At 69.5% G+C, this 57151-nt stretch carries 51 protein-coding genes (2 of these 51 cut by a window edge); 23 read left to right on the plus strand and 28 right to left on the minus strand.

Annotation, left to right across the window (positions count from 1 at the left end; genetic code table 11):
• Nucleotides 1-1155, minus strand: the 5' portion of a protein-coding gene (locus ACYVF6_RS09390) for an RNA polymerase sigma factor (RefSeq protein WP_460518670.1). Its footprint begins 582 nt before the window's first position; 1155 of the gene's 1737 nt are visible here — the first part of the coding sequence; its start codon is at nt 1153-1155; the stop codon falls past the left edge of the window.
• A gap of 232 nt (nt 1156-1387) precedes the next feature.
• Between ACYVF6_RS09390 and purS the strand changes: the two genes are divergently transcribed.
• The gene (purS, locus tag ACYVF6_RS09395; protein WP_460518673.1) at nt 1388-1630 is read left to right on the plus strand and encodes a phosphoribosylformylglycinamidine synthase subunit PurS; all 243 of its coding nucleotides are present in this window, start codon (nt 1388-1390) and stop codon (nt 1628-1630) included.
• Nucleotides 1627-2304 carry a phosphoribosylformylglycinamidine synthase subunit PurQ gene (gene purQ / locus ACYVF6_RS09400; protein WP_460518676.1) on the plus strand — a complete coding sequence of 226 codons (678 nt, stop codon included), beginning with the start codon at nt 1627-1629 and terminating at the stop codon, nt 2302-2304. The genes purS and purQ overlap by 4 nt, the downstream gene beginning before the upstream one ends.
• A gap of 336 nt (nt 2305-2640) precedes the next feature.
• On the opposite strand, the gene ACYVF6_RS09405 is transcribed toward purQ, so the two are convergent.
• The 3 genes from ACYVF6_RS09405 to ACYVF6_RS09415 are packed head-to-tail and all read right to left on the minus strand — an operon-like array spanning nt 2641 to nt 5733.
• Nucleotides 2641-3951 (minus strand): ABC transporter substrate-binding protein, encoded by a 1311-nt coding sequence (locus ACYVF6_RS09405; protein WP_460518679.1) that lies wholly within the window; start codon nt 3949-3951, stop codon nt 2641-2643.
• Between the two features lie 56 nt (nt 3952-4007).
• The gene (locus tag ACYVF6_RS09410; RefSeq protein WP_460518682.1) at nt 4008-4838 is read right to left on the minus strand and encodes a carbohydrate ABC transporter permease; all 831 of its coding nucleotides are present in this window, start codon (nt 4836-4838) and stop codon (nt 4008-4010) included.
• A 7-nt stretch (nt 4839-4845) separates the two neighbouring features.
• The gene (locus ACYVF6_RS09415; RefSeq protein ID WP_460518685.1) at nt 4846-5733 is read right to left on the minus strand and encodes a carbohydrate ABC transporter permease; all 888 of its coding nucleotides are present in this window, start codon (nt 5731-5733) and stop codon (nt 4846-4848) included.
• A gap of 108 nt (nt 5734-5841) precedes the next feature.
• Here ACYVF6_RS09415 and ACYVF6_RS09420 point away from each other — a divergent pair, with 108 nt between their 5' ends.
• The gene (locus ACYVF6_RS09420; protein ID WP_460518688.1) at nt 5842-6003 is read left to right on the plus strand and encodes a ribbon-helix-helix domain-containing protein; all 162 of its coding nucleotides are present in this window, start codon (nt 5842-5844) and stop codon (nt 6001-6003) included.
• Complete coding sequence (locus ACYVF6_RS09425) at nt 6000-6731, plus strand: hypothetical protein (RefSeq protein ID WP_460518690.1); 732 nt, start codon at nt 6000-6002, stop codon at nt 6729-6731. The genes ACYVF6_RS09420 and ACYVF6_RS09425 overlap by 4 nt, the downstream gene beginning before the upstream one ends.
• Before the next feature lie 63 nt (nt 6732-6794).
• Here the strand turns inward: ACYVF6_RS09425 and ACYVF6_RS09430 are convergent, their stop codons facing one another.
• Nucleotides 6795-7751 (minus strand): GNAT family N-acetyltransferase, encoded by a 957-nt coding sequence (locus tag ACYVF6_RS09430; RefSeq protein ID WP_460518693.1) that lies wholly within the window; start codon nt 7749-7751, stop codon nt 6795-6797.
• A 129-nt stretch (nt 7752-7880) separates the two neighbouring features.
• On the opposite strand from ACYVF6_RS09430, the gene purL reads away from it, so the two are divergent.
• The 3 genes from purL to ACYVF6_RS09445 all read left to right on the plus strand — a co-directional run bounded on the left by purL (nt 7881) and on the right by ACYVF6_RS09445 (nt 13354).
• On the plus strand, nt 7881-10154 hold the full coding sequence (gene purL, locus ACYVF6_RS09435; protein WP_460518696.1) for a phosphoribosylformylglycinamidine synthase subunit PurL: 2274 nt from the start codon (nt 7881-7883) through the stop codon (nt 10152-10154).
• 94 nt (nt 10155-10248) lie between these two features.
• Complete coding sequence (locus ACYVF6_RS09440; protein ID WP_460518698.1) at nt 10249-11835, plus strand: peroxidase family protein; 1587 nt, start codon at nt 10249-10251, stop codon at nt 11833-11835.
• A gap of 202 nt (nt 11836-12037) precedes the next feature.
• A complete protein-coding gene (locus ACYVF6_RS09445; protein ID WP_460518701.1) occupies nt 12038-13354 on the plus strand; it encodes a helix-turn-helix transcriptional regulator in 1317 nt (438 codons plus the stop codon).
• A gap of 121 nt (nt 13355-13475) precedes the next feature.
• On the opposite strand, the gene ACYVF6_RS09450 is transcribed toward ACYVF6_RS09445, so the two are convergent.
• The 4 genes from ACYVF6_RS09450 to ACYVF6_RS09465 form a co-directional block, all read right to left on the minus strand.
• The gene (locus ACYVF6_RS09450) at nt 13476-15047 is read right to left on the minus strand and encodes an alkaline phosphatase D family protein (RefSeq protein ID WP_460518704.1); all 1572 of its coding nucleotides are present in this window, start codon (nt 15045-15047) and stop codon (nt 13476-13478) included.
• A 163-nt stretch (nt 15048-15210) separates the two neighbouring features.
• On the minus strand, nt 15211-17463 hold the full coding sequence (locus tag ACYVF6_RS09455; protein ID WP_460518707.1) for a peroxidase family protein: 2253 nt from the start codon (nt 17461-17463) through the stop codon (nt 15211-15213).
• Nucleotides 17464-17719: 256 nt separating this feature from the next.
• Nucleotides 17720-18127, minus strand: coding sequence for a hypothetical protein (locus ACYVF6_RS09460; RefSeq protein WP_460518709.1), 408 nt, complete (start codon nt 18125-18127; stop codon nt 17720-17722).
• A 78-nt stretch (nt 18128-18205) separates the two neighbouring features.
• A complete protein-coding gene (locus tag ACYVF6_RS09465; protein ID WP_460518712.1) occupies nt 18206-18721 on the minus strand; it encodes an EXLDI protein in 516 nt (171 codons plus the stop codon).
• A gap of 96 nt (nt 18722-18817) precedes the next feature.
• On the opposite strand from ACYVF6_RS09465, the gene ACYVF6_RS09470 reads away from it, so the two are divergent.
• The gene (locus ACYVF6_RS09470; protein WP_460518715.1) at nt 18818-19921 is read left to right on the plus strand and encodes a glycoside hydrolase family 27 protein; all 1104 of its coding nucleotides are present in this window, start codon (nt 18818-18820) and stop codon (nt 19919-19921) included.
• Here the strand turns inward: ACYVF6_RS09470 and ACYVF6_RS09475 are convergent.
• Nucleotides 19918-20367, minus strand: a complete 450-nt coding sequence (locus ACYVF6_RS09475) for a hypothetical protein (RefSeq protein WP_460518718.1) — start codon at nt 20365-20367, stop codon at nt 19918-19920. The two genes, ACYVF6_RS09470 and ACYVF6_RS09475, sit on opposite strands and share 4 nt — an antisense overlap.
• Before the next feature lie 542 nt (nt 20368-20909).
• On the opposite strand from ACYVF6_RS09475, the gene lon reads away from it, so the two are divergent.
• The 3 genes from lon to ACYVF6_RS09490 all read left to right on the plus strand — a co-directional run bounded on the left by lon (nt 20910) and on the right by ACYVF6_RS09490 (nt 24009).
• Nucleotides 20910-23258, plus strand: coding sequence for an endopeptidase La (gene lon, locus ACYVF6_RS09480; RefSeq protein WP_460518721.1), 2349 nt, complete (start codon nt 20910-20912; stop codon nt 23256-23258).
• Between the two features lie 20 nt (nt 23259-23278).
• Entirely contained in the window at nt 23279-23710 is a 432-nt protein-coding gene (locus tag ACYVF6_RS09485) for a group II truncated hemoglobin (protein ID WP_460518724.1), read from the plus strand.
• Between the two features lie 164 nt (nt 23711-23874).
• The gene (locus tag ACYVF6_RS09490) at nt 23875-24009 is read left to right on the plus strand and encodes a hypothetical protein (RefSeq protein WP_460518726.1); all 135 of its coding nucleotides are present in this window, start codon (nt 23875-23877) and stop codon (nt 24007-24009) included.
• A 28-nt stretch (nt 24010-24037) separates the two neighbouring features.
• On the opposite strand, the gene ACYVF6_RS09495 is transcribed toward ACYVF6_RS09490, so the two are convergent.
• The gene (locus tag ACYVF6_RS09495; RefSeq protein WP_460518729.1) at nt 24038-25339 is read right to left on the minus strand and encodes a cytochrome P450; all 1302 of its coding nucleotides are present in this window, start codon (nt 25337-25339) and stop codon (nt 24038-24040) included.
• Nucleotides 25336-25911 carry a TetR/AcrR family transcriptional regulator gene (locus tag ACYVF6_RS09500; RefSeq protein ID WP_460518732.1) on the minus strand — a complete coding sequence of 192 codons (576 nt, stop codon included), beginning with the start codon at nt 25909-25911 and terminating at the stop codon, nt 25336-25338. Before ACYVF6_RS09500 ends, ACYVF6_RS09495 begins: the two co-directional genes overlap by 4 nt.
• A 146-nt stretch (nt 25912-26057) precedes the next feature.
• On the opposite strand from ACYVF6_RS09500, the gene ACYVF6_RS09505 reads away from it, so the two are divergent.
• On the plus strand, nt 26058-27785 hold the full coding sequence (locus ACYVF6_RS09505) for a glycoside hydrolase domain-containing protein (RefSeq protein ID WP_460518735.1): 1728 nt from the start codon (nt 26058-26060) through the stop codon (nt 27783-27785).
• A 506-nt stretch (nt 27786-28291) separates the two neighbouring features.
• Complete coding sequence (locus ACYVF6_RS09510) at nt 28292-28660, plus strand: hypothetical protein (RefSeq protein WP_460518738.1); 369 nt, start codon at nt 28292-28294, stop codon at nt 28658-28660.
• A gap of 31 nt (nt 28661-28691) precedes the next feature.
• Here the strand turns inward: ACYVF6_RS09510 and ACYVF6_RS09515 are convergent, their stop codons facing one another.
• Entirely contained in the window at nt 28692-29471 is a 780-nt protein-coding gene (locus ACYVF6_RS09515; protein ID WP_460518741.1) for a carbonic anhydrase, read from the minus strand.
• 133 nt (nt 29472-29604) lie between these two features.
• Here ACYVF6_RS09515 and ACYVF6_RS09520 point away from each other — a divergent pair, with 133 nt between their 5' ends.
• Together ACYVF6_RS09520 and ACYVF6_RS09525 are read left to right on the plus strand one after the other, a co-directional pair.
• Nucleotides 29605-29994 carry a sterol carrier family protein gene (locus tag ACYVF6_RS09520; RefSeq protein WP_460518743.1) on the plus strand — a complete coding sequence of 130 codons (390 nt, stop codon included), beginning with the start codon at nt 29605-29607 and terminating at the stop codon, nt 29992-29994.
• Nucleotides 29995-30302: 308 nt separating this feature from the next.
• Complete coding sequence (locus tag ACYVF6_RS09525; RefSeq protein ID WP_460518746.1) at nt 30303-31214, plus strand: peptidoglycan-binding protein; 912 nt, start codon at nt 30303-30305, stop codon at nt 31212-31214.
• Nucleotides 31215-31225: 11 nt separating this feature from the next.
• On the opposite strand, the gene ACYVF6_RS09530 is transcribed toward ACYVF6_RS09525, so the two are convergent.
• Nucleotides 31226-32074, minus strand: coding sequence for a DUF2785 domain-containing protein (locus ACYVF6_RS09530; protein WP_460518749.1), 849 nt, complete (start codon nt 32072-32074; stop codon nt 31226-31228).
• Nucleotides 32075-32164: 90 nt separating this feature from the next.
• Here ACYVF6_RS09530 and ACYVF6_RS09535 point away from each other — a divergent pair, with 90 nt between their 5' ends.
• A complete protein-coding gene (locus tag ACYVF6_RS09535; RefSeq protein ID WP_460518752.1) occupies nt 32165-33397 on the plus strand; it encodes an MFS transporter in 1233 nt (410 codons plus the stop codon).
• Here the strand turns inward: ACYVF6_RS09535 and ACYVF6_RS09540 are convergent.
• Nucleotides 33390-34085, minus strand: coding sequence for an alpha/beta fold hydrolase (locus tag ACYVF6_RS09540; protein WP_460518755.1), 696 nt, complete (start codon nt 34083-34085; stop codon nt 33390-33392). The genes ACYVF6_RS09535 and ACYVF6_RS09540 overlap by 8 nt on opposite strands.
• A gap of 68 nt (nt 34086-34153) precedes the next feature.
• On the opposite strand from ACYVF6_RS09540, the gene ACYVF6_RS09545 reads away from it, so the two are divergent.
• Nucleotides 34154-34783 carry an ArsR/SmtB family transcription factor gene (locus ACYVF6_RS09545; RefSeq protein WP_460518758.1) on the plus strand — a complete coding sequence of 210 codons (630 nt, stop codon included), beginning with the start codon at nt 34154-34156 and terminating at the stop codon, nt 34781-34783.
• On the opposite strand, the gene ACYVF6_RS09550 is transcribed toward ACYVF6_RS09545, so the two are convergent.
• On the minus strand, nt 34780-37866 hold the full coding sequence (locus ACYVF6_RS09550) for a UvrD-helicase domain-containing protein (RefSeq protein WP_460518761.1): 3087 nt from the start codon (nt 37864-37866) through the stop codon (nt 34780-34782). The genes ACYVF6_RS09545 and ACYVF6_RS09550 overlap by 4 nt on opposite strands.
• A 24-nt stretch (nt 37867-37890) precedes the next feature.
• Nucleotides 37891-39090: a cytochrome P450 family protein gene (locus ACYVF6_RS09555; protein WP_460518763.1), complete on the minus strand. Its 1200-nt coding sequence runs from the start codon at nt 39088-39090 to the stop codon at nt 37891-37893.
• 115 nt (nt 39091-39205) lie between these two features.
• Between ACYVF6_RS09555 and ACYVF6_RS09560 the strand changes: the two genes are divergently transcribed.
• A complete protein-coding gene (locus tag ACYVF6_RS09560) occupies nt 39206-41341 on the plus strand; it encodes a RecQ family ATP-dependent DNA helicase (protein ID WP_460518766.1) in 2136 nt (711 codons plus the stop codon).
• A 382-nt stretch (nt 41342-41723) separates the two neighbouring features.
• Here the strand turns inward: ACYVF6_RS09560 and ACYVF6_RS09565 are convergent, their stop codons facing one another.
• Nucleotides 41724-42674, minus strand: coding sequence for a sulfite exporter TauE/SafE family protein (locus ACYVF6_RS09565; protein ID WP_460518769.1), 951 nt, complete (start codon nt 42672-42674; stop codon nt 41724-41726).
• Nucleotides 42675-42880: 206 nt separating this feature from the next.
• On the opposite strand from ACYVF6_RS09565, the gene ACYVF6_RS09570 reads away from it, so the two are divergent.
• Genes ACYVF6_RS09570 through ACYVF6_RS09580 form a run of 3 tightly spaced genes read left to right on the plus strand, consistent with a single transcriptional unit; the run spans nt 42881 to nt 45188 of the window.
• Nucleotides 42881-44224, plus strand: coding sequence for a M20/M25/M40 family metallo-hydrolase (locus tag ACYVF6_RS09570; protein WP_460518772.1), 1344 nt, complete (start codon nt 42881-42883; stop codon nt 44222-44224).
• Complete coding sequence (locus tag ACYVF6_RS09575) at nt 44221-44544, plus strand: hypothetical protein (protein ID WP_460518774.1); 324 nt, start codon at nt 44221-44223, stop codon at nt 44542-44544. The genes ACYVF6_RS09570 and ACYVF6_RS09575 overlap by 4 nt, the downstream gene beginning before the upstream one ends.
• Nucleotides 44541-45188, plus strand: a complete 648-nt coding sequence (locus tag ACYVF6_RS09580) for a nucleotidyl transferase AbiEii/AbiGii toxin family protein (RefSeq protein ID WP_460519422.1) — start codon at nt 44541-44543, stop codon at nt 45186-45188. The genes ACYVF6_RS09575 and ACYVF6_RS09580 overlap by 4 nt, the downstream gene beginning before the upstream one ends.
• On the opposite strand, the gene ACYVF6_RS09585 is transcribed toward ACYVF6_RS09580, so the two are convergent.
• The 8 genes from ACYVF6_RS09585 to ACYVF6_RS09620 form a co-directional block, all read right to left on the minus strand.
• Nucleotides 45181-46350, minus strand: coding sequence for a glycine C-acetyltransferase (locus ACYVF6_RS09585; RefSeq protein ID WP_460519425.1), 1170 nt, complete (start codon nt 46348-46350; stop codon nt 45181-45183). The genes ACYVF6_RS09580 and ACYVF6_RS09585 overlap by 8 nt on opposite strands.
• Nucleotides 46351-46362: 12 nt before the next feature.
• A complete protein-coding gene (gene tdh / locus ACYVF6_RS09590; protein WP_460518777.1) occupies nt 46363-47391 on the minus strand; it encodes an L-threonine 3-dehydrogenase in 1029 nt (342 codons plus the stop codon).
• Between the two features lie 59 nt (nt 47392-47450).
• Nucleotides 47451-48371 (minus strand): LysR family transcriptional regulator, encoded by a 921-nt coding sequence (locus ACYVF6_RS09595; protein ID WP_460518780.1) that lies wholly within the window; start codon nt 48369-48371, stop codon nt 47451-47453.
• Nucleotides 48372-48678: 307 nt separating this feature from the next.
• A complete protein-coding gene (locus ACYVF6_RS09600; RefSeq protein ID WP_460518783.1) occupies nt 48679-49260 on the minus strand; it encodes a TIGR03086 family metal-binding protein in 582 nt (193 codons plus the stop codon).
• Between the two features lie 35 nt (nt 49261-49295).
• Nucleotides 49296-49505, minus strand: a complete 210-nt coding sequence (locus ACYVF6_RS09605) for a hypothetical protein (protein WP_460518786.1) — start codon at nt 49503-49505, stop codon at nt 49296-49298.
• On the minus strand, nt 49498-50424 hold the full coding sequence (locus ACYVF6_RS09610) for a hypothetical protein (protein WP_460518789.1): 927 nt from the start codon (nt 50422-50424) through the stop codon (nt 49498-49500). The genes ACYVF6_RS09605 and ACYVF6_RS09610 overlap by 8 nt, the downstream gene beginning before the upstream one ends.
• Nucleotides 50425-50427: 3 nt before the next feature.
• Nucleotides 50428-50763, minus strand: a complete 336-nt coding sequence (locus ACYVF6_RS09615; protein ID WP_460518792.1) for a hypothetical protein — start codon at nt 50761-50763, stop codon at nt 50428-50430.
• 74 nt (nt 50764-50837) lie between these two features.
• Nucleotides 50838-52208: a serine hydrolase domain-containing protein gene (locus ACYVF6_RS09620; RefSeq protein WP_460518795.1), complete on the minus strand. Its 1371-nt coding sequence runs from the start codon at nt 52206-52208 to the stop codon at nt 50838-50840.
• An 80-nt stretch (nt 52209-52288) separates the two neighbouring features.
• Here ACYVF6_RS09620 and purF point away from each other — a divergent pair, with 80 nt between their 5' ends.
• Both purF and purM read left to right on the plus strand, forming a co-directional pair.
• On the plus strand, nt 52289-53770 hold the full coding sequence (purF, locus tag ACYVF6_RS09625; protein ID WP_460518798.1) for an amidophosphoribosyltransferase: 1482 nt from the start codon (nt 52289-52291) through the stop codon (nt 53768-53770).
• Nucleotides 53767-54813, plus strand: a complete 1047-nt coding sequence (gene purM / locus ACYVF6_RS09630) for a phosphoribosylformylglycinamidine cyclo-ligase (protein WP_460518801.1) — start codon at nt 53767-53769, stop codon at nt 54811-54813. Before purF ends, purM begins: the two co-directional genes overlap by 4 nt.
• Nucleotides 54814-54828: 15 nt before the next feature.
• Here purM and ACYVF6_RS09635 read toward each other — a convergent pair whose 3' ends face one another.
• Both ACYVF6_RS09635 and ACYVF6_RS09640 read right to left on the minus strand, forming a co-directional pair.
• Entirely contained in the window at nt 54829-56811 is a 1983-nt protein-coding gene (locus tag ACYVF6_RS09635) for a hypothetical protein (RefSeq protein ID WP_460518804.1), read from the minus strand.
• Nucleotides 56812-57105: 294 nt separating this feature from the next.
• Nucleotides 57106-57151, minus strand: the 3' portion of a protein-coding gene (locus ACYVF6_RS09640; protein ID WP_460518807.1) for a DUF3073 domain-containing protein. It continues 182 nt past the right edge of the window; only the last 46 of its 228 coding nucleotides appear in the window; its start codon lies off the right edge, out of view; it ends in the stop codon at nt 57106-57108.

Raw genomic sequence — 57151 nt, forward strand, 5'->3', positions numbered from 1 at the left:
CTGCGTCGGAATCGGGAACGACTGCGGCTGTCGCGGGTAGCCCTGATCGACCGGAGTGCCGTCGGGTTTGGTCACGACCGGCAGGAACGGCGGCGTCGGCCAGCTCGCGGCGTAGCGGTTGCGGCCCCGCGAGGTCTGCGTCCTCGTGAGGTACGGCGTCAGGTCGGCCGCCTGCTGGGTTTCCGGCTTCGCCCCGGAACGTTCGAGCAAGCCGTTGTTCGGCAGCCCCGGATAGAACGACAGCGCGCCCTGCGGCAGCCCGTCGAACGTCGCGTGCCCGCCGTTGCCGACGTACGACAACATTCCCCAGGCCGCCACAGCCACCGCCGCGGCCGCACCGACCGCCGCGATCGCGAGCCCGCGTCCGGTCGCGCCGACGATCTGGCGCGTCTTCACATAGACCGGCACTCGAGCCGTGGAGACCTCGACCGCACGGACGTACCCGGACGCGTAACCACCGAGCACCGCCGTGGCCAGGATCAGCCCGAGCCGGTCGTCGATCGTCGTCAGCCGGGTGTAGAGCAGATGGCAGCGGTCACACCGGTCGAGGTGCTCCTCGACCCGCAGCGCCTCTTCTTCCTCCAGTCGCCCGGCGCCATAGGCCGGCAGCCGGTCGACGGTGGTCCGGCACCGCTTCGGCTGTACGTCGGCCAGGTTGCGCCTGGCGGTGTAGTGCTGCAAGGCGGCGCGGGCGCGCTCGCCCAACGCCTCCACATCGTCGACGGAGAGCCCGAGCAACCTCCCGATCTGCTCGGACGGCTCACCTTCGACATCGCGGTGCCACAGCACGACCTGCCAGTCTTCCGGCATGGCGTCATAGGCGTACGCGGTGATCGATGCGGCATAGGTCTCGGCATCGACATCGCCGTCGAGCACGGGTGGCGCGACGTCGTCCGGTGTGCCGAGAACGGTCAACAACAAGTGGGTACGGAAGGCGGTATGCGGCCCGTCCCCCGAACGCAACGCGTCGAGGACTTCCGTATAAGCCCGCAGGACAAGGTCCTCGGCATCGGTCCGGTGCTTGGAGATGAGGCGCGCCAATCTGCGCGCGGCGGACTCGTGGCGCCGGAACAGCTCGTCATAGGCGGTCGCGTCGCCTCGGCGCGCGGCCTCAATGAGTTCGGGATCGGTACGTATAGTGGACTTAATGGACATCGGGTTGGTGGCCCCCAGCCGATAGCAACTTTCTGTAGTCGTACGATGCGGCTGCGTGACCCCGGCGCCCTGAACTTAGCGGGTTCTTTTGCATTCCGCTACCCCCTTTGCCGGACAAATCCGGTGAGTGAGGAACTTCCCGCCAGTCGCCGGTTAAAGGGGCGCGTGCAGGCCTCGATTAGGCTGGGCGACGGCAAAGCTTCGGCAAGAGCGTCAGCTAAGGAGCGTGAAGGTGGCCCGCGTCGTTGTGGACGTCATGCCCAAGCCGGCGATCCTCGATCCGCAAGGCCAGGCCGTTTACGGCGCGCTGGGCCGGCTCGGATTCGATGGCATCGCGGGCGTACGGCAAGGCAAGCGGTTCGAGATCGAGGTCGAGGGTGAGCTCACCGAAGAGCGCCTCGCCGAACTGCGCCGGGCGGCGGAGACGCTGCTCGCCAACACCGTGATCGAGGACTTCGAGGTACGCGTCGGATGAGCGCGCGAGTCGGTGTCGTCACGTTCCCTGGCTCCCTCGACGACGGCGACGCGCGCCGGGCCGTACGCCTTGCCGGCGGCGAGCCGGTGGCGTTGTGGCACGCGTCGGAGTCGCTCGACGGGGTCGACGCGGTGGTGCTGCCGGGAGGCTTCTCCTACGGCGACTATCTCCGCTGCGGCGCGATCGCGCGGTTCGCGCCGATCATGTCCGAGGTGATCGCCGCGGCCAACGGCGGCCTGCCGGTGCTCGGGATCTGCAACGGGTTCCAGGTCCTGTGCGAGTCGCACCTGCTGCCGGGCGCGCTGGTGCGCAACGACCGGCGCAAGTTCGTGTGCCATGACCAGCGGCTTCGGGTGGAGGACGCCTCGACGCCGTGGACGTCGGGCTACGAAGTCGGCCAGGAGATCGTGATCCCGATCAAGAACGGCGAAGGCGGCTTCGTCGCCGACGAGCCGACGCTGGACCGGCTGGAGGGTGAGGGGCAGGTCGTCGTGCGGTACGTCGACGGCAACCCGAACGGGTCGTACCGGGATATCGCCGGGATTCGCAACTCGCGGGGGAACGTGGTCGGGCTGATGCCACATCCGGAGCATGCGGTCGAGGACCTCGTTGGTCCGACGTCAGATGGTCTGCCGTTCTTCACGTCAGTGCTGAAGGCCCTCGTCGCTGGCTAGGTTTCCGATGAGGGCTTGTGGCGGGGGTCTCGCTGATGCCGCAGTGGCCTGGGCGGGTCGTGATCTCGAGGCCGAAGCCGGGGGCGGCGGCGGATTGTGTTTGGGTGGCCCCTCCAAAGTCAAGACGCTGTCTCACGCCGGCGAGCGATTCCTTTTCAGGCTTCGCTCTTCGTCGGCTCTGGCTCGGATGCCGGCGTGAGACAGCATCTTGACTTCGGAGCCTCTGCCACCCATGGCAGGCACTTGTAGGCAGGCTCCGCCTGCCTCTTCTGGCCCGCCGCCGCCCCCGACTCCGACCTCGAGATCACGACCGGCGTTGGCGCGGGCCTTTCCGCCTCAGCCGGTCACCGCGTCGTTGGCGGCCTTCTCCGCCTCGGCCAGGCCCGCCTGCACCGGCTTGCGGCCGAGGAAGATCTCCTCCAGCACCGGCGTCATCGCGGTCAGGCCGGCCTGGATGTTCGGGCCTGCCTGGGCCGGGATCGTCTTGCCCTCGCTAGCCGTCACGAACGGGGTGACGTCGACCTTCTGGTCGGCCCAGTAGTCGAGGAACGACTGCTCAGCAGCCGTTACGCCCGGGAAGGCGTACCCGCCCTCGGCGATCGCCTTCTGGCCCTCGGCCGAGCCGAGCCACTTCATGACCTCGACCGTGGCGTCCAGGTGCTTGGTCTTCGCGTACCCGACCGCCGCCACACCGTGCACCGCCGACACGCGGCCCGCCGGTCCCTCGAGCATCGGCGCGATCGCCCAGTCGAACTTCGCGTTCTCCTGGATGTCCTTCAGGCGGTACGGTCCCGACTGGTACATCGCGAGCTTGCCCTGGACGAACAGGTCGCGCGTCTTCTCGCCGTTCTGGTTGGTGTCGGCCGCCGACGGTGAGACGTGCTGCTTGTTGATCAGGTCGACGGCGTACTGCACGCCTGCCACGGTCTGCGGCGACCGCAAGGCGAACGTGTCGCCCTGCTGCCAGACTCCGCCGTTGGAGCCAACGAAGTCCAGGTAGATCGCCTGCGAGTCGAGCGCGGAGTTGAAGCCCCACTGCTTGACCTGCTTGGCGTCGAAGCCCGGCTGCCCGGCCGACTTCCCGGCCTGGTCGAGCGTCAGCTTCTGTGCCGCCGGCAGGAACGTGTCGGCCGCGCCGCCCGCCGGCGACCACTTCAGCGAGGTGGGGTCGACGCCCGCCGCCGCGACCAGATTCTTGTTGTAGAACAGGGCGATCGAGTCCCACAGCTGGGGTACGCCCCACAGCTTGCCGTCGCGTGTGTAGATGTCGACGACCGACTGCTTCCACTTCGACTTCGCGGACGCCCCGAGCTTGGCGTCGACGTCGACCAGATCGCCGTTGTCGGCGTACGTCGCGAAGTTCGCGGTGTTGGTCCAGAAGATGTCGGCCATGTCGCCGCTCGCCACGTCGTTGGGCAGCCGCGTCCAGTAGTCGGCCCACGGGATCAGCTCGACCGACACGTCGATGTTCTTGTGGGTCTTCTCGAACTCCGCGAACGACTTCTCGTACGCCTTGGCCACCTGCTCGTCCCACAGTCGGAACGTGACCTTCGTCTTGCCGGACGGGCCGTTGCCGCCGGAGCTGTCGTCGTCGTTGGCGGCGGGCGAGCAGGCCGCCCCGGCCAGCGCCAACACTGCCGCGGACATGACGGCGGCCGCCGTGAACTGTCTTCTCCTGAAGCGCATTCCTCTGGTTCCCTTCTCTACCTCAAGCCGGTCAGCGAGATCGAACGAACGATGTGCCGCTGGAAGACCAGGAAAACAAGCACGAGTGGCGCCATCGCGATCGTGGTGGCGGCCATCACCAGCGTCCAGTTGCCGTTGTACTGCGTCTGCAGGTTCGCTGTCGCGACCGTCATCACCCACCATTCCTTGCGGCTCGCGATCATCAGCGGCCACAGGAAACTGTTCCAGTGCGTCACCACCGTGATGATCGCCAGCGTCGCGAGGATCGGCCGGCTCATCGGGATCACGACGTGCCAGATCACCCGCAGCGTGCCGGCGCCGTCGAGTCTCGCGGCGCTCAGCAGGTCCTCGGGGATGCCGCGGAAGTACTCCCGTAGCAGGAAGATGGCGTACGGCGAGCCGAACACGAGCGGCAGCACCAGCCCCCAGAACGTGTTCTTCAGGCCGGCGGTCGTCAACATCGCGTACAGCGGGATCAGCGTCACGATCTGCGGAACCATCAACGTGGACAGGTAGACCCAGAACAGTGCGTCGCGGCCGGGGAAGCGCACGCGGGCGAACGCGTACGCCGCGAGCACCGAGCAGCCGAGCTGGCCGACCAGGATCACCAGCACCATCTGCAACGTGACGGCGATGGGCGCGATGAAGTCGTAGCGGTCGCCGAACAGGCTGGCGTAGTTGTCGAGCGTGAACGGGCTCGGGAACGTCAGTGCGGGCTGCTGTGCGAACTGCGCCGAGGTCTTCAGCGACGTCAGCAGGCTCAGCAGGTACGGGCCGAGAGTGAGTGCCGCGCCGCCCAGCAGGACGGCGTACGTCAGCACGTTCGCCACGAGTCGTCTCGTCGTCATCGGCGGCTCATGAGAGGTCGTAGGTGATCCGGCGGCGGAAGTACAGCTGCTGCGCGATGGTGACGGCGACCAGCAGTACGAACAGCACGAGCGCGATCGCGGCGGCGCGGCCCAGGCGTAGCGCCTCGAACGCCTCGAAGTAGATCCGGGACGCGATCACGTCGGTCTTGCCGGCCGGGCCACCGCCGGTCATGGCGTAGACCGTGTCGAACACCTGGAAGCTCGAGATGATGCCGGTGACCAGCACGAAGAACGTCGTCGGGCGTAGCAGCGGCAACGTGATCCGGCTGAACGTCTGCCAGCCGCCGGCGCCGTCGATGCGGGCGGCCTCGTAGATCTGGCCGGGGATCGCGTTGAGGCCGGCGAGGAAGAACAGCGTGACGTACCCGACCTGGCTCCACACCGTCACGGCGGCGACTGCCGGGAGCGCGAGGGCAGGGCTGGTGAGCCACTCGACGCGCTGACCGATCAGCGCGTTGAGCGCGCCGTCGGACGGGTCGAAGATCCACTTCCAGACCACGCCGAGGGCGAGCGGGGCGCTGATCCATGGGATGACGTAGATGACGCGGAGGACGTTCGAGCCGGGGAGGCTCCGGTTGAGGAGTAGTGCGGTGGCGAGGCCGAGCGCTGTCTGCAGGGGGATCACGAGCAGCACGAACAGGCTCGTGACCAGGAACGAGTTGCCGACAGCCGGGTCGGTGAAGATCGCGCGAAAGTTGTCGAGACCGGCGAACGTGGCCGGCGTGATGAGGTTCCACTTCTGCAGGCTGAGCCCGAGCACGACGAACACGGGGAACACCAGGAACAGGCTGACGCCGACCAGGCTGGGGGTGAGCAGGAGGTAGCCGGTGGCGGCCTCCCGCCTTGCCAGCCTGTGCCGTCGCGCGCTTGTCATGGCCCCTTCTCTTTGTCCCGCTTGGCGATCTTATGGCGGTGACCGGTTGTGGATGGCGCAAGCCTGGGTCTTGCCTTCCTCGGACGTAGATTGCTAGCATTCTTGGTCATGGGCGAGAGTGCAGCCAAGGCGCAGATGAACGTCACGCTGCCGTCGGCGTTGATCCGGCGGGTGAAGCACAAGGCCATCGACGACGGCGCGAGCCTGGGCCACCTGGTGGAGCAGGCGCTGACGGAATACCTGGAACGACACGGAGAGGCAGCCGGATGAGTGGCGCGAACGTTGGCACGGTTGAGGTGGAGGTCCGCCCGCTGCGGTTCACCGCCTCGTTGGCACGGATGCGGGAGTTCCTGGCGCTGCTCGGCTTCTCGGCGAGGGCGACCAAGGCGGATCTCTGGGCCACCCTGGTCGGCGAGTCGGGGCAGGTCGCGCTGCACGACGTCGCGGTCAGTGCCGCGGGCGGCCGGGCAGGTGAGACCGGCTTGTGGTTCGAGGCCTCCGACCTCGACGGACTGGCGGTGCGGTTCGCTGAGGCCGGCGTCGGCGACGTCACGATCGAGGACGAGGCCTGGGGCCGCGTACTGACCGCCCGCGGCGGCGGAGCGGAGCTCGGCTTCGACGATCAGCCGACCGACTTCTACGGCTCTGAGGTCCACGAGCCCGAGCCGCGGCACGGGATCACGGCAGTGGCGGTGGTGACGGGCGCACCGACCGGGCCGATCGACCGGCTCCTGGAGGCGGCGGGCTGCACGCGGCTGCCTTCCGGTGCGGACTCGGAACGGATCTGGCGAGGCAGCGGTGGCGGGCTGGTGGCGTTGTCCGCGGAGAATGCGGCGGAGGGGGAGCAGTCGCAACGGTTGGCGTTCCGGACCCGCGAGCCACTGACCGACCTGGCAGCCCGCCTCGAAGCCGCCGGCCACCCGGTGGTGGCGAGATCGGACACCGAGCTCCTCGTGACCGACCCGGACGGCCAGACCGTGCCGATCCGGACGGCCTGACGCGTCAGTCAGCGCTTCTGGGCCGAAGGTCTTCGGCGAGGCCCTTTCCAGGTCAACGATCTCTCAGAAGTCGATGCGCATGACGGCGCGGCGGTTGCCGGGGCGGCTGACCTCGGCGAGGCCCGCGGCGGCGAACGTGCCCGGCGTGCCGACCGAGCCACCGTCGACGAAGTCGGGGTAGGCCTCGAGGGCGCCCGCGCCGCGGGCGCGGGCGAACGGCACCGCGGCGCGGGCCAGGGCCGCCGAGATGCCGCGGCGCCGGTAGCCCGCCCGTGTGACGAAGCAGGTCACGGCCCACACCGTCGGGTCGGTGCGGTCTTCGTTGCGGCCCAGCCACGGTATGCGGTAGTCCCGCAGCAGCCGGGCGTGATCCGCCCGAGGCGCCACCGCGCACCAGCCGACCGGCTCGCCGTCGAGGTAGGCCACCAGTCCGCTGGTCGCCTTCGCCTGGCGCGATCCGCAGGCCGTCTGGTCGCGCAACCGGGCGGCCAGCTCCTCCGGCCCTTCCGACGCCCACGACTCCTTCGGCAGCATCCGAAACCGCTGGCACCAGCACCTCCCCGGATCCCCGGCACCGAAGATCGCCTGCAGGTCCGCCCACGACGCCTGGTTGGCCGGCACGATCCGGAGTTGCTCGTCCGTCACCGGCTCCCGCGAGCCCACCACCCGCGGCGCCCGCTTCGCCGCCGGCCGCTTCTTGCCAGCAGCAGCGGCAGGAGCAGCCTTCCGCGCCGGCGCCTCGAAGGTCAGCTGTACGTCCACCGCATCGCCGGCCTCCAGCCCGGCAGGCTTGCGCACCCCGTCCTTCAGTGGCAGGAGGTACCCACCGTCCTTCGGCCACAGCGACGTCTTCCACTCCGTACGACCGATCCGGGCCCGGATCGGCAGCATCCCCCAGCCGTAGCTGGCCGACAGCGCCGTCTCCCGCAACGCCGCACCGGCCTCAGCCGGCACGGGCACGAAGTAGTACGGCGCCGGACCGCGCCATTCGATGATCTCGGCGGTGAACTCCTGGTCCATGTCAGCAGAGCCTAAGCGCCATTCCGGACAGTCCGCTTCCGGTTCACGCCCACAGCTTCCCCCGGTTGACGACGACCCACCCGCAGCGGCCAGGTACCGTTGGCATCGCTCAGCGCCCTCTCGTCCAGCATGGAGAACAGCCCGGTGACCGTCGACACCGTAAAGATTGCCGAACAGACCCCGGACGTCGAGCAGCCATACGCGGAGCTTGGGCTGAAGGACGACGAATACACCCGCATCCGCGACATCCTCGGCCGCCGCCCCACCAGCTGCGAGCTCGCGATGTACTCCGTGATGTGGAGCGAGCACTGCTCCTACAAGAGCTCCAAGGTCCACCTGCGCAAGTTCGGCCAGCTCCCCGACGAGACGGCCAGGGGCAAGCTGCTCGCCGGCATCGGCGAGAACGCCGGCGTGATCGACATCGGCCAGGGCTACGCCGTCACGTTCAAGGTCGAGAGCCACAACCACCCGAGCTACGTCGAGCCGTACCAGGGCGCGGCCACCGGCGTCGGCGGCATCGTGCGCGACATCCTCGCGATGGGCGCCCGCCCGGTCGCGGTCATGGACTCCCTGAGATTCGGCACGGCAGACGCCCAGGACACCCACCGCGTGCTGCCCGGCGTGGTCGCCGGCGTCGGCGGGTACGGCAACTGTCTCGGCCTCCCCAACATCGGCGGCGAGGTCGTCTTCGACGAGACATACGCCGGCAACCCCCTGGTCAACGCGCTCTGCCTCGGCGTCCTGCGGCACGAGGACCTCCATCTCGCCAAGGCGTCCGGCGTCGGCAACCAGGTCATCCTGTACGGCGCCAAGACCGGCGGCGACGGCATCGGCGGCGTGTCGGTGCTGGCGAGCGAGACGTTCAACGAAGGTGGCCCCACCAAGCGTCCCGCCGTCCAGGTCGGCGACCCGTTCATGGAGAAGCTGCTCATCGAGTGCACGCTCGAGCTCTTCAAGGAAGACATCGTCGTCGGCATCCAGGACCTCGGCGGCGCCGGCCTGTCCTGCGCCACGTCCGAGCTGGCGAGCGCCGGCGAGGGTGGCATGCGCGTCTGGCTCGACCGGGTGCCGCTGCGCGACTCCTCGCTCGCACCCGAAGAGATTCTGATGAGCGAGTCGCAGGAACGCATGATGGCGGTCGTCGAGCCGGCCAACGTCGAGCGTTTCCTCGAGATCTGCCGCAAGTGGGACATCCCCGCGACCGTCCTCGGCGAGGTCGACGACACCAAGCGGCTCACGGTCGAGTGGCACGGCGAGATCGTCGTCGACGTGCCGCCGCGGACGGTCGCGCACGACGGCCCGGTCTACGAGCGCCCGTACGCCCGGCCCGGCTGGCAGGACACGCTGCAGGCCGACACCACCGACAAGCTGGACCGCCCCGGCACAAGCGACGAGCTCCGCGCGACGATCCTCCAGCTCGCCGGCTCGGCCAACCTCTGCGACCGTTCCTGGGTCACCGACCAGTACGACCGCTACGTACTCGGCAACACCGTGCTGGCCCAGCCCGACGACAGCGGCGTGATCCGGGTCGACGACGAGACCGGCCTCGGCGTCGCGCTGGCGACCGACTGCAACGGCCGCTTCGCCAAGCTCGACCCCTACGCCGGCGCGCAGCTCGCGCTCGTCGAGTCCTACCGCAACGTCGCCGCGTCGGGCGCCCGGCCGCTGGCCGTCACCGACTGCCTCAACTTCGGCTCGCCCGAGGACCCCGCGGTGATGTGGCAGTTCGCTCAGGCCGTCGACGGCCTGGCCGACGCCTGCCGCGAGCTGGGCCTGCCGGTCACCGGCGGCAACGTCAGCCTCTACAACCAGACCGGCGACACCGCGATCCTCCCGACGCCGGTCGTCGGGGTGCTCGGCGTGATCGACGACGTACGCAAGCGCACCCCCTCCGGCTGGAGCAAGCCGGGCGCGCAGGTCTTCCTGCTGGGCGAGACCCGCGAGGAGTTCGGCGGCTCGGAGTGGGCGCACGTCGTCCACGGCCACCTGGGCGGCCTCCCACCGGCGGTCGACCTCGCCGCCGAGCGCGCCCTGGCCGAGGTGCTGATCGAGGCCGGTGCCGGTGACCTGCTGGAAGCCGCGCACGACCTGTCGGACGGCGGGCTGGCGCAGGCGCTCGTGGAGGCCTGCCTGCGGCGTGGAGTCGGCGCCCAGGTGACGCTGCCGGAGGGCGACGCGTTCACGGCTCTGTTCAGCGAGTCCGCGGCCCGCGCTGTCGTGGCCGTCCGCGGCGAGCAGGAGGCCGCCGGCCTGCGCGCGCTGGCCGAGCGGCACGGAGTCACCGTGACGGCGATCGGCACGACGACCGATCGGGATGCTCTGGAGATCGAGGGGCATTTCGAGATCTCGCTGGCCGAACTTCGGGATGTGTGGTCGAAACCCCTTCCCGCACTATTCGAATAGTTTCCCTGCCGAACCAACCCAAGACCCCCAAGGAGGTAACGAGACCCCCTTGGGGTGCTGGGTAGGCAGCCTGGCCGGGCTGATGATCCCGGCTATGACAAAAAGAACCTGGAACGAATCCAAACGGCGGGCAAGCGGTTTCAGTCGCCGGCGTTTCCTCAGCGGACTAGGCACCGGAGCAGCAGGCGCTGCCGCGCTCGGGCCAGGTACAGCGCTTGCCGCACCCGCTCAGGAACGGATCGTCGTTCAGGCGACACCGTCGGACCGGTTCGGCCGCATGTTCCCCGACCTGCCGTCCTTCGTGGAGGCCAACGACCGTAACCGCGCCGCACTGATGGACATGGGAAGGCCGGGCGGGCTGTTGGACGCCCAGGACAACCTGGGCGCCGGTCCAGTTCAGCTGATCGCCGATCCCAACCTCAGCCTCAACAATCCCGACAACACGACACACACGGCCGGGACGACGTTCGTGGGCCAGTTCCTCGACCACGATCTGACCTTCGACACGACGTCGCCGCTCGGCGTGCCGACCGTGCCGGAGAGCTCGCCGAACAGCCGGACACCCGCGTTCGACCTCGATTCGGTCTACGGCGGCGGGCCGACCGCCAGCCCGAACCTCTATGATCCGGACCGGATCAAGCTGCGGATCGAGTCTGGTGGACTGTTCGAGGACCTACCCCGGCAGTCCAACGGCACCGCGATCATCGCCGATCCGCGGAACGACGAGAACACCATGATCGCCGGTTTGCACTGTGCGCTCATTCTGTTCCACAACCGGGTCGTCGACCTGTTGCGGAGCCAGGGAACTCCCGAGAACCAGCTGTTCGCAACCGCGCAACGAACGGTCCGTTGGCACTACCAATGGATGATCCTGCACGAGTTCCTGCCGCTGTTCATCGGCCAGCCGATGGTCAACGACATCCTCACCAACGGCAGACGTTGGTACCGCCCCGAACCCGGACCCGCGTTCATTCCCGTGGAGTTCCAAGGGGCCGCGTACCGGTTCGGGCACAGCATGGTGCGGCCGTCGTACCGGCTCAACCTGCGAGGAGACCCCGGCGGCGATCCTGCCACCGGTGCACCGGCCTTCTTCGGCTTCATCTTCGATCCGGCCGGGGACTTCGAGGCCGACCCGTCCGACCTGCGCGGTGGTGCCCGTGCGCCCCGGCGCTTCGTGGGATGGCAGACGTTCTTCGACTTCGGTGACGGGGAACTTCGGCGCAACAAGCTCATCGACACCAACATCTCCACTCCGCTGTTCCGCCTGCCCTTGCAGGCGATTCCCAGCCAGGATCCTCCGGTGTCGCTGGCACAGCGGAACCTGCTTCGTCAGCTGACCTGGAGCATTCCGGCCGGGCAGCGGATCGCGCAGGCGATGGGCCAGCCCATGCTGCACTTGCAAGAACTCGCGAACTACGGCGTAGCGCTGGAGAACCAGACCCCGCTCTGGTACTACGTCCTGGCAGAGGCCGAACGGCTGGCCGGAGGCCGTACCCTCGGGCCGGTCGGCGGCCGGATCGTCGGTGAGGTCTTCATCGGCGTCATGCAACTCGACCCAACGGCTTATCTCGCGGCGAATCCACAGTTCCGGCCGACTTTGCCGACTCAAACGCCTGGCAATTTCCGGATGACCGATCTACTGCGGTTCGCACGGGTTGATCCGGCGAGCCGTGGCCAGTAAACCTTCGACACAACAGAAAAGCCGGAAGGAAAGGAGCAAGGTAGCGCCAAAATTCCCCTGGGGCCTGGGCATTTGACGTAACCGGGGCCACACTCACGCAAGAGCGCTACGTTAACCAGTGCGTTATGTTGCACGTGCTCACACCATGCCGAAAGCACCACGGCCGGGTCGGCCATGGCGGCGGGCACCGGGAAGGGACGACGTGCAGACATCGTTGGCGCATGACCGGGCCGTGGGCTTGGCGATTCGGTCGCCCAGGCGCCTGTTTCGAGACGCGCTGGCCGCCTGCCTCGGCAGCCGGCCGGAGTTCTCGGTCGTCGGGCACGTAGGAGCCGACGCCGATCTCCTTCAGCTGTGCAAGTTGCGTTCCCCAGAACTGGTGCTGTTCGACGCGGGCAGCTCGATCGCCGAATCGCTAGGCCCGCTTCGTGAACTGCACGCTGGTTTCGCCCGGATCCGGGTGGTCGTGGTCTACGAGCGGCTCACGTCGGAGGAGTTGACGGCCGCCTGGAAGCTCGGTGTCGACACGTTGGTTCCGTGCTCGCACGGCCTCGACGCGCTGCTGGTCGTCCTGCAGCAACGAGCCCGGGTCGTGCGAGCCTGGCCGGAGCAACGCCGGCGCGAGACAGGACTCACCGACACCGAACGCGAGATCATCACGCTGATCGGCGCGGGGCACCCGGTCAGCCGGATCGCGGAGTTGCTTGGGGTAAGCGCTTGCGCGGTCGAGAACAGCAAGCGGCGGATTTATCACAAACTCCAGGTCGTGAGCCAGAGCCACGCGATCGCGCGGGCTTCGGCGTTGGGCTTGATGGATCGCCCGGCGCCGCCGAAGGTCGCGTCGCTTCGTACGGGCGGTGGCGTCGCGCTCGCGGCGCTGCGTGGTCCGGACGGGCCGTTGCGGGACCGGGTGGTCGTGTCGTTGCTGTCGAGCCGGATTCCCTTCGTGATCGACCGATCGGTGCGCCTCTCCGAGGTCGACACCTGGGACCGCTGGCACACCGGGCCGGTGCTGGTCGTGCTCGTCGACCCCGAACCGTCGGACTGGAAGGGAATCGACAAGCTGCAGGTGCCGGTGTTGCTGGTCAACTCCCGTACGTTGCCGCGCGGCGAGACACTCAAGGCGCTGGGTCGCGGGCTGACGGGGATCCTGGCCGCGGACGACGTCGAGAACGCACTGGCGCCCGCACTGCTGCTGGCGGCGGCGGGCTACTTGCTGGCCGGCCCGGAGTCGGCTTCCGAACTGGGTACTGTGATCCGGGCCCGCTCCAACGGCCGCGACGACGGGCTGCCGGAGCTGACGGTGCGCGAGAGCGAGATCCTCCGTTCGATCGCCGCGGGCGACACCGTGCGCCAGACTGCCCGGACGCTGGGGATCGCGGAGAAGACGGTGGAGAACACGCAGGCGCGGCTGTTCCGGAAGCTCGGCACCCACAATCGCGCGGGTGCGGTCGCGATGGCACACGCGCTCGGCCTGCTGGACCTGCCGATGGCGTTGCCGCAACGCCGAGCCCAGTAAGGGCTTGGGTGAGACACCGCGGAGACACCGCAAGGACAGAACAGGGAGCAAAAGCACAACAGAGGCAGGGTGAGCGGCCGGTCCTGGCTTGGGTACCAGGCTGGCCACCCGGCGTCGGCGCTCAGGCCCGCTCCAGCCCTTTCTTCCCGGCATGCACGACGAACTGCTCGCCCATGCCCGCTGTACCCGAGCTCGACTTCACTGTGCTCACCACACGCTGCGTCGCGAGCGCACGATCGCGGTCGATTTCACAGAGCATGTAGCCACGCCGCGAGTCGCCGTACTTCCAGTGCGGCGACTCCTTGATGATTGGGTCCCAGGTGCGGTGCCATGCTGCCTGGTCCTCGTCACCGTTGGAGGTGATCGACGTCGCGACCAGTTCGGAGGCCACGACCGGTGAGCTCTCCCGGTTGAAGTCGGGCTTCAGGTCGCACGCCATCGTCCAGTGCCGGTCACCGGTGACGACCAGCGGGTTGGATACGCGCGACGTGCCCATCAGCTCCATCAAGCGCTTGCGCTGTACGCGATAGCCGTCCCAGGGGTCCGTCCAGAGCACCTGCTCCGGACCTGTCTTCTGGTCGGTCTGCGCGACCGGAGTCTGGTTCGCGACGATGTTCCAGCGTTGCGAACCGGTCGTCAGCCCGCCGGTCAGCCAGCTTTCCTGCGCCGCGCCCGTCATCGTGCGCGCCGGATCGTCAGCCTGGGCAGGCGTCGTGGCCTGATCGGTGCGGTACTGCCGGGTGTCGAGGACGTGGATCCGCGCCAGCTCGCCCCATTCGAACCGCCGGTAGACCTGCATCCGCGTGGCGTTCGGACGGCTGCTCTGCCGCACCGGCATGTGCTCGTACCAAGCTTGGAACGCCGCGGCCTTGCGTGCCGCGAACGCCGACGGCGACTGCTTGTCCGGGTCCTGCGGCACCGCACCGGCCCAGTCGTTGTCGACCTCGTGGTCGTCGAGCGTGATGATCCAGGGAAAGTTCGCGTGCGCGGCCCGCAGGTCGGCGTCGGTTCGGTAACGCGCGTACCGGTTTCGATACTCCGCCAGCGTGAGTGGTTCGTGCGTGCCCTCGTGCTGCCGCACGGCGTCGGCGCTGGCGGCGCTCTCATAGATGTAGTCGCCGAGGAACGTCACGAAGTCCACGTCCTGCCGGGCCAGGTCGCGATGCGCGACGTAGAAGCCCTGCTGGTAGTTCTGGCAGGACGCGATCGCGAACCGCATCCGGGTCGGGTTGGATCCGGACGCCGGGGCGGTCCGAGTCCGGCCGACCGGAGAGATCTCGGTGCCGACGCGGAACCGGTAGTAGTACCAGGAGTTCGGCCGCAACCCTCGAGCCTCGACGTGCACGCTGTGCCCGAGGTCCGGACGCGCACTGCTCACGCCGGCCTGCACTCGCTGGCTGAACCGGCTGTCGGTCGCGATCTCCCACTGCACGGTGATGCTCCGGTTCGGCATGCCACCGCCATGGATCGGATCCGGCGCGAGCCGGGTCCACAACACGACCGAGTCCGGCAGCGGATCGCCGGAGGCGACACCGAGCCGGAACAGTCCGCTGGGCAGCTTGGGCACCTGAGGACCGGTGGGTGGTGGCGGGACGATCTTGCCGGTGGCGCTGGCAGGCGTTTGGCTGCCGAGCAACGCGGCACCGGAAAGGCCGCCGACGACGAGCAGGTGACGTCGCGAGATGTTGGCCATGCTGCCAAGGTCGCTACGGAATCCGAACGTAATGGCGGCGTTCGATGGCGGTTACTTGTTGAGCAGGTAAACGTTCCATGAGCATCGGCCGAGGGGCCGGCCCGGATGGATTTCCGGTAACCGGCCCCTGACCGTACGGTGTCCTGCTCCCTTCAGCTCGGCGTCATTGGATCGTGCATCGAGTGGTGTTGAGCGTGATGCTGGTCGGTCTCGAGTTGGTGGCGTTGTTCCAGACTCCGTTGAAGCCCGGGCCACTCAAACTCCCTCCCGGACCGATGTTGCGGTTGTACGACACGCCGCTCAGCTCCATCCGCCTCCCCTGCACGTTCGTGGAATCCCAGGACTGGCTGATGGTCTGGCCGTCGGCATACGTCCAGCGCACGGACCAGCCGGTGATCGGTGTCGAGCCGGTGTTGTTCAGCGTCAGCGCGACCTGGAAGCCGCCTGGCCACTGCGTCGTGACGTTGTACCTGACCGAGCAGCTCGTCGGCGGCTCCTCGCCGTTGACGGCGAACACGTTGTCGGACAGTTCGGCCCGCGGGATGTCGGTGTTCGCGGCGACGATGTCGCCGAGGTTGCGCAGGTAGTCGATGCCGTAGGTGTTCCGGATCGTTGTCAAGTCGGCGTTGGCGGTATTGCCGGCGTAGAAGAACCGGTCGCCGTCGCGCAGCCGCTGGAACTCCCTCGTCCAGATCGCGCGCTGAAGCTCGCCGAACTCACTGCCGGCCTGGTGCGGCTCGGCCAGCATGCCGACGAAGGCGTCCACGCTGTTCACGTTGCCGTTGTAGATCGCCCGCAGCCGGGCAGCCAACGGTGCTCCGCGAGTGGAGAAGTTGCCCTCCGCGTCCAATGCGTCGGCGTCGCCGGCGGGAATGACGTCACCGTTGAAGTCGCGCACCTGGGCGAAGGCCAGGCTGTTGCGGTTGTCCACACCGGTGCCGGCCGGGAACTGGTCGCTCGACTCGCCGGTGATCTGGGTGAACGACGTGCGCGGTGCGAGCCCGTAGGCCTGGCGGAGCTGGTTGTACGTGGGCATGCCGTGGTCCCGGTCGCGCTCGGTGTCGATCGCGCCCAGGTCGTTCACGACTCGGAAGCACTGCGGCAGCGTCGGCCCGTCCAGGCATTCGGGGTTGCCCGACACCGGGATCTGGAACAGGATGCTGCGCAGCTGGTTGTCGATCATCTCGTCGTTGTTGTACTGCGACTCGCCGCCGATGCCTTCCAGCATCGGGCCAAGCTGCAGGTCGGTCAGCAGGTCGGGGTTGCCGAACGCGACGTTCAGCGGGATCGCGAACTCCACCTCGTCGCCGTCGACCTCGACCTCGGCACCTTGGGCTTCGATCCGGTTCAGGGTCGCCTGGGAGTAGCGCGCGACATCGGCCTCGACCTCGAACTCACCATGGATCTGGCTGTGCGCGCGATATCCGACCGTTGCGAACTCGTTGGTCAGCGTCGAGTTGGTGTTGGGGTTGTAGCCGTTGTACGAGGGCAGCCGGATCCCCATCATCGGCAGGAACTCCTGGTAGGTGACCGCTTGCTCTTCGGCGATGACCACTCGCCGGGCGATCTGGAACTTCTCCTCCTCCGACAGCGAGCTCGGCAGCAGGCCGACGATCCGGTTGTGCTCGCGGGCGAACAGCGTCTGGGTCGCCAGCAGGCCGATGTTCTCGTTGGCCCGTACGTCACCGCCGACAGCTGCCCGTCCGGGCGTTGCGGCGAGCCGGCCCGGTGTCTCCATGAACGGAGCCGCCGACGCGTTGCCGCGCGCGTCCCGCCGTGGGAGGTACTGGTTGGACAGGAGAAGCCGGGCGCTGTTGTTGGCGATGTTGCCGTCGACCGAGCCCTCACGCAGCCACTCCAGTCGTGAGGTGGATCCGCCGTAGACCACGGCCGCGTCGATGTACGAGCTCACGGTGTTGATCTGCTGGCGGGCGTTGTTCACGCCCGTTCCCGGCGCGGCGGCCGAACGCTGGAACGGGATGACGCCGAGGTCGTTGGTGAAGTCCTCGAGTGGATCGGAACGGTTGAACGGGATGTTCGCCGTTTCACCCTGCGGATCGAACGGTTCGGCGCCGAGTCGCAGCCCGAACGTGTGGTCGAGGAACTGGCCCCAGACGAAGCCCCATTGCGTGACGTTGTGTTCGGAGAACAGGTTCTGTGCCTGGTCGTTGAACACGCGGTTGCTGATGTAGCGGGTGTTCGGCCCGCCCACGGGTGCACTCCGGCCGTCCGCGTAGTTCGCCGCCGCGACCCGTGCGTACTGAGTCCCGCCCTGTCCCCACGACGGATTGGCGGCGTTGTTGCCGCTGCCGTCCAGCGACTGCACCTGGATGGCCAGGGCACCGATCTGCGCCTCCTGCTGGCCGGGCGGTCTCGCAGCCCCAGCTGGCCCGGCCGTAACCGCGAAACCACACACCAGAAGGGAAGAGAGTAGTGCGATGGAGAGAGTCTGACTACGCCGTGCCATGTGTCCTGCCCTTCCCGGCCGTCACGGGCTCTCGGCGAGGCCGCGGGGTCGGAACAGAGGGATGGCGGTGACATACGCGCCGCTTTGGATAGCGGGAAACCTAATCGGCCCGGCTCGTCCCACGACAGGCACAAAGAACCCTTGGGCCTCTGCGCCCAAGGGTCCTTTTGGCAGGTTTGTTCGCGCGCGGGGCGCGGCTGTGGATCTAGTAGGGCGTGGACGGGTCGTCGGCGAACAGGAGCTTCGCGACAAGCGCCACGATCCCGAACACGATGAGGACCGCCGGCAGCGCCTGCAGGATGCCCGGCCACTGGCCGGCGACGGTCTTACGCAGGATGGCGACCACACCGCAGGACAGCACTGCGAGCAGCAGTGCGAACGGCGTGATCAGCATCAGCACGAAAACGAGGAACCAGGATCCCGAGCGCACGGGATCGACGTACGGGATCGCGAGCATGTCGAAGCCGACCAGCGCGAGGGCGCCGAGATAGGCGACACCGACGAGGATGATCGCCCAGAGATAGCCGCGACGTAGCTTGGCGGGTGGCCCAGGTAGCGGGCTCAGAGTGCTCTTGATCTGGCCTGTGCTCGAGGCGCCGGATTGTCCGGACATGGGTGCGGGGACTCCCTCCCTGGTGTGCAATCGATGGTAGCCCGCCCATCTGAACACCGCACCGCCATATTCGGGCGGTCAGATGTCGAGGTCCTCGACCTGGGGCTCGGTGATCCTTTGCTCGACCAGGTCACCCAGCTCGGCGGGGACGTTCTGCTTGAGGTTCTCGAGCGTGTCGTAGATGGCGAGGACGGTTTCCTTGGCTTCTTCCATCGGGTCGAAGTCGTCGTCGTGGGTCGCCCAGTCCATCGCAGCGCCCTTCATCACGGTCTTCATGCTCGCGCTGCGCAGGATCTCGACCGCGAACTTCTCCTTCTGCGTCCGGTAGACCTTGTAGGTCTCGAACAGGTCCTCTCCCGCCTTGTGCCGCCAGCGGGCGATCTCCGTGCCGACGAAGCGCTTCTGCTTGCGAAGCGTGCCGCGTCCGACCTTGACCGTGATCTCCTTCAGCCCTTCCACGGTGGCCTCCCTTACCTCGACGTATCGCCGCAGCGCCTGGCTGATGGCCTGCGACAGGTTGCCGCCGGCCAGCTCCTGTGCCCGGTTGTAGAGCTCCAGGTCGTTGTCCGCGACGTAGATAGTCTTGTTGGGCATATACGTATAGTGCTACGTATACGTAGAGCCGTCAAGAGGCCGGAACCAGACGGATCGCTTGCTGGGTCATCGGCGCCGTCCGTAACGTCGCGTTTCATGCCTTTGGACCTGAGCCTGGCGCCCACACCGCCGATGGGCTGGAACAACTGGAACACCACCAACGACCGGCCCGAGTTCAACGAGGAGCTGGTGCTCGCGACGATCGAGTACTTCCTCTCCTCCGGCCTGAAGGACGCGGGTTACGAGTACATCAACCTCGACGACAACTGGGCGCTGCCCGAGCGCGACGAGGCCGGTGACCTCGTGCCTGATCCGGCGCGCTTCCCGAACGGGATCAGGGCGCTGGCCGACCACGCGCACGACGTCGGCCTGAAGTTCGGCATCTACACCAGCGCCGGCATCAAGACGTGCTCGAGGATCGGCTTCCCGGGCGCGCTCGACCACGAGGAGCAGGACGCCAGGCTGTTCGCGTCGTTCGGCGTCGACTACCTGAAGTACGACAACTGCAACAACCAGGGCCGCGACGCCCGCCGCCGCTACACCGTGATGCGCGACGCGCTGCTCGCGACCGGCCGGCCGATCGTCTACTCGATCTGCGAGTGGGGCCAGAACAAGCCGTGGGAGTGGGCCAAGGGCGTCGGCCACCTCTGGCGTACGACCGGCGACATCAGCGACCGCTGGGACAGCCTGCTGGAGCTGACCAAGCTCAACATGGTGCTCGCCGACCACGCCGGACCCGGGCACTGGAACGACCCGGACATGCTCGAGGTCGGCAACGGTGGCATGACCGTGACGGAGTACCAGTCGCACTTCGCGCTGTGGGCGATCATGGCCGCGCCCCTGCTGATCGGCTGCGACCTGCGCCGGATCTCGCCGGAGAACCTCGAGATCCTGCTCAACACCGACATCATCGCGATCGACCAGGACTCACTGGGCGTGCAGGGCCGGCCGGTGCGCTCGGAGGACGGGCACCACGTGTTCGCCAAGTCCTTGTCCGGCGGGGACGTCGCGGTGGCGCTGTTCAACGAGACCGACTCGGCGGCCGAGATCACGGTGGCACTGGCCGAGCTCGGGCTGGAGTCGGCCGGGTCCGCGACGGACCTGTGGACGGGCGACCGGACAACGGCCGGCAGCGGTGGGCTGGGCGCCGAAGTGCCGGCGCACGGAACGGCGATCTTCCGGGTCAACCCGGCGAACTAACGCAGGATGAGCCACGCGATCGTCGCGATCGCGTAGACCGCGAGCGCGGCCAGCAGGCCCTGAACGCCGCCGCGCCACTTCTTGGCCGGTCCGTACTGCATGGTGAGCACGAGCACCCAGGCCGCGCCGGTGCCGAGTGCGGCGTAGGGCGCCGACGCCGCGGCCAGGAACACCGCGCTGGACGTACCGGTGCACAGTCCGCCAAGGCTCTGGCAGAGCTCCGCCTGGCCGTTGGGGTTCGCCAGCGACCACAGCAGGAATCCGGCCAGGCCGAGGAGGTACGGCACCAGCGTGAAGACCGCGCCCCAAAGCAGCCCGTGACCGGCTGTCGGCCGGCTACCGGCCCTGCCCGCACCGACGGACGGCGCGGCAGGGCGGCCGGCGGCCTTGTCATTGGCCCCCGTGCGATCCGCGCCGGAGGATCGGCGCGTGGTCCCCATGATCATGAGCTCCAGGATTCCCGTGCGTGACGTGGACTCAAGCGTTCCGGTACGGGGCGGTTCCGGCATCCGTACAAGTACTCAGGCCGGTCCTGAGTACGTCGCTGCTAGCGCGTCCCGCCTTTGGCCGATCTCCAGGAGCGGGTCGAGCCGGGGGTGATCGCGGCGTGGCTGCGGACCTCGGGACTCGAGGTGGAGCGCCCGCAGACGAGGCAACGGCGGTCGTCGTCCGGCGCGGGCACATAAGGAGAGCTGCTGCTCGAGGCAACGGGAGAGGGTCGGGGCGAGACCCCCTCCCGCCTGGAGCTGCCAGCGGCGGCCCGGATCGGGCGGGGATCCGTAAGCCGGCCGCGGCTACGCGGCCACCGGTGTGCGGGGCGGTGACCGGTAACTAGAACGCTAATGCTTCGGAGCGGTCCGTGGAGGCGAGCGGAGGAACTGTGGATAACTCGGCGGTGGAAACCGGGTTCGCTCTGAGCGGACGATCAACCCGTCGTCCACGGGCTTCGCCGGGAATGGTGTAAGCGTGTAATCGCGTTGCAGGTGGCATGACGAAGCTGACACTGCCACTGCTCTTCCTCGACGACACCGTGGTCCTGCCCGGCATGGTCGTGCCGGTGGCCTTGGACGGCGACCGGCAGGCGGCCATCGATGCCGCCAAGCTCGCGAACGGGGTCGGCGCAGCCGGATCCGACGACCCGCGAGTCCTTGTTGTTCCGCGCATGGACGGCCACTACGAAAACGTCGGTGCGCTCGCTGAGATTTCCAAGATCGGACGGTTGCCCACAGGCGAGCCGGCCGCCGTCCTGCGTGCGATTGCCCGCGCCGAGGTCGGCGTCGGCGTCAACGGTCCTGGTGCGGCGCTCTGGGTCGAGGCGACGACGCTCGACGAGCCCGAAACCGACGACCACACCCGTGAGCTGGCCCGCGAGTACAAGTCCTTGCTCGTCTCCATCCTGCAGGACCGTGGCGGCTGGCAGGTGATCGACGTCGTGCAGCGGATCACCGACCCGAGCGAGCTGGCCGACGCGGCCGGCTACGCCACCTGGCTTTCGGAGGAGCGCAAGCTCACTCTGCTCGGCACGCCCGACCCGGCCGAGCGCCTCACGCACCTGATCGAGTGGTCGCGTGAGCACCTCGCCGAGGTCGAGGTCACTGAGAAGATCCGCGAAGACGTACGCGACACGATGGAGAAGTCGCAGCGGGAGTACGTCCTGCGCCAGCAGCTCGCCGCCATCCGCAAGGAGCTCGGCGACGACGAGCCGGACGGCGCCGACGACTACCGCACCCGGGTGGAGGCCGCGGACCTGCCCGAGAACGTCCGTGAGGCCGCGCTTCGCGAGGTCGGCCGGCTGGAGCGCGCGTCCGAGCAGTCGCCGGAGTCCGGCTGGATCCGGACCTGGCTCGACACCGTGCTGGAGCTGCCGTGGAGCGCGCGCACCACCGACACGCCCGACGTCAAGGCTGCTCGTGAGGTGCTGGACGCCGACCACGCCGGCCTGGACGACGTGAAGGAACGCATCGTGGAGTACCTCGCGGTGCGTACCCGGCGGGTCGACCGTGGCCTGGCTTCGATCGGCGGTCGCGGCAGCGGTGCCGTGCTGGCGCTGGTCGGTCCGCCCGGCGTCGGCAAGACTTCGCTCGGCGAGTCGGTGGCCCGGGCGCTGGGGCGGAAGTTCGTCCGCGTCTCGCTCGGCGGCGTCCGCGACGAGGCCGAGATCCGCGGTCACCGCAAGACCTACGTCGGCGCGATGCCGGGCCGGCTGGTCCGCGCGATCAAGGAGGCCGGCTCGATGAACCCGGTCGTCCTGCTCGACGAGATCGACAAGGTGGGCTCCGACTTCCGCGGCGATCCCGCGGCGGCGCTGCTCGAGGTGCTCGACCCGGCGCAGAACCACACGTTCCGCGACCACTACCTCGAGGTCGACCTCGACCTGTCCGACGTTCTGTTCCTGGCGACGGCCAACGTGATCGACACCATCCCGCCGGCCCTGCTGGACCGGATGGAGCTGGTCTCGCTCGACGGCTACACCGAGGACGAGAAGGTCGCTATCGCGCGTGACCACCTGCTGCCCCGGCAGCTGGAGCGTGCTGCGCTGACCGCCGACGAGGTGGCGGTGTCGGACGGCGCGCTGCGTACGATCGCGGCGGACTACACGCGGGAGGCCGGGGTGCGTTCGTTCGAGCGCTCGCTGGCGAAGATCCTGCGCAAGGTCGCGACGACGCTGGCGAACGACCCCTCCAAGGCGCCGGTCTCGGTGGACGTGCTCGACCTGCGCGACTACCTCGGCCGGCCGCGCTTCCAGCCCGAGTCGGCACGCGACGGCAAGACGCCTGGCGTGGCCACCGGCCTGGCGGTGACGGGTGCCGGTGGTGACGTCCTCTACATCGAGGCCGCGACCATGCCTGGCGACGCCGGGCTCACGTTGACCGGTCAGCTGGGCGACGTGATGAAGGAGTCGGCGCAGATCGCGGCGTCGTACCTGCGGGCCAACGGCGCCCGGCTCGGCATCCCGACCGAGGCGCTGGGCGAGCGGCGCGTGCACATCCACATCCCCGCGGGCGCGATCCCGAAGGACGGACCGTCTGCGGGCGTGACGATGACGACCGCGCTGGCCTCGCTGCTGTCCGGCCGGCCAGTACGTCCGGAGGTCGGCATGACCGGAGAGGTCTCGCTGACCGGACGGGTACTGCCGATCGGTGGCGTCAAGCAGAAGTTGCTCGCGGCGCATCGTTCGGGCCTCACCGAGGTGGTCCTGCCGAAGCGCAACGAGCCCGACCTGGACGACCTGCCCGAGGACGTGCTGTCGGATCTGCAGATCCACCTGGCCGAGGACGTGTCGGACGTCGTGCGGATCGCACTGGCGCCGGCCGAAGTCGCGGCGCAGGCCGCCTGATCTCGGGCATCCTGATCTCCATGGCGACCCTTTTCGAGTACGCCGGAGGCGCGCCGGCCATGCGGAAGCTGGCCGGCGCGCACTACCGGCGCTGCCAGACCGATCCCGTGCTGGTCGAGGTGTTCGGAACGACGCCTCGGCCAGAGCACGTCCAGCACCTGGCCGACTGGCTGGGTGAGGTCTTCGGCGGGCCCGCTGTCTACACACAACAGCACGGCGGGCACAACGCCCTGCTCCAGCACCACGCGGGCTTCCACATCACCGAGGGGCAGCGGCAGCGCTTCGTCGAGGCGTTCCTGGAAGCGGCCGACGAAGCCGGCTGGCCGGCCGACGAGCGCTTCCGTACCCGCGTCAAGGAGTACGTCGAGTGGGGATCGGCGATCGCGCTGGACGTTTCGCAGTCCGACGAGGTCCCGCACTCCGACCAGCCCGTCCCGGGCTGGGACTGGTGAAAGTGGCGTGCGTCGGGTGCCGCCCACCGGCACAATGGCGGCGTGAACGCTCAGCCGCCGGGATCGGAACGCTTCGCCGATCCCGTTGTGTCGCTGTACGCCCTGGCTGAGGACCCCGTCCACGTGGTCTGTCCGGCCTGCCGGTGCCGCGCCGAGGTGGCGCCGTGGCTCGACGGGGAACCGCCGCGCAGTCGGTACTCCGCTTGGTGGCCAGGCTGCCGGCGTGGCTGAAGTCGGCCAAGCACCGCACCGAGGTCCTGCGGACCATCGATCGGCTGCGAGCGTCCCTTCCGCGGTGACGGGCGTTACGCCGGCCGGGCTGGAACCTCAGACCCGCACCGGCAGCTCGGCCAGGCCGCGCAGGGTGACCATCTTGCGGCGGGTGACGCGGCCCGCCACCCGAAGCTCCGGCAGTCGTTCCGCGATCGCCTGGAACGCGACCACGCCTTCCAGCCGCGCCAGTGACGCACCCAGGCAGTAGTGGATGCCGCTGGAGAACGCCAGGTGCTCAGCCGCAGCGTCCCGCGACAGGTCGAAGCGGGCGGGGTCGGCGAACACCTCCGGGTCCCGGCCGGCGGCTCCCGTGAGCAGCAGCACCGCGCGATCCTTGGGGATCACCCGGCCGCCGAGCTCCACGTCCTCGTGGGCGATTCGCTCGGTCAGCTGCACCGGCGAGTCGTACCGCAGCGTTTCCTCGACGGCCTTCGGCGCCAGCCCGGCCGGGTCCGCGCGCAACGCGGCCCACTGTTCGGGGTTGGACAGCAGGGCGTACGTCCCGTTGCCGATCAGGTTGACCGTGGTCTCGAAGCCCGCGACGAGCAGCAGCGCGCAGACCTGCAGCAGCTCACCGACCGACAGCGCGCCCGGGGTGTCGTCGGTCCCGAGCGCGACGACGAGCCGGCTGATCACGTCGTTGCCGGGTGCCCGCCGCCGCTCGGTCAGCAGTTCGGTGAACAGGTCCTGCAGCTCGCCGATCGCCCACTGCAGTTCGCGGGCGTGGCGTACGGACCGGATGCCGTCCAGCGAGACGCCGAGCGCGTTGCCGTAGCGCGCCAGCCGGCCGATGTCGACCTCCGGAATCCCCAGCAGGTCGGCGATGACGTAGATCGGCAGCGGCCGCGCGACCTCGGCCATCAGGTCGAACCGGCCCTCGCGTTCGCCGCGGGCGATGGCGGCGTCGAGCAGCCGGTGGACGACCTTCTCGATGCCTTCGCGATAGCCGGCGATCTGCTTCGGCGTGAACGCCGGCATCGCGAGCCGGCGCAGCCGCGTGTGGTCGGGCGGGTCGAGGACGAGGAACGCGGGGTCCCAGCCGTCGCCGAGTTGCGGCTCGAAGTAGTCGGGCACCGGCAGGTGCCGGAACTCCGTCGAACGTACGCCGAACCGCCGGTCGCGCAGGATCTGGTTGGCCAGCGGATGGCTGGCCGTCGCCAGCCGGCCGACCCGGCTGCGGTAGAGCGGGCCCTCGGCCCGGATGCGTTCGTAGACGGGGTACGGATCACGGCGTCCGGCCGGCGTGACGAGCTTGGCCACCAGGTCGCCGCGCGCGGCGAGCATCCGGACGCCGAAACGTTCGAGAGCCACCCGCGTCGCGAGCTGCCGGGCGCGTGGGTCGGTGAGAACGGTCATGTGGGTCCCAGCCCCTCCAGGAGAGTGGACAGCACCAGTGCCGGTGCGTCCAGCGCCGCCAGCCGCCCGACGGCGACTCCTTCCCAGGCGACGTAGATCTGCGCGTAGAGCGTCGACACGAACCACCAGCCGGGCCGGTCGTCGCGCAGCAGGCCGGCCTTGCGGGCCAGCGCGCCGACGGCGGCGATCATCGGGTCGATGCCGCAGAGCCGGTCCTTGATCGCCGGCTCTTCTTCCAACGCGGGCTGGCGGAACAGGAACGCGAGCCCGGCACCGAGCGGCGCCAGCTCGCGGACCAGTTGCTCCAGCCCGGCTCGCGCGTCCTTTTCGGCGGTCTCGACCGCGGCGTTGATCGCCTGCTCGGCCTGGTTGAGCGCCGCGTGCGCGACGGCGACCAGGAGGTCCTGCCGGGTGGCGTACTGCTTGTGCAGCGTCGTCCGCCCGATGCCGGCAGCCGCCGCGACCTCGGCGAGCGAGGCGGACGGGTTGACCGCGAGCACCTCGGCGGCCACCTCGAGCACCGTGGCTCGACGAGGCGGCGCGGGCCGAGACGTGCCGATCGGAACAGTCATGTTCACAACGGTACGCCCGTGACCGCCTCCTATGCCAGCCCCGACCGTTGCTCACTGGCAGCTTTTGGTCGTGGCAGCCTGCTGCCAGCAGGAAGACGACTCCGCACTTCTGCCGGGAATCTGTGCGTACGGATCAGGAGGTATCCATGCGTACTCGCCTCACGGCACTTTCTGCCTTTGTGCTCCCACTCGGCTTGGCGATCGCGGCTCAACCGGCACTGGCCGCCCAGCCGCCGGTGCCGGCCGAATCGCCCGCGGGGTACAAGCCCGTCACCTATCACGGCTATCGCGTCGACGTGCCCGCATCGTGGCGAGTCGTCGACCTGGCGAAGGACCCGACCGCCTGCGTGCGGTTCGACATCCCGTCGGTCTACCTCGGTCACCCCGGCGAGTCCACCTGCCAGAGTGGGCTGATCGGACGTACTGCCGGTCTGATCATCGAGCCCCTGGACGGCAAAGCGGCCGCCCATCTCACGCCTGCCGTCCGGACCACTGCGGGCGGCGCGCCCACGCTCTCCGACCAGATCCAGGTCGCCGACGAACGTGCGGGCGTCCTGGTCACCGCCGGGCACACGCCGGCGACCGAACCAGCCGTACGCAGGATCCTGAGCGCCGCGAAGCTGGTCGACGGCGGCAAGCCGGCGAAGCTGGCGAGCGTCGCCGGCTTGGCCAAACGGCAGTCCGGGGGCGTCACCACGCAGGCCGTCGCGGCGCCCGGAACGTACACCGGCAAGGGCTTCGACGCCTGCGCCGCGCCCTCGCAGAGCGCGATGAACGCCTGGGGATCCTCGCCGTACCGTGCGATCGGCATCTACATCAGCGGCATCTCGCGGGCGTGCAGCCAGCCCAACCTGACCGCCACCTGGGTCAGCAACCAGACCGCGAACGGCTGGCACCCCTGGCCGATCGAGGTCGGGCGGCAGGCGCCGTGTACCGGCTATACCAACAAGATCTCCACCGACCCGGCGACCGCGCGTTCGCAAGGCATCTCGGCGGCCAGCGCGTCGGTGACGGCCGCGTCCAACCTCGGTATCGGCGCGGGAAGCGTTATCTACAACGACATGGAGGCCTACACGCGCGGCGGCAGCTGCACGACGGCCGTGCTGACGTACATGGATGGCTGGACCGACCGGCTGCACGAGCTTGGTTACCTGTCCGGCTTCTACTCCAGCGGCGCGTCCGGCGTGGCCGACATGGTGGCCACCTACAACAGCACGACGTACACGCGACCGGACCACATCTACTTCGCGTGGTGGAACAACGTCGCCGACCCTGACGGTGGGTCGTACGTACCCGACAACTACTGGGAGAACGAGCGGATCCACCAGTACCGCGGCGGGCACAACGAGACCTACGGCGGCGTGACGATCAACATCGACAACGACTACCTGCGGGTGGCGAGCGGCCCGCCGCCACCGCCGTCGTGCGCGAACCAGACGCTGGACTTCACGGCGTACTCCACGATCCAGTCCGGTTCTTCCGGCGGGTTGGTCTGGGCGGCGCAGTGCCTGCTCGAGGCACAGGGCCAGGACGTCGGGACGCCGGACGGGCAGTTCGGGCCGAACACGCAGACCGCGGTGCGGGCGTACCAGACCGCGAAGTCGCTGCCGGTCACCGGTGTGGTCGACTCGCACACCTGGACGGCTCTGCTGTCGGCCGGCTCGACGCCGACGCTGCGGAACGGGTCGGCGGGGGAGGACGTCCGGCGGCTGCAGCGGTCGCTGACCGCGGCGCTGGGACGCACGGTCGGGATCGACGGGCAGTTCGGGCCGTTGACCGAGCAGGCGGCGCGCGACTACCAGTCCTCGCGTTCGCTCGGCGTCGACGGGATCGTAGGTACGCAGACGTGGGGAGCCCTGCAAGCAGGCCGGTAGTACCTAGGCGCAGTTGAGTACGCGGCCGGATATGACGAGAGGCCGTGGCGGACGACCATCGAGGTGCAGGTCCGCCACGGCCTCACCCAACCTCAACGGTCGCCCTGGGACGGGAGGAGGCGTGGCGGCCGCCGGGCCGCCGCTGACGACCCTCTCCATCCCCACGTTGTCGCGGCGGTTGGGCACCGGGGCCCGCATAGCGTGCAATCTCCGGCGGGGTGCGGGCCGGGCCCTGCGCCAGGCGGCAGGTTTCACACCACTGCCGCCTGGCGCCGGCGGTCCGCGATCCTCCGTCGCCACTACCCGCGCGAGTGTGACCGCTGACCGGGCAGTACACCCGGTCTCGGGTCGCCGCCGAGGCCACGAGGACCCTGGACGCCAGACACGTCCTGATCCGAGCGCCGAGCTGCCGGTGCGAAACGGGTGACTCCCGGCATCGAAGACAGGTCTTGCTCTTCTGGTGCCACCCGCGGCTCGTGGGTGAGTCTGGCCGTAGGAGGTGCGCTATGGCTACTCAGCATCACGTTGCCGGCTCTCCGTTGCCGGCAACACCCAAGGGCCTGCAGAGCCTCTGGCGCGCATGGGTCTCGCTGGCGTTGCTGCCGGTGGGGTTCGTCCTCGCGACCCTGCTCGGCGATTGGCTGTTGAGCCTGCAGGGTTACCAGAGCGAGGACACGATTCCGCTCACGGCCGCGCTGTGGGCGGCCGGCCCGGCCTTGCTCGTGCTGATCGCGCCCGCCGTGGGTGCTGTGATGTACGGGCTGCGGGCCCGCGCGCGTGGCCGGTCCGCAGGGCTCGTCGTGGCGGTCATCGGCTGTGCGGTCGCCCTCGGGACGATCGCGCTCAACGTGCTCGCGTTCGCATTCGCGCGTTGACTCCGGCCACGCCGAGGCCCGTGGGCTCGAGCTAGCGGCCCTTGGGCGCCAGCACGGAGGAGTCGGTCACGTAGCCGGTCTCGATGTCGTAGACCACCGACATCAGCTGCACTTTGCCCTTGCGCAGCGACCATTCGAGCCCGACCGAGCGTTCCTTCAGTTCGGTCGCCGTCCGGATGGTCTGCTCGACCACACAGCTCTTCCAGAACTTGTCCGGGTCGGAGTTGCGCTTGGTCGTACGCACGGCCGGCTCGATCGACCGAACCAGCGAGGCCAGGTCTCCGGTCACCTTGCCCTTGCCGTCGACCATGTCGATCGCCGCCTTGACCGCGCCGCAGTTGGTGTGGCCGAGAATGACGATCAGCGGGATCCGCAGGTGCGCGACGCCGTACTCGATGCTCCCGATCACCGCGTCGTCCAAGGCCTCGCCGGCCGTACGCACAGTGAGCAGGTCGCCGAGGCCCTGGTCGAAGATGATCTCCGGCGCCACTCGCGAGTCGACACAGCTCAGGACGAGCGCGAACGGCTGCTGGCTGGTCGCCAGTTCCTCCCGCCGCTTCGGGTCCTGGTGCGGGTGCTGGGTCTTGCCGCCCGCGAACCGGTCGTTGCCGACCACGAGGCGCAGCCACGCGTCTCCCGGAATCGGTTGCGGTGTCTGGATGGCGGCCTGACGTACGTTGGCGCGGTCGCCTGCCGAAGCCGATGGTGGTTTCGGCGGTTCCGAACAGCCGCTCAGGGCTGATCCGGCGACTGCGAGGCCGCCGAGCCCCAGCAGTTTCCGCCTTGATACTCCGCTACCCCTCAGAGTCACCCGAGTGATCGTAGGCGAACGTCCAACCGAACGATCATCAGATGGCAGATTCGGTCCGGCTGTTTCCTTCCGAGGGCCTACGCGGCGGAGCCGCATAATCCAGTACGGCGCGGACCCCGGATAGTCTCTTCGCGTGCCTCGCCAACTCAAGCCCGCCGACCCTGCCGAGGCTGCCGCCGCACTCGACCGCGTACGCCCCGTGCTGGCCGGCGCCGGTGCCGGCGACTCCGACTCCCCGGCAGCGCCGGAAGACCTGCGGTTGCTGGTACGGCACTATCTCGCGCGGCTCTCGCAGGTCGCGCCCGGCAACTCCGTCGAGGTACGCATCCCGCCGTACGCCGCGATCCAGTGCGTACCCGGCCCGCGGCACACCAGAGGCACCCCACCCGGCGTCGTCGAAACCGATCCGGTGACCTGGATCCGGTTGGCGATCGGTGAGCTGAGCTGGGCCGAAGCCGTCGACGAGGGCCGGTTGATCGCGAGCGGCGAACGGACGGACCTGTCGGCGTACCTGCCGCTCTGAGCGCCCGCCAGAAATTTCTCGAGAAAATCGGAACCGCTGGGAACCGCCCTGGGAACCGGTCCGTCATAGGGTCGGTGGTCCGAAGCCATCACGACGAGGCCCCCGCGCTACCCCCCGACGCGGGGGCCTCCTCATGTCCTGATCCACCTCAGCGCGTTTCGGTTGCGCCTGTGAGCGCGAATCTCGTGAATCCTCTTCAGCCGGCGTGACAGCCTGGCAACTTGGTGCCGTCGAACTGGCGGGCGACCGCCGGCTCCCTGATATTTGCGGGCACGAAGATCTTCCGGTGCCCAGGGTGGGGAGCTTTGATGAAGCGGTTCCTTCTGCTCGGCGTATCAATCCTGGTGGTCCTGATACTCGGCGTCCAGGCGCCGGCACAGGCCGCCGACTGGCCGACCGTGCAACGTGGCGCGGCCGGCCTGAACGCGCAAGCCGTTCAGTACCTCCTGACCGCGCGTGGCTTCGCGACGACCGCGGACGGCCAGTTCGGCCCGAACACCGAGACCCAGGTCAAGGCGTTCCAGTCCGCCCGCGGCCTGACCTCCGACGGGATCGTCGGCCCCGCGACGTGGGGTGCGCTGGTGTCGAACGTGCAGTCGGGTGCGAGCGGCAACGTTGTGTACGCGGCGCAGGCGCTGCTCAACAAGCACGGTCACACGCTGGTGTTCGACGGCCAGTTCGGTGCGCGCACCGACACCGCCGTGCGTTCGTTCCAGTCGTCGCACGGGCTGTCGGCCAACGGTGTCGTCGACGCGAACACCTGGCGTGAGCTGGCAGGCGCGTCGGGCGTGGCGTACTCGCTGATCATCCCGAAATACCTCCTGCCGCGCGGCGAGTTCGACGACCCGCACCACGACTACCCGGCCGTCGACCTGCCGGTCGGGGTCGGCACCGACGCGTTCGCCGTCCGTCGCGGCACGGTCACGATCGTCGACGACAGCAGTTGTGGCCGCGGCGTCATCCTGAACGCGACCGACGGCGGCCGCTACGTCTACTGCCACTGGTCGGCGTGGTCGGTCTCCAGCGGCTTCACCGTCGACGCCGGCCAGAAGATCGGCGACAGCGGTAACACCGGCAACTCGACCGGCCCACACCTGCACTTCTCGGTCCAGATCGGTACGGGCGCTCGGCGTTGCCCGGGCCCGCTGCTGCTGGCGATCTACGACGGCACCACACCGCCTGCCCTGAGCAGCCTGCCGACGTCCGGCTGCACGAACTAGGGCCGAACGCCTTACCCGGTGTGCGGTTCGAAGCCGGCGAGGGTGTGGGCCAGCCTCTCCTTCACCGCTGTCGCGTGTGGCAGCGGCCGGGGTTCGGCCCACCCCTCGCCGTCGTGCTGCCGTACGCCGCGATCGGCGAGCACGTAGAGGGCGCGAAGGGTCCGGACGGTGTTCGACACCCACGGCGGAATCGTGGTGCGGTCGCGTGAGCGCAGCGCGGTCGCGATCGTCTCGAGCCAGCCCGTCGCCTCGACCTCCGAGAGCTCCGGCCGGAGCAGAACGGTCGCGAGCGCCGCGGCCAGGCGATCGTCCTCCGCGTAGGCGAAGACGTACGGCGTCGGCGCGATCAGGCGGGTCGCCGCGAGTTCGAGCAGGTCGGCGAGCTCGGTGGTTCCCAGATGAGGTGAGCCGCCCAGCTCGTCGAGGAAGTCCGAGCCGTGAGCCACCGCGTGCAGCCAGCCGAGATCGTCGTCCCAGCCGCGCAGGTCTTCCTCGGTGGCGTACCAGGCGGCGAACGCGTCCCGCCAGCGCAGCACGCGCTCAGGCTCCAGCAGGCCGGCCCCGGCACGGGTGTCGCGCAGCACGGCCGACGCCAGGATCAGCACCGCGAACGTCCGGGCCTGGATGTCCTGGTGGGACAGCGTTTCGGCCATCCGGTCGCCGAGCGCGGCCAGGTCCTTGTCGAACAGGCCGCGACGGATCCAGGTCGCCAGCACCATGAACGCCTGCTGGTCACGCAGCACGGGATCCGCCGAGCGCAACGCTTCGACGAGCTCGTCGACGAGCTCGCGTGCCTCCCGCCCCTCTGGCGGGATGAAGTCGGCCGCGACCACCGCGGCCCAGTCGGTCTTTGTAGTCACGTCCAGTGATCCTAGGCGTCGGCTAGACTTCCGGGCACAACCGCAGATCGAAAGCAAAGGGACTGAGGTGGGCGTGCCTGGGAGGCATGCGTGCTTCGTCCATCCGGTGGCCTGTGGAGCCACCCGTTCTTCCTCACCTACTGGTCGGCTCAGTCGCTGTCCCTGCTCGGCATCCAGGTCGGGCGGATCGCGCTTCCGCTGCTCGCGATCCTGACGTTACGAGCCAGCGCGTCCGACGTCGGTCTCCTGCTGTTCGCCGGCACCCTGCCGGCCCTGGTGTTCGGCCCGTTCGCGGGCCTGCTCGTCGACCGGCTGCCGCGCCGCCTCGTCCTGGTCGGGGCGCATGCGGGCCGGGCGGCCCTGCTGGCAACGGTGACGGTGTGCGCCCTGCTCGGCGTGCTCAGCCTCCGCCAGCTCTTCGCGACCGCGGTCCTCGTCGGCGGCCTCGACGTCTGCTTCCAGGTCGCCTACCGCTCGTACCTGCCGTCGCTGGTCGATCCGGCGGAGCTGCCCGAGGGGTACGCGAAGCTCGCCGTCACAGACGGCCTGATGCGTACGACCGGACCAGGGATCGGTGGTGCCGTCGTGCAGGCCCTGGGCGCGGCGGCCGCGGTCGGCCTGCAGGCGTTGACGTTCGCGGGCGCCGGCCTGCTGCTGGCCAGGATCCGCCGCTCCGAGGCCGTCCCGGCCGACCGGCACCGCGAGCGGCTGTGGCCGGCCCTGCGCGCCGGCTGGACGTTCAGCTGGCGGCAGCCGCTCGTACGCGCCTTTCTCTTGTCCGAAACGGGTTTCGGCTACGCGTTCGCCGTGATGTTCAGCGTCCAGCTGGTCTTCTTCACCGGATCGCTGGACCTGTCGCCGTTCGAGATCGGCCTGATCTTCGCGATCGGCAGCGTCGGTGGCCTGGTCGGCGGGCTGCTGGCCCGCCCGATCGGCGCCTGGCTCCAGACCGGCCGGTCGATCGTCACGGGCTCGCTGCTGCGGGCCGCCGGCCTCGCGCTCTTCCCACTCGCAGCGATCGCCGGCTCGTTCGCGCTTCCGCTGCTGATCGCGGCGAGGCTGGTCAACGCGTTCGGCTGGACGCTGTGGGAGGTGCACCAGGAGACCACACAACAGCTGCTGACACCGGCCGGTTTGCGGGGTCGCGTCAACAGCACGGGACTCTTCGCCATGCAGGTCGCCGACGCGCTCGGCATGGCGACCGGTGCCGCGCTCGCCGGCGTGGTCGGCGTCCTGCCCACGCTCGTCGCTGGTGCCGTGGCGGCCGTACTGAGCAGCGCGTTCCTGGCCGTGCGCGCGCTGTGGACCTACCGGCTCAGCTGACCGCCCGTACGATCGCCTCGCCGAGCTCGGCCGGCTTGGTGAACATCGGCCAGTGGCCGGTCGGCAGGTCGACGTACTCGACGGCGCGCAGCTTCCCGAGCTCCCGCAGGTTGCTCTCGCCCGCCGCCGTCCACTCGCGCAGCTGGGCGCTGGTGAACTCGCACGCGATCAGTGTGGACGGGACGTCGTACCGCCGCTCGTCGGTGAGGTGGACGGGATCGCGGCTGATCAGTCCCGGCCACGGGATCGCCCGCTCGCGGAACTCCGCACGCAACTCGTCGGAGAGGTCGACGAGGTCCTCGTCGTCGAACAGCGACCAGTCCGGCAGCGGGACCTCGCCGTTCTCGACCGGCAGCCCGGAGTTGAGATGCCCGCCGTCGCCGGTGGGCCAGCTGTCGACGTAGACGACCCGGGCCACCCGGTCGATCCGTGCGTCGGCCGCGGCGTGCGCGAGGGCGCCGCCCATCGAGTGCCCGACGACGGCGACCTGGCCGTCGGCCGAGTCGATCGCCGCGACCACCGCGTCCACGAGGTCCTGCAACGTGACCGTGGAGCGGTCGGCGGCTTTCGACTCCATGCCGGGCAGCGTGAGCGCGTTCGCGCGATGCCCGGCTTTCTCGAGCGTGGGTACGACGGCATCCCAGGCCGAGCCGTTCAGCCACATCCCCGGAATCAGGATGATCTCCATGGGTTCCTTTCCAACCGCGCAACGATCCAAAGTTTTCGAACGTTCGGGAATGCTAGTCTAATCGCACCATGGCGATCAACTCCCAGGTCCCTGACTACGACCTTGCCGACAACCTCGAGCTCACGACGCCCGAGCAGGTTCGGGCCATCAGCGACCCGTTGCGCACGACGCTGCTCGGCCTGCTGCACGAGCGTGCCGCCACCGTGACCGAGCTCGCAAGTGCCGTGCAGCGGCCCAAGAGCACGGTCGCCCACCACGTCAACGTGCTGGCCGACGCCGGCCTGCTGCGTGTGGTGCGGACACGGCGGGTGCGCGCGATCGAGGAGCGCTACTACGGCCGGGTCGCGCGGATGTACTACGTCGGCCTCGGGCGGCGGTCGAGTGGGGGCGGCCGGCTTCCGGAGGACTTCAACGACTTCGAGGTCGCCGCGAAGGAGTCGGTCGGCGCGTACGAAGCCGGAACGATGCGGTCGTTCATCCGGCACGCCCGCATCCCGGAGGAGCGGGCGAAGGAGTTCTGGCGGAAGGTCCACAACCTCATCCACGACTTCGACAAGCTTCCGCGCGCGGGCGGCACGACGTACGGGTTCACCGTCGGCCTGTATCCCATCACCGACTACCCCACGCTGCCGCCCGCCGAAGGCGAGACTGATACCGATACCGAGGCTGATACCGATACCGGGGCCGGCGAGGCCTAGAACAGCTTCTGCTGCTTGATCCTGGGTCGCTGCCGGGCCGGCTCGCCGACCCGTTCCAGCACACCCGCGCCGATCGCCGACAGGAACGGCGAAACGTTCTGCTCCCGCAGGCCACCGTGCCGCAACCGCTGCTTGGCGTGGCTGAGGAACAGATGCGACTGGGCGCGGGTCATGCCGACGAAGAACAGCCGGCGTTCCTCCGCGACCTCGTCCTCGGACAACTCCTGGCCGGGATACCGGAACGGCAGCAAGCCGTCCTCGCAGCCGACGACGAACACCACGGGAAACTCCAGACCCTTGCTCGCGTGCAGCGTCAGCAGCGAAACGGCGTCGGCGCGCGGATCCAGGCTGTCGACCTCGACCCCGGTCGCCAGTTCGACCAGCAACCGCTCGGCCGAGTCGTCGCACCGTGCGGCCAGCGGCATCAGCAGGTCGACCGCCTGGTGCACCTCGCGCGGGTCGTCGATCGCCGACATCCGGTCGACCAGCACCCTCGCCACCAGCCGGATCCGGTCGGCCAGGCTTCCGGCGCCGGCACCCTCGCTGTCGGCGTACCGGAGCTCGCGGGCGATGTCCTGGACGGCAGGCCGATCGCTCAGCCGGTCGTGCGAGCGCTTCTGGAACGGTACGCCCGACTGCGTGAACGCCTCGACCAGCGCCCGCGCCTGGACGTCGGTCCGGTAGAGCACCGCGATGTCGGAGAAGGACAGCCCGCCGATCGCGTCCTCGCGCGAGTCGACGCGCCCGCTGTCCAGCGAGTGGTGCGAGGAGCCACCGAGCAGCTGGTCGATCGTCCGGGCCACGAACGACGCTTCGGCTTCGGCCGTCTCGGCCTGGTGCAGGCGTACGGGCGCCACGTCCGGGTCGCGCCGGACGGGCGACAACGCGCGGTCGGGCACCAGCGTGCTCGGCGCGATCGCCTGCCCCGCGGCGGTCAGGATCGGCCTGGTCGAGCGGTAGTTCCGGTTGAGCCGCACGGTCGTCGCCGCCGGATAGTCGTCGCCGAAGCGGAGGAAGAAGCCGACGTCGGCGCCCCGGAACCGGTAGATCGCCTGGTCCGGATCGCCGATCGCACAAAGGTTTCCGTCGCTGGGTACGAGCAGCCGCAGCAGGCGGTACTGCGTCTCGTCGACGTCCTGGTACTCGTCGACCGAGACGTACCGCCAGCGTTCGCGATAGCGCTCCGCCAGCGCAGGATGCTCCGTAAGCAGGTCGACCGGCAGCCGCACCAGCTCGCCCACGTCGAGCAGGTCGCGGGCTCGCATCGCCTTCTGGTACTGCGCTTTCGCCTCGTCGTCGAGCCGGTCGAAGTCGAGCTGGGCCACGCGCGGGCCGAGCACCTCCTCCAGGATCGCCACCCGCGCCGTGTCGTCGGCGACCTTGAACGCCGGCGACAGCCCGGCCAGCTCGGGGTGCTCGCGCAGGATCCGCAGCCCGAGCCCGTGGAACGTCGTGACCAGCGGCCGCTGACCGGGTACGAGTGCGCCGAGCCGCTCGCCGAGCTCCTCGGCCGCGCGGCGGGTGAACGTGATCGCCAGGCACTGCGTCGCCGGAACGCCGAGATCGCTTACGAGGTGGGCGATCCGGTGCGTGAGCGTACGCGTCTTGCCGGTGCCGGGGCCGGCGATGATCAGCACCGAGCCGTCGACGGCCGAGGCGGCGGCCCGCTGGTCGGGGTCGAGCGCGTCGAGCAGTCCGGTCAGCTCGGTGCCCGGCAGCGTCGGAGCCTCGGTCTCCACGGCCTCGGCGGCCGCGACTGTGTTGACTAGTTCGTCCTTGTCGGCCTGGGGTTTGGCCGGCTCGGGCAGGTCGAGCTCGAACAGCGTGCCGGTGGTGTCGAGCTCGCCGGGCTCGAACAGGCGGATCACGCCGTACTCGCCGTCGTACCCCGCCTCCCTGATCACGTCTCCCCGTCGTAACCGCGCGACCGCTTCCGCGAGCATCGGCGTGGCGCGCGCGAGGTCGTCGACCGGCGTCTCGGTGACGATCGTGAGCTCGGACCCGTGGCGGCTCACCAGATCGTCGATCGAGCGCATCACCGACTTGCTCTTCGGGCCGACGCCCAGGATCTCGCCCATGATCTCGGGCAGCTGGATGAAGTTGCGGTAGCCGGCCGCACCGTCTGGACGTTCGCCGTCGGGACGGTCGGCCAGCGCCTCGACGCGGTGCAGAACGCCGACGGTCAAGGGCTTTCCGCATTCCGGGCAGCGGCCCTGGTGCGCGCGGGTCTCGGCCGGATCCAACCGCACGTCGCACTTGCGGTGCCCGTCCGCGTGGTACTTGCCCTCCTCCGGGAAGAACTCCAGGGAGCCCTGGAAGCCGTCACCCGTCGCCAGCGCCCGGCGGACGGCGTAGTAGTCGAGGTCGGTGTCGAACGCCGACGCCTCGCGGCCGAGCGCCGGCGGCGAGTGCGCGTCGGAGTTGCTGACGAGGCGGTACTTGTCGAGCGACGAGACCCGCCAGTTCATCGGAGGGTCGGACGACAAGCCGGTTTCGACCGCGAAGATGTGCTCGGCCAAATCGGCGTAGCAGTCTTCGATCGCGTCGAAGCCCGACTTGCTGCCGAGCGCGGAGAACCACGGCGTCCAGATGTGCGCGGGTACGAGATAACCGTCCGGGCTGGATTCCAGCGTGATCTCCAGCAGGTCACGCGAGTCGAGCCCGAGGATCGGCCGGCCGTCGGAGCCGAGGTTGCCGATCCGTCCGAGGCTCGTGTTGAAGCGGGCGACGGCCTCGAGGTCGGGGAAGTAGATCAGGTGGTGCACCTTGCGCGTACGATCGTCGCGCTTGTAGATCGTCGAGATCTCGACCGACGGCATGAAGCGCACGGGCTTGCGCAGCGCCGACGGCAGCGTACGTTCGACGGCGGACTCGACGTCCGGGCGCAGCCGGAACAGTCCGGGCTCCGCGGGCACGAGCATCTCGCGCAGGTGGTCGTACCACGCGGGGTGCGTGAAGTCGCCGGTGCCGACGAGACCGATTCCCTTGCGCTGCGCCCACCAGGCCAGGTGCTCCAGGTCGCAGTCCTTGCTGCAGGCGCGAGAGTACTTGGAATGGATGTGCAAGTCCGCGTAGAAAAGCACGCGGAGCATCATTCCAGAACGACGTCACCAGGCGATCGGCACGGCAACGGGTCGGCGGATCACCAGCTCCGGTCCCCAGACGATCTGATCGTTCGGCACGGCGAGTCGTAGGCCGGGGAAACGGTCCAGCAGGCCTCGCAGCGCGACCTGACCCTCGATCCGGGACAGCGGCGCACCGATGCAGAAGTGGATGCCGTACCCGAAACCGACGTGCGGATTGTGCCGGCGAGTGATGTCGAACCGCTCCGGGTCGGCGAACTCCGTCTCGTCGAAGTTGGCCGAGCTCGTCATCGGCACCACCGCCTCGCCCTTGCGGATCGTCACACCACCGATCTCGACGTCGGCTGTCGCGACGCGCAGCAGGGCAGCGCCGGCCGGACTCTCGTACCGCAGGACCTCCTCGATCGCCCGGTCGACGAGCGACGGATCCCCGCGTAGCGCCGCGAGTTGCTCCGGATGCCGCATCAGCAGGACGACGGAGTTGGCGATCAGGCCGACCGTCGTCTCGTGACCAGCCGACAGCAGCTGTGTGCCCAGGTCGACGAGCTCGTCCTCGGCCAGCCGGTCGCCCTCGTCCCTCGCCTCGATCAGCCTGCTCAGCAAGTCTTCGCCGGGGTGCTCGCGTTTCCGCGCGATCAGCTGCCGCATGTGCTCGGCGCCGGAGCGGCCCGCGGCCGCGATGTCGTCCGGGGTGTTCTGCATGGGTGTGACGAGCACGTTCGACCAGGCGCGGAAGCGTTCGCGCTCGTCGTAAGGCACGCCGAGTACTTCGCAGATCACGACGGTCGGCAGCGGGAACGCGAACGCCTCGATCAGGTCGGCAGGCTGTTCCATGGCAGCCAGGTCGTCGAGCAGGCCACTGGTGATCTGCTCGATCCGGCCTCGCAACGCCTCGATCCGCCGCATCGTGAACGCCTGCGCGACCAGTCGTCGCAGCCTGGTGTGGTCAGGTGGATCGAGGTTCAGGATGCTGCGCTCGCCGGTGGAGAAGTCGCCGGGCTTGATCATGCAGGGCGCGCCGGGGTAGAGCAGGTTGCGGCTGAACCGCTGGTCCGACAGCACCGCGCGCACGTCGTCGTACCTCGTCACGACCCACGCCTGCGAGCCACTCGGCAGCACTGTCCGATAGACCGGCGCGGCGGCGCGCTGCCCGGTGTAGACCACACCGGTCGGCGTGCCGGGGGTCGGCCTGGGCAACGGATGCGTGGGGAGCTGGCTGGTCATGCGTCCCATGCTGGCGTCCTTCGTGCCGCTTCGCAGGCCGTTGTCGATCCAGCTTTTCGGGACTTCTCGACAGCGCTCCGAACGAGTGTCGGCGGCGTCACCTAGGGTCGTACACATGATCGAACCAGGCACCCTCCGCTCCACCGCCGAAGCCCACCTCCGCCGGCTGGTCGGGCGTCCCGACGCCGAGTTCCGCGACGGGCAATACGACGCGATCGAGGCGCTGGTGGCAAGGCGTGAGCGGGTGCTGGTCGTGCAGCGCACCGGCTGGGGCAAGTCGGCGGTCTACTTCGTGGCCACCGCCCTGCGCCGGGCCGAGGGCGCCGGGCCGACGCTGATCGTGTCGCCGCTGCTGGCGCTGATGCGCGACCAGGTGGCGGCGGCCGAGCGCGCCGGGATCCGGGCGGTCACGCTCAACTCCTCCAACGCCGAGTCGTGGGGTGACGTCGGCGCTGCCCTGGACGCCGATGAGGTCGACGTGTTGCTGGTCAGCCCGGAGCGGCTCAACAACCCCCGGTTCCGGGCGGAGCAGCTGCCAGGACTCGCGGCCCGCACCGGACTGCTGGTCGTCGACGAGGCGCACTGTGTCTCCGACTGGGGACACGACTTCCGGCCCGACTATCGCCGGATCCGCGACCTGCTGGGCGAGTTGCCCGCCGACACGCCCGTGCTTGGTACGACCGCGACGGCCAACGCGCGGGTGGTCGCCGACGTGGCGGAGCAGCTCGAGGCCGGCGGGCGCACGGTTCTGACGTTGCGAGGGCCACTGGCGCGCGACAGCCTGCGGCTCGGGGTGCTCGCGCTGACGACTCCGCGGCAACGGCTGGCCTGGCTCGCGACGCATCTCGACTCGTTGCCGGGCAGCGGGATCATCTACACCCTGACAGTTTCGGCGGCCGAAGACCTGGCCGTGCTGCTGCGCGATGCCGGCCACGAGGTGCGGTCCTACACCGGTCGCACCGATCCCGCCGAGCGGCAGGAGGCCGAGGAGGCGTTACGCCACAACCAGGTCAAGGCGCTGGTGGCGACGTCCGCGCTGGGGATGGGTTTCGACAAACCCGATCTGGGGTTCGTCGTGCACCTCGGTGCGCCGGCCTCGCCGATCGCCTACTACCAGCAGGTCGGGCGGGCCGGGCGAGCCACCGAACGCGCCGACGTGCTGCTGTTGCCGGGGGTCGAAGACCGAGACATCTGGCACTACTTCGCCACCGCGTCGATGCCGCGCCAGGAGCAGGCCGACGCGGTGCTCGGCGCACTGGCCGACGCGTCGCGGCCGTTGTCGACGCCGGCGCTGGAGGCACTGGTCGACATCCGCCGCACCCGGCTCGAGCTGCTGCTCAAGGTCCTCGATGTCGAGGGCGCGGTGTCGCGGGTGAGCGGCGGCTGGGTGGCGACGGGGCAGCCGTGGGTCTACGACGCCGACCGCTACTCGCGGGTCGCGGAGGCCCGTTCGGCCGAAGCGCAGTCGATGCTTGCCTACGTACGCACCGACGAGTGCCGGATGGCGTTCCTGCAACGTGCGCTGGATGATCCGACCGCCGCCGACTGCGGCCGCTGCGACAACTGCGCTGCCGTCTGGTTCCCGACGTCGGTCGCCGAGTCGGCGGAGGAGTCGGCCGGTGCCGCGTTGCGGCGTGCGGGCGTCGAGGTCGAGCCGAGGGCCAGCTGGCCGAGCGGCATGGACCGGCTCGGCGTACCCGTCAAGGGCAAGCTGCCGGAAGGCGAGCGGGCTTCGTCCGGCCGGGTGATCGCCCGCCTGACCGACCTCGGCTGGGGCCAGCGGTTGCGCGACCTGCTGGCGGTGGGTGCCCCCGACGCTCCGATCGACGAGGCGCTGCTGGGCGCTTGCGTCGACGTGCTCCGGCAGTGGGGCTGGACCCGGCGCCCGCACGGCGTGGTCGCGATGCCGTCCCGCCGTCGACCCGAGCTCGTGGCGTCGGTGGCCGAAGGCATCGCGCGGATCGGCCGGCTTCCGCTGCTCGGCACGCTCGCCCTCGTCGACGGCGGACCGACCGGAGACGCCGGCGGCAACAGCGCGTTCCGGGTGGCCGGACTGTGGGAACGGCTGGCGGTGCCACCTGACGTCAGCGATGCCCTGGCCAAGCTCACGGCCGACCTCGGCGAAGGACCGGTCGTCCTCCTGGTCGACGACCTCATCGACTCCCGCTGGACCGTCACCGTGGCATCCCGCGAGCTCCGTCTGGCAGGCGCCGAAGCCGTGCTGCCGTTCGCGCTGGCGATGGCCGGCTGACCCGACGACCACCTTCCGCAGCGCCAGCTGCCGACTGGCGAGCAACGCCAGCAGGCACGTCGATCGTCTAGGCCGGCCTTCTCGGCGGTGGCTTCGGCGCGTTCGCGCCGGTGTGCGCGGATCGACCAGGCGACCGGCCCACACGATGGCGATCGCGGTGTAGCCGGCCGGCTGCGTGCCGAGGCGCCGACCCTCTTCCGCAGGTCATCCGTCGGCAGGCGGGCTACTCGGGCTGGGCGTCCGGCCGGCAGTCACCGCCGATGGGTGGAGGCGGCGAGGCGGGCGGAGACACTCCGAGCGGGGCCGGGAGCCACCTGCTTTCCCGGCTTGCCGAGCTGCCCGGCGAGGTCCACGCCGGGCAGCGAGTCAGGCGCGGTTGAGGTCAGGCTCGTACGGCGTCGCCCTCTGCTTCGCCGGCGGGCACGTCGGCCTGTTCCGCTTGGCCGGCCTGCTCGGCTGCGCCTTCGGCGCGTTCCTGGCGGTGTGCGCGGATCGACCAGGCGACGGCGATGGCCCAGACGATGGCGATGCCCGTGTAGCCGGCAGCCTGCGTGCCCGACGACGCGTCGACCCAGTCGGAGCGGAGGATCGTTCGTACGTTGGTCAGCACGATGACGCCGCCGACCAGTGAGCCGAGTACGCGTCCGGGGATGTGCCGTACCAGCCAGGCCGCGATCGGTGCTGCGACCAGACCGCCGACCAGCAGGGCGATCACCGCGGTGAACGGGATGCCTTCGGCGCCCAGGCCGATCAGGAAGCCGAGGCTGGCGGCCACCGAGACCACGAACTCCGCGGTGTCCACCGACCCGACCACCTTCCGGGGTTCCATCCGCCCGCTGGCGAGCAGCGCCGGCGTCGCCACCGGCCCCCATCCACCGCCGCCGGTGGAGTCGACGAAGCCGGCGAACACTCCGAGGGGTGCCAGGAACCGCTTGCGTACCGGCTTGCCGAGCTGCCCCCGAGGCGTCCCCCAAGCCGTGAAGCGAATCAGGATGTAGATCCCGAGCGCCAGCAGGATCCCGGACGTGACCGGCGCCGCCGTCTCGGTCGACAAGCTGGAGAGGAACGTCGCACCCGCGAATGCCCCGACCGCACCAGGAATCGCGATCCGCGACACGACCTTCCAGTCGACGTTCCCGAACCGCCAATGCGACGCCCCGGACGCCAACGTCGTGCCGATCTCGGCCAAGTGCACAGTGGCAGAAGCGGCCGCCGGCGCAGCCCCAGTCGCGAGCAGCAAGGTCGTCGACGTGACGCCGTAGGCCATCCCGAGGCTGCCATCGACCAACTGAGCACCGAGTCCGACCAGCGCCAACAGCAAGAGCTGTAGCAACGGATCCACCTCTCCCATAGTTCCGACTTAATAGATAGGATTTGAAGGTACGTCGAACAGCCGAGTTCGCCTAGGCCTGTCCGCATGCTGAGCGCCCGTCTCACCCGCCGCAGCCGAACCTGCCGGCGCGCGAACCCACGCGATCCGTGCGACCGGTGCAACCGCGCAAGCCGCAGATACCGCAGGCTCGTCTAGGCTCCGAGGGCATGACTTCCGATCAGCTGCGCGACGCCTTGAGCCGTGTCCTGCCCGCCACTCGGGCCGACCTGGAAAGCCTGATCCGGATTCCGTCGATCAGCGCTGATCCGGGCTCCGCCGAGGAGGTACGGCGCAGTGCCGAAGCCACCGCCGAGCTGTTCCGCGGCGTCGGAAACCCCGAGGTCGAGATCCTCGACGTCCCCAACGGGCAGCCGGCCGTGCTCGCCCGTTATGCGGCGCCGGCCGGCAAGCCGACCGTCCTGCTGTACGCCCACCACGACGTGCAGCCCACCGGCGACCCCGCCACCTGGACGGTCGCGCCGTTCGAGCCGTCGGAACGCGACGGCCGCCTCTACGGGCGAGGCTCAGCCGACGACAAGGCCGGCATCGCCGCTCACCTGGCCGCCCTCCGCGCCCACAACGGCGAGCCTCCCGTCGGCGTCACCGTGCTGGTCGAGGGCGAGGAGGAGATCGGCTCCCCGACGCTCGGCGATTTCCTGCGTACCTACAAGGACAAGCTCCAGGCCGACGTCATCGTGCTCGCCGACTCCGCCAACTACGCCGTCGGCGCGCCCGCGCTCACCACGAGCCTGCGCGGCCTGGCGGACTGCTACGTCGAGGTGCGCGCGCTGAAGTACGGCGTCCACTCCGGCCAGTTCGGCGGCGCCGTACCCGACGCGCTCACCGCCCTCTGCCGCCTGCTCGCCACCCTGCACGACGCCAACGGCGACGTCGCCGTCGAGGGGCTGGTCACCGCGGCGACGCCCGAGGTCGACTACCCCGAGGCCCAGCTGCGCGCCGAGGCCGGGATGCTCGACGACGTGCAGCTGATCGGTTCCGGCACGCTCGCCGAGCGGATCTGGGCCAAGCCCACCGCGACCGTCCTCGCGATCGACACGACCCGCGTCGCCGACGCGTCCAACACGCTGATCGCGAGCTCCCGCGCGAAGGTCAGCATGCGGCTCGCCCCAGGCGACAACGCCCAGAGCGCGATGGCCGCCCTGCGCGCCCACCTCACCAAGCACGCGCCGTGGGGCGTCCAGGTCGACGTGGTCGACGGCGACCTCGGCCAGCCGTTCGCCGTCGACGCCACCGGTACGAACTACGACGCCGCGCGCGCCGCCTTCCGCGAGGCCTGGGACGGCACCGAGCCCGTCGAGATCGGCATCGGAGGCACGATCCCTTTCATCGCGGAGTTCGCCGCAACGTTCCCGGAGGCCACGATCCTCGTCACCAGCGCCGGCGGCGACCCCGACTCGCGCCCGCACGGCCCGGACGAGAGCCTCCACCTCGGCGACTTCGCCCGCGCGTGCCTGGCCGAGACGCTGCTGCTGGCCAAACTGGCCACATGACCGAACGTCGGGTGCTGTACGCAGACCGTCGCCCGTACGTCGTGCCGGACACGCTCGCCGAGCTCACCGGCCCGACCACGGGCGTCGTGGAGCTGCCCCTCCACCTCGACTGGTCCGAACAACGCCGCTACAACCTCGACGATCCCCGCCAGCTCAGCCTGATGTACGAGGTCGTGCTCCGCGAGGCGCAGAACGTCGAGGACTTGAGACGCTTCGTCAACGGCACATCGTTGCAGGAGGCGTGGCTGCGGATGTTCCTGCCGCGGCGCGTTCGCGCCCTGTGGCAGAACCGTTTCCCCGTGCTGTCGAAGGCGGCGTGAGCCCAGATGGACGTGTTCCACGCCCGGTTGGTCCGGGTGGGGCTCAGCGCGGCCGAAAGGTTCGGGTTCTGCCTGGCCGGCGGCTATGCGGTGCAGGCCACGGCTTCGTCGTCCGCCGGTCCGATGACGTCGATCTCTTCACCACGATGGCTGCGGAGCAAGACTTTCCCGCAGCTGTTGAGGCAGTCGTCTCTGCTCTGGAGGCCGACGGACTGGACGTCACGGTCGAGCAGAACGCGTCGACGTTCGCACGGTTGATCGTCGCTGACTCCGAAGTCAAGGAGGCGGCGCGACTCGAGCTGGGTGTCGACTGGCGGGCCCAATCGCCAGTCCGGCTGGAGGTCGGATCAGTTCTGCACCCGGATGACGCGGTCGCCAACAAGGTCTGTGCGCTGTACGGCAGAGGTGCCGTCCGCGACTACATCGACGTCGATGGCATCCTCCGATCGAGCCGATACCCGCTGGAGAAGATCCTCAGGCTCGCAGCCGACCATGATCCGGGCTTCGATCCGGCAATGTTCGCGCAGGCAATGGCTGCCATCAATCGCTTACCGGACGAAGCGTTCGAACCGTACGACTTGACTCCTACCGAGGTGGCCGCGCTTCGCAAGCGGATCGTGGAGTGGAGCGAGCAGATCAGCTGACCTTGTCGCGGGCTTCGGCGAAGGCGGTGGCGGCTCGTTCGAGGTCGTCGAGGGTGTGGGCGGCGGACATCTGCGTACGGATCCGGGCCGTCCCGTGCGGCACGACGGGGTACGAGAACGCCGTGACGTAGATCCCCAGTCCCAGCAGGTGTTCCGCCATCCGACCGGCCAGCACCGCATCCCCGAACATGACGGGGATGATCGGGTGCTCGCCGGGCAGGACGTCGAAGCCCAGCGCGGTCATCCGGGCCCGGAAGAACTCCGTGTTCTCCCGCAGCCGTGACCGCAGCTCGTCGGACGAGTCCAGCAGGTCCAGGGCGGCGATGGACGCCGCCGCGATCGAGGGCATCAGCGAGTTCGAGAAGAGGTACGGCCGGGACCGCTGCCGCAGCAGCTCGATGATCTCCGCCCGCCCGGAGGTGTAGCCGCCGCTCGCGCCGCCCAGTGCCTTGCCGAGCGTCCCGGTCACGATGTCGATCCGGTCGGCGACGCCGTGCAGTTCGGGCGTACCCCGGCCGTGACCGCCGATGAAGCCCACCGCGTGCGAGTCGTCGACCATCACCAGCGCGTCGTACTGCTCCGCGAGCGAGCAGATGTCCGGCAGCGGCGCCAAGTAGCCGTCCATCGAGAACACGCCGTCGGTCGCGATCATCCGGAATCGCGCGCCCGACGCCTCCTTGAGCTGCGCCTCGAGGTCTGCCATGTCGCGGTTCTTGTAACGCAGCCGCTGCGCCTTGCACAGGCGTACGCCGTCGATGATGCTCGCGTGGTTCAGCGCGTCGGAGATGATCGCGTCCTCCGGCCCGAGCAACGTCTCGAACAGGCCGGTGTTGGCGTCGAAGCACGAGGAGTACAGGATCGTGTCCTCGGTTCCGAGGAACGACGACACCCGCGCCTCGAGGTCCTTGTGCAGCTGCTGCGTCCCGCAGATGAACCGCACGGACGCCATCCCGAAGCCCCACTCGTCGAGCGCGTCCTTCGCGGCGGCGATCAGCGTGGGATGGTCGGCGAGCCCCAGATAGTTGTTCGCGCAGAGATTGAGTACGGACGACCCGTCGGCCACGGTGATGTGCGAGCTCTGCGGTGTCGTGATCGGCCGTTCGCCCTTGTAGAGCCCGGCTTCCCGGATCTCGTCCAGCGTCGTCGCGAGGTGCGAGCGCATCGAGCCGTACATCTATGCCTCCCAGTCCAAGATGACCTTGCCGCAGTGCCCTTCGCGGACGGTCGCGAACGCGTCTTCGTACGCCGACGCCGGGAACCGGTGCGTGATGACCGGCCTGAGGTCGAGCCCCTGCTCGACGAGCACCGACATCCAGTACCACGTCTCGAACATCTGCCGCCCGTAGATCCCTTTGAGCGTGAGCATGTGCAGGATGATGTGGTTCCAGTCGACGTCGATCGGCCCGGACGGCAGGCCGAGCAGCGCGATCCTCGCGCCGTGCGCCATGTTCTCCACCATCTCCGGCAGCGCGCCCGCGTGCCCCGACATCTCCAGCCCGACGTCGAAGCCCTCGCGCATGCCGAGCGCGGCCTGTACGTCGGCCAGCCGCGTGTGCGCGACGTTGACCGCGCGCGTCACGCCCACCTTGTCGGCGAGGTCGAGCCGGTACGGGTTCACGTCGGTGATCACGATGTGCCGCGCGCCCGCGTGGCGTACGACGGCCGCCGCCATGATGCCGATCGGGCCGGCGCCGGTGATCAGCACGTCCTCGCCCAGTACCGGGAACTCCAGCGCCGTGTGCACGGCGTTCCCGAACGGGTCGAAGATCGAGGCGACGTCGAGGTCGATGTCGGCCGGGTGCCGCCAGACGTTCGACTCGGGCAGCGCGATGTAGTCGGCGAACGCGCCGGCCCGGTTGACGCCGACACCGAGCGTGTGGGCGCACAGGTGGCGGCGGCCGGCCATGCAGTTGCGGCAGCGCCCGCAGATCAGATGCCCTTCGCCGCTGACGATGTCGCCGACGTTGAGCTCCGCGACGCCCGAGCCGACCTCGGTGATCCGTCCGACGAACTCGTGCCCGACGACCAGGGGCGTGGGGACGTTGCCCTGGGCCCAGTCGTCCCACTCGAAGATGTGCAGGTCGGTGCCGCAGATGCCGGTTCGCAGCACCTGGATGAGCACCTCGCCGTCACCGGGCTGGGGCTCGGGTACGTCCTCGAGCCGCAGGCCGGCCTCGGGTTTCGCCTTCAGCAGTGCGCGCATGCGGACACTCTCACACTGTCGGCTGTACCCGGTCCATGGAGGAAATCTGCAAGGCTTGTTCAGTTCTTCTGCAAGGACGCCTTGGTGAGCTCGGCCAGCAGCGCGGCGATCGCCGGGCGCGACTCGGCGCCCCGGCGCATGGCGGCGAAGACCCGGCGTTCGGGCGCGGTGCCGGCCAGCGGGCGCAGCAGCAGGCCAGGCCGTTCGACGCCGCTGAGCGCGTGCCGGGGGATCAGCGCGACGCCGGCGCCCGCGGACACCAGGGCGGCGACCGCGCGGAAGTCGTCGGAATGGTGGGCATACGACACCTCGACGCCCTCGTGGGCGCAGGCGGTCGCGATCATCTCGTGGCACGGGTTGCCGGGGTAGGGGCCGATCCACCGCTCGCCGACCAGATCCGTCAGCCGTACGTCGGACGCGGAACCGGAGGCCAGCCGGTGGTCTGCCGGCAGCGCGAGGTCGAACGGCTCGCTGTAGAGCGGCGTGGTCACCAGGCGCTGGTCCCAGTCGGGTACGGGCAGGGCGTGCGGCTGCGCGTCGGCGACAGCGACGTCGATCTCGCCGCGGAGCAGCAGGGGGAGGCTGTCCTGGCCTTCGGAGTCGCGGACGAGCACCTGGAGTCCGGGAGCAGCCTGCCGCAACTCGGCGATCGCGGGCGCGACGACCAGCGAGATGGCGGTCGCGAACGCGGCGACGGTGAGCCGGCCGCCGAGGCCCTTGGCGTGGGCAGCGAGGGCGGCTTCGGCCCGTTCCAGCTCGGCGAGGATCGCGTTGGCGTGGGCGAGCAGGATGCGCCCGGCGGGCGTCAGCTCGACGCGCCGCCCGGAGTGCTGCAGGATCGGCTGGCCGACCTCACTCTCCAGCGCGGCCAGCTGCTGCGACACGGCGGACGGGGTGAGGAACAACGCGTGGGCGGCGGCCGTCACCGTGCCCTCGTCGGCCAGTGCCCGCAACACCCGCAATCTGCGCGGATCGATCACGCCTTCATGCTGCCACGCCAACCCCCGCCGACGCCGCCGCCGTCATGCCGGCCGCAGGTGACCGGGGTGCCGGTGCGCTGCGATGGGGCGCTGGCGCCGGTGTGTGCCGTGGTGGGCGCGCCGTCATGCCGGCCACGCGGGGTGACCGGGGGTGGCGATGTGCCGCGGGTGGGCGGGCTGCTGCGGGTGTGCTGCGGCGGCGGGGCGGTGGCCACCGGCGTGCCGCGATGGGCCACGCCGGCCACGGGTGACCAGGGCGGCGGTGTGCCGCGGTGGGCGGGTGCTGCCGGTGGGACCCCGGCGGCTGTCAGGGTTTGCGGCCGGTCAGGCCGAGGAGGAGGTCCTGCAGGCCGCTGCCCGGATCGACGTCGACGGGGGCGGCGAAGACGCCCATCCCGGACCACTGGCGGGCCTGCGGCTCGAGGTAGGAGTAGACGTGCTCCACCAGGATGCCGTCGAGGTGTTCGTCGAGCCCGGCGCCGCGGGCGAGATCCCACGCGTGGATCACCAGGTCGGACAGCATCTGCTCGGCGTACTCGTGAGCGGGCGCGTCGCCGAACGACAGGTGGACGGTTTGGTCCTCGCTCGCCTCGCTCCAGGCTGCCAGCGAGCCTTGGATGGCGGCGTTCCACGCACCGATCGGATCGTCGCCGAGGACGTCGCCGTCGTAGCGGTTGCCGACCTCCTCGATCGTCTTGCCGGCCAGCAGGTCGGGCACCCACAAGTGCTCGGAGACCAGGTGACCGACCAGGTCGCGGACGGACCACTTGGTGCACGGCGTCGAGTCGTCCCAGCGGGCCGGGGACACCAGCTGAACCCGCGAGCCGAACTCGGCGGCGCCGCGGGGGATCAGCTCGATGACGTTGACGGGGGTAGGCGTGGCGCTCATGGTCATGTGCCTAGTTCTACCTTCGAGCACCGACATCAATCGCTGGACGAGGATTCGGCCCGGCGCCGTTCCTGCAGGACCGCCTTCTGGTGCTCTGACTCGGCGCGCGTGTCAACCGCCAGCTGCGACAGCTCGGCCGCCTGCGCCAGCCCGCCGGCGAGCACGCGCAGGCCGTCGGACACAACGTCGTCGGAACGTCGTCGGAACGCCGCGAGCGCGGCCTCGTCCAGGAGAGGATCAGGCACCGACCTCTCCCTTCAGGCGCCGGAAGTGGTCGGAGTCCGCGTACGACGTGAGCTGCTCGAGCATGCCGTCGTACAGCTGCGAGACGCTCGACTTCACCGACGCGGTCATCTGGTACCAGAGGATGATCGCCGGCGCGATCGGTGAGCACTCGCTTTCGGTACGAGACACGCTCATGCCGATGTCCTGCGCGTGGTCCGTGCCGTCCCATTCGCCGTACCACTTGAGCCAGTGTGAGGTCAGCACCCGCATGGAGGCGTAGCTCCTCGCCGATGCTCGCCTGCCGTTCTGCCGCATGTTGTCCGGCAGGCCGGTGATGTCGCCGGTGCCGAGGTTGTCCTCGTCGTGGCACATCGCGCCGCACAGCGGAATCGTGTCGATGGTCTCGCCGTCGAGGAGGTGCAGCTCCGACGACTTCGGCATGCCCTTGAACTCGAACGTCCGCTCGCTGAACGCCCGGTAGCCCTCTTCGCCGTACAGCTCGCGCAGCTTCTCCGTCGTGTGCGAGACCATCTTGCCGGCGACCTTCAGCGCGGCGCTGGCCACCAGCATGCCCTGGACGGTCTGGCCCGCGGTCTGCTTGAACGCCTCGAAGGCCTCGCCCTCCCAGGCCTTGCCGTCCTCGATCTGCTTGATGCCCGAGGTGATGCAGTCGGCGATGTCGTCGAGCGCGTCGCCGAGGCCGGTGAGCCGGGCGCCCTCGCGCTCGATCACGCCCCACCGGATCCCGTTGATCTGCTGCCGTACCTCGTCGGGCACCGGGTCGAGTCCCAGCTGGAGCTTCTCGTCGTACTCGGGGATCGTGCGCTTGACGCCGGTGTCGAGCGGGCCGCCGATCTCGTCGTTGGACTCGCCGGAGGTCTCGACGTCGACCATCGCCTCGCGGATCCGGTCGATGGCGTCGGGCTGCTTGAACCGCATGGGTCACGCCCCCGTTCCGGCGTCGGCGACCCCCGCCAGGTCGCCGGAGAAGCGGCTGAGACGCTCGGCCTGGTCCGCCTCGGCCGCCTGCATGTTGTTGGCCGAGTCGATCATGGACAGGCCGAGGTGTTCCATGACGTCGGCCAGGTTGCCGAGGTCCAGCTCGATCTTCTCGATCTGCTGGATGAACTGGCCGCCCTCGTCGTGCCACGACTCGCCGAAGTCGTCGTCGTTCACCTCCGGCACCAGCATCGTGTCGCGGATGTCCTCCAGTTGCTGGCGCGCGGTCTCGAAGACCTCGGCGAAGGCCGTGATCGCCTCGCGGTCGTACGTCGCCACGGTTGAGCTCCCTCGTGAGTGTGCTTCAGGAGGGCACCATCGCAACGATCGCTTTAGTCAGGCTTTAGCCCGCGCTAGCGCCAGCCATCGGCGTGCACGCCGCCTGGGATCGGAGCGCCCGGGTCGTACGGTGTTCGCGCGAAGATGAACGTCGCGATGTCGAGGTGGTTCACCGACCCGTCGGCGTCGCGGACGACGCGCAGCGTTTCCCCTGCGTAGTAGCCGTCCAGCCCGATCCACTCGTCGTCGCCGGCGGGACGGAAGCGTGACGCCCGGCCCCGCCCGGCCAGCGGCTTCAGGTCGAGCCAGCCGTCGACGCCGGTCGCGCGCATGACCAGCGGAGTCGTGCCCCAGTACCAAGGCCCCACCACGTCGAGCACGCCGCTCGGCGGCGGGCCTGGCGGAATCCACTCGGCCGGCAGTGGGGGTTCCAGCTCTCGCAGAGCCGAGATCAGGTCGACGCACAGCACGCCGACGCCCGCTCCGGACGTCGTGTTGGCCATGGTGATCGCGCCATAGCCGTCATCGGTGTCGACGAACAGCCCGGCCAGGAAGCCCGGCATCGAGCCGCCGTGCCCGACCAGCGTGCGGCCGCCGGACTTCATCAACTGCAGCCCGAGGCCCCAGCCGACCGTCCACTCCGGTCCGTCGTCGACGCTGGCGGGCTCGCGCATCTCGGCCAGCGTGTCCGGATGGAGTACGTCACCGGTGTCGCCGCCGAGGAACGCGCCCCAGCGTGCGAGGTCGATGACCGTCGACCAGAGCTGCCCGGCCGGCGCCAGCGCACCGGAGTCCTCGGAGGGCTCCGGCAGCAGAACGTCGGCCCACGGGTGAACAGCGAAACCGTCGGCATGCGGCACCGAGGGGAAGTACGTCGTCCGCCGCAGGCCCAGCGGCTCCAGGATCTCCGCCTGCAGCGCGTCCCACCAACTCGTCCCGCGCAGGCGCGCGACCAGCTCGCCCAGTGCCGCGAAGCCGGTGTTGGAGTAGTGAAAGCGACGGCCGGCGCGGAGCTTGATCACGTCGTCGGTGAACGTCGTCGAGAACTCGGCCCACCCGGCAACGGGGGCTCGTTCCCACCATGGGGGAACGCTGCCCTCGGCCTGGATGCCGCCGGCGTGCGACAGCAGCTGCGCGATCGTGCGGTCACCGAACGGAGTGCCCGGCACATGCCGGTCGAACGGATCGGACAGGCTCAGCTTGCCCTCGTCCCGCAGTCGCGCGACCAGAATCGCCGTGAATGTCTTGGTGATCGAACCGATCCGGAACTGGGTGCCCGCGTCCGGCGCCGCCCCACCGACCCGGCCGCGGCCCGCGCTCCAGGCCAGTGACCCGTCGCGTACGACGCCCGCGACCAGCCCAGGAGCCCGCCCCTCGGCCTGCTCCCTGGCCGTTCGGCGCAGGAGCGCACTTGCCGTGCTGGGCAATACTGAGTTGTCAGGCATGAAAGCAAAAACTAGTAGGCAGGGCCGATGCGCCAGTGAGGGACGCCAGTGATCCACTTCGTCCCGGTTACACTCGACACGTGCCGTGCGGTGATGGGCGACTGTCCCACGACCCTGATATGACCGATCATCAATCTGACCAGGGCCCCCGAGACGCCTGCGGTGTCTTCGGCGTTTGGGCGCCCGGCGAAGAAGTGGCCAAGCTCACCTACTTCGGGCTGTACGCGCTGCAGCACCGCGGCCAGGAGTCCGCGGGCATCGCGGTCAGCAACGAGCAGCAGATCCTGGTCTACAAGGACATGGGCCTGGTGTCGCAGGTGTTCGACGAGGCGACCCTGGAGTCGCTGTCCGGGCACCTCGCGGTTGGCCACTGTCGCTACTCCACGACCGGGAGCAGCGTCTGGCAGAACGCTCAGCCGACGTTCCGGCCGACCGCCCAGGGCTCGCTGGCGCTCGGCCACAACGGCAACCTGACCAACACCAAGACGCTGGCCGCGCTGCTGGCCGAACGGGCCGGCACCACCGCCTCGCGCACCGGCGACGCGATCTCCACGTCCGACACCGGCCTGGTGTCCGGGCTGCTCGCGTCCTATCCCGACCGGTCGCTGTTCGAGGCCGCGCTCGAGGTGCTGCCGGTGCTGGAGGGGGCCTACTGCCTGGTCTTCATGGACGAGGACACGCTCTACGCCGCGCGCGACCCGCAGGGCATCCACCCGCTGGTGCTCGGCAAGCTCGACCGCGGCTGGGTGGTCGCGAGCGAGACCGGCGCGCTCGACATCGTGGGCGCGAGGTTCGAGCGCGAGATCGAGCCCGGTGAGCTGGTGGCGATCGACGAGCAGGGCGTGCGGTCCAAGCACTTCAAGGCGGCCGATCCCAAGGGCTGCCTGTTCGAGTACGTCTACCTCGCCCGGCCCGACACCCGGATCTCCGGCCAGTCGGTGCACGCGACCAGGGTCGAGATCGGACGGCGGCTGGCCAGGGACTTCCCGGTCGACGCCGACCTGGTGATCCCGGTGCCCGAGTCGGCGACGCCGGCCGCGGCGGGCTACGCCGAGGAGAGCGGGATCCCGTACGGCCATGGCCTGGTCAAGAACAGCTACGTCGGGCGCACGTTCATCCAGCCGTCGCAGACGCTGCGGCAGCTCGGCATCCGGCTGAAGTACAACCCGCTGCGCGAGGTGATCGCCGGCAAGCGGATCGTCATGGTCGACGACTCGATCGTGCGCGGCAACACCCAGCAGGCGCTGGTGCGGATGCTGCGCGAGGCCGGAGCGCTGGAGGTGCACGTACGCATCTCGTCGCCGCCGGTGAAGTGGCCGTGCTTCTACGGCATCGACTTCGCGTCCGCTGATGAGCTGATCGCCGCCGAGATGACGGTCGAGGAGATCGGCGAGCGGATCGGCGCCGACTCGCTCGGCTACATCTCGCTGGAAGAGCTGGTCGCGGCGTCCACCGTGCCGGCCGAGCGGCTGTGCCGGGCCTGCTTCGACGGCGTCTACCCCGTCGGCATCCCCGACTCCGCCAGGCTCGGCAAGCACCAGCTGGAGGTCGTGCCCTCGTGACCACGTACGCCGCCGCCGGAGTCGACATCGCCGAGGGCGACCGCGCCGTCCGGCTGCTGAAGGAGTGGGTCGAGAAGACCCGGCGGCCGGAGGTGCTCGGTGGGATCGGCGGGTTCGCCGGCCTCTTCGACGCGTCGGCACTCAAGGCCTACCGCCGGCCGCTGCTGGCGACCTCGACAGACGGGGTCGGTACGAAGGTCGCGATCGCGCAGGCGCTCGACATCCACGACACGGTGGGCTTCGACCTCGTGGGCATGGTCGTCGACGACATCGTGGTGTGCGGGGCCGAGCCGCTGTTCCTCACCGACTACATCGCGTGCGGCAAGGTCGTGCCGGAGCGGATCGCTCAGATCGTCAAAGGCATCGCGTCGGCGTGTGTCGAGGCCGGGTGCGCGCTGATCGGCGGCGAGATCGCCGAGCACCCGGGGCTGCTGGAGCCGTCGGAGTACGACCTGGCCGGTGCCGTGACCGGTGCGGTCGAGGCCGACTCGTTGCTGGGCGCCGAACGCGTTCGGGCGGGTGACGTCGCGATCGCGATGGCGTCGTCCGGGCTGCACTCCAACGGCTATTCGCTGGTGCGGCACGTCATGAAGTCCGCGGGCTGGACGCTGGAGCGGTCGGTGCCGGAGTTCGGCCGCACGCTCGGCGAGGAGCTCCTGGAGCCGACGCGCGTCTACGCCAAGCACTGTCTCGCGCTCGCCGAGACGGTGGAGGTGCACGCGTTCCCGCACATCACCGGCGGCGGGATCGTCGACAACATCGTGCGCGTGGTGCCGGCCGGGCTCGAAGTCGTCCTCGACCGTTCCACGTGGGCACTCCCGCCGGTGTTCTCGGTGCTGGCCGAGCTCGGTGGCGTCGAGCGGGCGGAGTTCGAGAGCACCTGGAACTGCGGGATCGGCATGCTCGCCCTGGTCCCGGCCGACGTCGCCGATCGCGCGATCGCCTTCCTCACCGAGCGGGACGTACGCGCGTGGGTGGCCGGCACGGTCGGCGAGACCGACGCGAAGACCGGCCAGGCCAGGCTGGTCGGCGACTACCGCTAGGGCTGTCCTGGTCTTCTACGGCCGCAGGTCGAACCTCGCGAGGTCGCGGCCGGCGGCGCCCCAGGCGAGCCACGACTTCGGCTCGAACTCCAGCTGCGGCACCGTGAACCAGCTGGCCGTGAGCCCCTCGTACAGCACCCGCGCCTCCGCCAGATCCGGGCCGAGCACCGAGATGTCGTCGCCGAAGTTGGTGGCGGCGTAGACCGTATCGCGGTGCACGGCGATCTCGCCGTAGCCGCTGAGGTTGCCCTGCGTACGCACGGTCCCGCCGGCCAGGTCGAGCGCGAACCACGTGCCGCTGGTCCGCTTGTAGACGCCGTACAGCACGCCCTCGTGCACCTCGATGTGCTGCAGGCTCGGCTGTGCGGGCAGCGGCTCGATCCGCCACCGCACCGTCCGCGTCCTGAGGTCGAACGCCGCCACCTGCGCGGTGGTCCGCTTCGGTGTGACGCTGCCACCGCCATAGGTGTCGCCGGCGAGGTACGCGACGTCGCCTGCGATCGTGACCGAGACGACGCCCTGGTCGGGCAGGACGTCCGGGTAGTTCTGCAGCCGGCCGGTCGCCAGGTCGAGGATGGTCAGCCCGCCGGTCAGGATCCCGGTGCCCGGCGCGCTCGCGATCAGCACCAGCCGGCGCCGGCTGTCGTACGCGATCTCCCACGGCCGCTGCAGGCCCGTCGTACCGAACGAACGGACGTCGCCGGTCGCCGGGTCGAGCTCGACGACCTCGCTGCTCGGGTACAGCGCCGCGACCAGCTTGCCGTCGAGCGGCAGCAACGCCTTGGGCTCACCCGCGATCCGGAACCGGCGCGACGTACCGGCCCACGGTTTGTGCTCGGTGAGGCCGTAGTGCCCGCCGACGTAGACCGCGCGGCCCGGATCGAGCGCGATCGACTGGATCAGGTCCGGCCCGGCCACCTCGGTCTCGGCCAGGTCGAACAGCGTGCTCTCGCCGGTGGCCAGGTCGCGATACCACAGGCCGCCGCTGCCGCCGGCGACGATCAGCTGCCCGCCGAGCGGGACGAGACCGCGATTCTCGTCGCCGGCGTTCTCGGTACCGATCAGCTCGAGAGCGTCGCCGGTACGCCGGAAGATGCCGCCGTTGCGCCGCGCGATCGCGTACAGCTCGCCGTCGGCGGTGACCGTGAGCGCGTCGAGCGGCTCGACGACAGGCGTGGTGAGGATCTTGACGTCGGAGCCGTCGGGTGCGAGGTCGTACACCTCGCCGCCGGTGGTCGCGAGCACGCGCGAGCCGGTCGCCCGGATGTCGTAGATCGCGCCTGGGCCGACCAGTTCGGGCGGGAGGATGTCGCGGCGCGCACCGGTCGCGCGGTCGATGGCGACGACGTGGCGCTCGGGAGTGGTGCCGACGTAGACGAACGCATCGTCGGCGGCGATCACCCGCGCGAAGTCGACCGCGGCGTGCGCACGTCCGAGGCTGCGCAGCGTGTCGGTGGCCGGGTTGTACTCCCACACCTCGCAGCCAGGTGACGTGCCCGCGTAGACCACGCCGTCAGGAGCGGTCGTGAGGCACCAGACGAAGCCGTTGCCGGGTGAGAGCTTGTCGAGCAGGGTCGATTCGCCACTGGCTGGGTCGTGGCGGTAGAGCTCGACCTGCGGGTACGTGCCGACGTAGACCTGGCCGTTCGAGACGGTCGCCGCCCACCCGCCGTCGCCGTTCGGGATCCGGCCGACCTTGGTGACCGCGCGGTTCGCCAGGTCGATCGTGACGATCTTGGGCGGCGTCTGGCCACGGGTGACGGCGTACGCAGTGCCGGGGTCGGCGCTGTCCAGCGCCCAGCCGACGATCGCGGCGGTGACGGCGGCGGTGCCGAACGTCTCCGGCTCGGCCCGCCCGGCCGCGGTTGTCGTGGCCGCCGCTGCGGGCGTTGCGTGGGTGTCATCAAGCAGGGGCGCGCCCACGCCAGCAGCCAGCGTTGCCGTGGAGAGCGCGGAGAGCAGGGTACGTCGAGAGGGCCTGGCGGCGTGGTCTGTCATGGCGAGTGCCCCTCCTGAGCCGGCCGGCGCTACAAGGCGCGGGCACTGGATGGCTCAGGAACGTAGTTGGGGCATGCGTGCGAGAACAGACCAGCGACCACTTTTGGTCATGCCCGAAAGCCCGAAGGTCCGGCGAGCTCACCGCGCGGATCGCGAAAGCTTCAGGACACACCCACCCGTCCAGCGTCATCCTGGACCGACAAGGCGTCACCTGGCCGATAGAGATCTACCGAGATGGCCGTTTCGGCAGGGGGTGTCCCACGCGGCTAGACTCCGCGATCCGCCTGACTGCTGTCAGTTGCGGTTCGCGTGCTCGTCTGCGTAGTAGTCGTCGTAGTCG

The sequence above is a fragment of the Flindersiella endophytica genome (assembly GCF_054779015.1).

Coding starts and splice junctions, on each gene's coding strand:
- ACYVF6_RS09560 (WP_460518766.1), top strand. CDS start 39,206: ATGATCGAACCAGGCACCCTCCGCTCCACCGCCGAAGCCCACCTCCGC.
- tdh (WP_460518777.1), bottom strand. CDS start 47,391: ATGCGCGCACTGCTGAAGGCGAAACCCGAGGCCGGCCTGCGGCTCGAG.
- ACYVF6_RS09620 (WP_460518795.1), bottom strand. CDS start 52,208: ATGCCTGACAACTCAGTATTGCCCAGCACGGCAAGTGCGCTCCTGCGC.
- ACYVF6_RS09450 (WP_460518704.1), bottom strand. CDS start 15,047: ATGGCCAACATCTCGCGACGTCACCTGCTCGTCGTCGGCGGCCTTTCC.
- lon (WP_460518721.1), top strand. CDS start 20,910: ATGACGAAGCTGACACTGCCACTGCTCTTCCTCGACGACACCGTGGTC.
- ACYVF6_RS09430 (WP_460518693.1), bottom strand. CDS start 7,751: ATGGACCAGGAGTTCACCGCCGAGATCATCGAATGGCGCGGTCCGGCG.
- ACYVF6_RS09460 (WP_460518709.1), bottom strand. CDS start 18,127: ATGTCCGGACAATCCGGCGCCTCGAGCACAGGCCAGATCAAGAGCACT.
- purQ (WP_460518676.1), top strand. CDS start 1,627: ATGAGCGCGCGAGTCGGTGTCGTCACGTTCCCTGGCTCCCTCGACGAC.
- ACYVF6_RS09570 (WP_460518772.1), top strand. CDS start 42,881: ATGACTTCCGATCAGCTGCGCGACGCCTTGAGCCGTGTCCTGCCCGCC.
- ACYVF6_RS09540 (WP_460518755.1), bottom strand. CDS start 34,085: ATGGAGATCATCCTGATTCCGGGGATGTGGCTGAACGGCTCGGCCTGG.
- ACYVF6_RS09420 (WP_460518688.1), top strand. CDS start 5,842: ATGGGCGAGAGTGCAGCCAAGGCGCAGATGAACGTCACGCTGCCGTCG.
- ACYVF6_RS09425 (WP_460518690.1), top strand. CDS start 6,000: ATGAGTGGCGCGAACGTTGGCACGGTTGAGGTGGAGGTCCGCCCGCTG.
- ACYVF6_RS09555 (WP_460518763.1), bottom strand. CDS start 39,090: ATGACCAGCCAGCTCCCCACGCATCCGTTGCCCAGGCCGACCCCCGGC.
- ACYVF6_RS09485 (WP_460518724.1), top strand. CDS start 23,279: ATGGCGACCCTTTTCGAGTACGCCGGAGGCGCGCCGGCCATGCGGAAG.
- ACYVF6_RS09505 (WP_460518735.1), top strand. CDS start 26,058: ATGCGTACTCGCCTCACGGCACTTTCTGCCTTTGTGCTCCCACTCGGC.
- ACYVF6_RS09525 (WP_460518746.1), top strand. CDS start 30,303: ATGAAGCGGTTCCTTCTGCTCGGCGTATCAATCCTGGTGGTCCTGATA.
- ACYVF6_RS09465 (WP_460518712.1), bottom strand. CDS start 18,721: ATGCCCAACAAGACTATCTACGTCGCGGACAACGACCTGGAGCTCTAC.
- ACYVF6_RS09495 (WP_460518729.1), bottom strand. CDS start 25,339: ATGACCGTTCTCACCGACCCACGCGCCCGGCAGCTCGCGACGCGGGTG.
- ACYVF6_RS09500 (WP_460518732.1), bottom strand. CDS start 25,911: ATGACTGTTCCGATCGGCACGTCTCGGCCCGCGCCGCCTCGTCGAGCC.
- ACYVF6_RS09510 (WP_460518738.1), top strand. CDS start 28,292: ATGGCTACTCAGCATCACGTTGCCGGCTCTCCGTTGCCGGCAACACCC.
- ACYVF6_RS09440 (WP_460518698.1), top strand. CDS start 10,249: ATGACAAAAAGAACCTGGAACGAATCCAAACGGCGGGCAAGCGGTTTC.
- ACYVF6_RS09410 (WP_460518682.1), bottom strand. CDS start 4,838: ATGACGACGAGACGACTCGTGGCGAACGTGCTGACGTACGCCGTCCTG.
- ACYVF6_RS09635 (WP_460518804.1), bottom strand. CDS start 56,811: ATGACAGACCACGCCGCCAGGCCCTCTCGACGTACCCTGCTCTCCGCG.
- ACYVF6_RS09585 (WP_460519425.1), bottom strand. CDS start 46,350: ATGCGCTCGCACCTCGCGACGACGCTGGACGAGATCCGGGAAGCCGGG.
- purL (WP_460518696.1), top strand. CDS start 7,881: ATGGAGAACAGCCCGGTGACCGTCGACACCGTAAAGATTGCCGAACAG.
- ACYVF6_RS09470 (WP_460518715.1), top strand. CDS start 18,818: ATGCCTTTGGACCTGAGCCTGGCGCCCACACCGCCGATGGGCTGGAAC.
- ACYVF6_RS09610 (WP_460518789.1), bottom strand. CDS start 50,424: ATGCGGTTCAAGCAGCCCGACGCCATCGACCGGATCCGCGAGGCGATG.
- ACYVF6_RS09600 (WP_460518783.1), bottom strand. CDS start 49,260: ATGAGCGCCACGCCTACCCCCGTCAACGTCATCGAGCTGATCCCCCGC.
- ACYVF6_RS09475 (WP_460518718.1), bottom strand. CDS start 20,367: ATGATCATGGGGACCACGCGCCGATCCTCCGGCGCGGATCGCACGGGG.
- ACYVF6_RS09575 (WP_460518774.1), top strand. CDS start 44,221: ATGACCGAACGTCGGGTGCTGTACGCAGACCGTCGCCCGTACGTCGTG.
- ACYVF6_RS09405 (WP_460518679.1), bottom strand. CDS start 3,951: ATGTCCGCGGCAGTGTTGGCGCTGGCCGGGGCGGCCTGCTCGCCCGCC.
- ACYVF6_RS09415 (WP_460518685.1), bottom strand. CDS start 5,733: ATGACAAGCGCGCGACGGCACAGGCTGGCAAGGCGGGAGGCCGCCACC.
- ACYVF6_RS09545 (WP_460518758.1), top strand. CDS start 34,154: ATGGCGATCAACTCCCAGGTCCCTGACTACGACCTTGCCGACAACCTC.